The organism is Leucobacter allii, assembly GCF_022919155.1.
Lineage (GTDB): Bacteria > Actinomycetota > Actinomycetes > Actinomycetales > Microbacteriaceae > Leucobacter > Leucobacter allii.
In genome coordinates this window covers 1,296,832-1,351,574 of record NZ_CP095045.1, presented here as the reverse complement: position 1 = coordinate 1,351,574, position 54,743 = coordinate 1,296,832, and the positions used below count along the sequence as shown (strand labels likewise).

Sequence of the window (54,743 nt, the reverse complement as noted above, 5' to 3'; positions counted from 1 at the left end):
GCGCGCTGCATGATGTCGAACGCGAGGTACGTGAAGGCGTGCCCGAGGTGGGTCGCGTCGTAGGGGGTGATGCCGCAGACGTAGAGCCGTGCGCGGCCCTCGTGGATGGCGGGGTGCTCGAGCCGCTCGGTCGCGGTGTTGAAGAGCTTCGGCGCGGTGCCCGCGCCGGGGAGCTCGGGCGCCTCCGGCGGAGTCCAGGTCCTCACAGCGATCCTCCCGTCGTCGCCGTCGCCGCGGCGACGCCGCCCTCCGGCGTGAGCACGCCCGCGCTCAGCAGCACGATGATGGCGATGCCGAGCAGCACGCGGTAGACGACGAAGGGGAGGAAGCTGCGCTTCGAGATGTACTTCATGAACAGTCCGATGACGAAGAGGGCGACGACGAAGGCGACGAGAGTCGCGACGAGGGTGAGTCCCATCGGGGTCTGCCCCTCGGGCGCCCGCACCGCCTTGAAGACCTGGTAGAAGCCCGAGCCGAGCACGGCGGGGATCGCGAGCAGGAAGGAGTAGCGCGCCGCGGCCTCGCGACGGTACCCCATGAAGAGACCGGCCGTGATGGTGCCGCCGGAGCGGGAGACGCCGGGGATCAGCGCGAGCGCCTGCGCGAAGCCGTAGACGAGACCGTGCTTCCAGGTGAGCTGCTCGAGCGGCCGGGCGTTGCGCCCGACGCGGTCGGCGACCCCCAGCAGCAGGCCGAAGACGATGAGCGAGATCGCGACGAACCACAGCGAGCGCAGCGTCGTCTCGATCTGGTCCTGGAACAGCAGCCCGAGCACGACGATCGGCAGCGTGCCGACGATGATCCACCACCCCATCAGCGCATCGGGGTCCTTCCGCGCCACCCGGCCCGTGAGCGATCCGAACCAGCGGCCGATGATGCGCACGATGTCGCGCCAGAAGAAGACGATGACCGCGGCCTCCGTGCCGATCTGCGTGATCGCGGTGAACGCGGCGCCGGCATCGCCGATCCCGAGCAGCTCGCTCGCGATGCGCAGATGCGCGCTCGAGGAGATCGGCAGGAACTCGGTGAGCCCCTGGATGATCCCGAGCAGGATCGCCTCGAAGATTCCCATCGTTTCCTTTCATCGGCCGGCGATCGCGCCGCAGGCGCCGGCCGGGCGCGGAGCGGAAGCCGCCCGGCGGGCGGGCCGCCGTCCAGGATAGCCCACGCCGACCGCGCGACTCCGGAGCGACGCGCTCGCCGCCCGCTCGGGGTCAGTAGCTGCGGAGCAGGTCCACGAGGACCCGGTGGCCGAAGTCGAGCGCGTCGAGGGGCACGCGCTCATCGACGCCGTGGAACATGCCGGGGAAGTCGAGGTCGGCGGGCAGGCGGAGCGGCGCGAAGCCGTACCCGGTGATGCCGAGCAGCGAGAGCGCCTTGTTGTCCGTGCCCCCCGAGAGCAGGTACGGTAGGACGCGGGCCTCGGGGTCCTCGCGCTCGAGGCTCGCGGTCATCGCCGCGACGAGTTCGCCGGTGAAGGGCGCCTCGAGCCCGATGTCCGAGTGCAGCGTCTCGACCTCGACGTCGGGGCCGACGATGCGCCGCACCTCGGCCATGACCTCCTGCTGCTCGCCGGGCAGGGCGCGGACGTCGACGAGCGCCTCGGCGGTGTCGGGGATGACGTTGTGCTTGTAGCCGGCGGCGAGGACCGTCGGGTTGCTCGTGTTGCGCAGGCTCGCCTGGATGAAACCGCCGGTCTTGCCCAGGCGGAGCACGAGCTCCTCCGGGCCGACCTCCCGGGGATCCTCGCCCAGGATCGCCGCGATGGCGTCGACGAGTTCGCGGGTCGTGTCGCAGAGCGCGATCGGCCACTCGTGTCGCCCCAGCGCCGCGACCGCCTCGGCGAGGCGGGTGACCGCGTTGTCGTGCCAGACGCGCGAGCCGTGCGCCGCCGTGCCGCGCGCGCGCAGCCGGATCCAGTCCAGGGACTTCTCCCCGGTCTGGATGAGATACGCCCGCGTGCCGTCGACGTCGATCGAATAGCCGCCGACCTCGCTGATCGCGGTCTCGGCCCCGGCGAAGAGCTCGGGGCGGTGCGCGACGAGGTGATGCGAGCCGTAGACGCCGCCGTTCTCCTCGTCTGCGAAGAAGGCGAGCACGACGTCGCGCCGCGGCCGCTCGCCCGCGCGCAGCAGTTCGGCGACCGCGGTCAGGATCATGGCGTCCATGTCCTTCATATCCACGGCGCCGCGCCCCCAGAGCATCCCGTCGCGGATCTCGCCGGCGAAGGGGTCGACGCTCCAGTTCGCGGGATCGGCGGGCACGACGTCGAGGTGCCCGTGGAGCACGAGCGCCGGCAGAGCGGGATCGACGCCGGCGACCCTGGCCACGACGCTCGCCCGACCGGGCAGCGACTCCACGATCTCGGGCTCCAGCCCCAGATCACTCAGGTACGCGGCGACGTACTCGGCCGCCGGGCGTTCGGGCTCCGCGTCGCCGCCGCCGCGGTTCGTCGTGTCGAAGCGGATCAGATCGCGCGCGATGCGGGCGGTCTCGGAGAGCGCCGCGTCCGGCGTCTCGGCACTGGTCGGGGTCACGATGCTCATGCTCCCAGCGTAGTCGTGAGCGCCGCGCTCCCGCCGCACGCCGGCGCGCGCCGTCGGCGCTAGGCTGTCCGGGAGGCCGGGGACGCACGCGATGCGCACGCGGCCGGAGCGAGGAGGAACGATGGGCGCGTCGACGCGGACGGTCCCCTTCGCCGGGTTCACGCTCGCGGTCGGATCCGCAGCCAGCTTCGCGCTCTCCGGCGTCTTCGCGAGCGCGCTCATCGCCGCAGGATGGTCGGCCGGAGCGGCGGCGGCCGCGCGGATCGTCTGCGCGGCGATCGTGCTCGCCCCGCCGACGGCCGTGCTCATGCGAGGCCGGTGGCCGCTGCTCCGCCGCGCCTGGCGGGCCGTGGTGCTCTTCGGCGTGCTCGCCGTGGCGGGCTGCCAGCTCGCCTACTTCCTCGCGATCGCGTACATTCCGCCCAGCATCGCGCTCCTCATCGAGTTCATGGGACCGGTGCTGCTCATGCTGTGGCTGTGGGGGCGCACCCGGATCCCGCCGGGCGCCGTCACCCTCGCGGGCGCCGCCCTCGCGGTCGCGGGTCTCGCGACGGTGTCGCTCGGCGGCGGCGAGGGCGCGGACGCCCTCCACCCGCTGGGGGTCGCCTTCGCCCTCGTGGCGGCGATCGGCAACGCGGCCTACTACGCCGCCGGAGCGACGTCCGATCACGGCATCGCTCCGCTCCCCTTCGTGGGGCTGGGGCTCGCCGTCGCCGCGATCCTGCTCATGATCGCCTGTGCGAGCGGCGCGCTCCCCTTCGCCGTGAGCGCGGCTCCGGTGCGGATCGCCGGCGCGGAGCTCCCGGCCGTGGTCGCCGTCGCCGGGATGGTGCTGGTGTCGACGGTGATCGCCTACGTCCTCGGCGTCGCCGCGTCCCGCCGGCTCGGCGCCACCGTGGCGAGCTTCACCGGGTACTCGGAACCGCTGTTCGGGATCCTCTGGACGATCGTGCTGCTCGCCCTCGTCCCGACGGGCCGCCAGTGGCTCGGCGCCGTGCTGATCGTCGCCGGGGTCGTCGCGGTCAAGCTCGGCGAGCTCCTGAGCGCTCGCACGCGCCGCTCAGCGCGCTGAGCGCTCGTCCCTGCCGCGCTGCGCGGGCGAGGAGGCCACGTCCTCCCCGAGCGCCTCGAGCCCCTCGCGGGGAGTCTCGCCAGCGGGGAGTTCGACGGCCGTCTCCTCCTCGGGCGGAACGGCGGGCTCAGATCCGTCCCGATGCTCGGTCACGACGAGTTCCGCGTCCTCGTCGCGCGTCTCGTTCGGCTCCCATCCTCGATCCATCTCCGAGCTCCTCAGGATCCGATCGTGCCGCGCCAGGCGCCGGTCGCGAAGCCGTTGTCCTCCATGAGCCTCGCGAACTCCCGCAGATCGGCCGCGACCTGGGCGTCGTCGATCTGCAGGGCGGAGCCGACGCGCTCGACGAGCCCCTCCGGTTCCCACTCGAGCTGCAGGCGCACCCGCGTCGTCCGCTCGTCGAGCCGGTGGAAGGTGACGACGCCGGCGTTGGGCGGCCCGCTCGTGCTGCGCCACGCGATGCGCTCGTCGGGGAGCTGCTCGGTGATCTCGGCCTGGAACCCGCGCTCGACGCCGCCGACGCGGACATCCCAGTAGAGCGTGCGGTCGTCGAGCTGCCGCACCTCCTCGACGCCGGACATGAACGCGGGGTAGTCCTCGAACTGCGTCCACTGGTCGTAGACCGTTCGCACGGGCAGGGCGATGTCGATGTCACTGCTGACGGTGGGCATGCGTTGCTCCTCTCTCCGCGCCGCGAACGGACGTTCGCGGCGCACGAGGCCTCGCTCCCCCGCTGCGCGGCGGCGGCCTCGCGGGTGTCGGATCTTGGACCGCGAGACGGAAGCCGTGCCGCTCCCGCCCGCGGTGTCCCGAGCCTACGGCGCCGCGTGCCGATCGTCTGCGGGGTTGACTTCTCCCGGGCGACGGCGGTATTGGGCGAGCGGGATGAACGCCCAGAGCCCGAAGTTCACGAGCACGCCGGCCCCGAGGGCGACGAAGCCGGCCGTGCGCCCGAGCACGAAGTCGAAGACGAGACTCGCGACGCCCGCCGTCAGCACGGAGACGATGACGAGATTGGCCTTCAGGAGCCGGTTGCCGGTGAGCACGACGCGGGCCTTCTGCAGCGTGCCGAAGTGCTTGCGGTGCAGCATGACGAGGGCGAGCGCCGGGGCGGTCGCGAGCGCGGCGACGGCCACGAGCACGAGGTAGAGGGCCCGCTGGTAGTCGTCGAGCTCGGTGAAGCGGGGCTGGAAGGCGACCGCGAGCAGGAACGCGCCCAGGATCTGCGTGGAGGTCTGCGTGACGCGCACCTCCTGCAGCAGCTCGTTCCAGTTGCGATCGGCGCGCTGGTTCGGCGTCTCCTCCCGGCCGTCGACGCCGAGCGACGTCTCGGCCGCGGGGCCCCCGGCCCGCATCGCGCCGGCCGCTCCGTCCGTGCTGTCCGCCATCGGCCCGCCTCCTCGCCCTTCCTCGCCGCGCCGTGCGGCCGCCCATGGTCCCGTCGTCCGGCTCTGTGCCGTCCACGCTATGCAGGGTCCAGCCGCCGGGCAAGCCCCGTCGCCTCCGCGCCCCGCGGTGGCGCGAGCGGCGGCGCGACGCCGAGCGGTGCGGCGAACGGGATTCGCGCCGCCGAGGCGTAGAGTCTCAGCAGCGCCTGCGCGCCGCCCGAACGGAACGCGCCGAGCTGCCGCTCGGCGGGACTCCCCGTCCGTCGCAGCCGCGCGAGGTACGCCGTCGCGCGCTCGCGGTCGCCGAAGCGCTCGAGCTCCTCCGAGATCTCGTCGAACAGCTCCACGAGACGGACGCGGGCCGGCGCGGCGATCCCGGTCGACGGATCGACGAGCATGGCGCCGAGCCCGTCCCTGGCGGCGAGCCAGCTCGCCCCGTCCACGAGCGCGGGCGCGCAGCGCGGCCGCGCCGCCCCCGCGGCGAGCGCGCGCAGCGCGCGTTCGACGAGGGCGCGCACGATCACCGCGAAGGCCACCGAGTCCCGATGATCGAGCTGGGCATCCGCGATCCGCAGTTCGATCGTCGGGTAGCGCTCCGAGAGCCGCGCCGTCCAGGTGAGATGTCCGGCGTCGATGAGCACTCCGGCATCGATGAGCTCCGCGACGCCGTCCGAGTAGGCCGCCCCGTCGGGGAACGCCGGCGGATATCCGGCGGTGGGCCATGCGAGTCCCCGGATGTGCCGCCAGCTCGCGAACCCCGTCGCCGCGCCGCACCACAGTGGCGAGTTCGCCGTCATCGCGAGCAGCACGGGCATCCAGCGGGCCAGGCGGGCGAGCGCGTCGACGCCGGCCTCGCGGGACGGGACCTCGACGTGCACGTGGGTGCCGACCATGAACTGATGGGCGGCCACCTCGCGCATCTCGGCGCGGATCCGGAGGTAGCGCGGCTTCGGCGTGACGGCACCGCTCGCCGCCCCGCCGAAGGGGGCGAGGCCCGTGCTCGCGAGCACCGCTCCGCAGCGCTCGGCGGCATCCGCCGCCGCCGTCCGGAAGCCGGCGAGGAACTCCTCAGCGGCCGCAGCGGTGCGGCAGACCGGGGTCGCGACCTCGAGCTGGCTCGCGAGGAACTCGCGCTCGGCGAGGCGCCCGAGTTCCGGGACGGCCCGGATGACCTCGGCTGCGCGATCGACCGGGAGCCCGCTGCGCGCGTCGAGCAGCAGGAACTCCTCCTCGATGCCGAACGCCCGGTCCATGCCCGCCTCCTCCCCCGCAGCGCCCGCCCGCGGGAGCGATCCCGCCGCGCTGCTGCCGCCGAGCCTAGGCCGCCTCGCGGTACCGCCCCAGGGCTTGACACGGAGCGCCGCCGGAGGCTAGCGCTGCGATCCCGGGAAGCCGAACATACTCCGGGCGGCCCGCCTCCGCAACGGGGTGGCGGCGCGCTCGGAATCCGGCTGGGATGTGGAGTGGTGCGGCGCACGGCCGCACCGCGCGGCCGCGGCCCGAGGCCGCACGGGCCGCATGTACGTACGGAGGAGGAACGATGACGCATCTGAACGGCGCCCGCGTGGCGATTCTGGCGGGCGACGGATACGAGGACTCCGAATTGAGCGAGCCCCTCGCGGTACTCCAGGAGCACGGCGCCGCCGTGGACGTCGTGTCGTCGCAGGCGGGAACGATCACCGGAGCGCACGGGCACGAGGCGACCGCCGACCGTACTGTGGCCGAAGCGGTCGCGGGCGACTACGACGCACTCGTCCTCCCGGGCGGCGTGGCGAACGGCGACCGGATCCGGATGGACGCGGACGCCGTCGGATTCGCCCGCGAGTTCTTCGCGCAGGGCAAACCGGTCGGGGCGATCTGCCACGGCGGGTGGATCCTCGCGGACGCGGACGTGCTGCGCGGTCGTCGGGTGACGTCCTACCCGAGCCTCCGCACCGATCTGCGCAACGCGGGCGCCGAGTGGGTGGACGAGGAGGTGGTGGTGGACCAGGGGCTCGTGACGAGCCGCACCCCCGAGGATCTCCCCGCGTTCACGGCCAAGCTCGTCGAGGAGATCGCCGAGGGGATCCACCCGGGTCAGCACGCCTGACGGCGCGGCGTCGGTCGGGCGCTCAACTCGCGGCGATGACCAGGCCGCGCGGCGTATAGCTCATCCTCATGAGGGCCTCGATCTGGGCGCGCGAGAGCTCGCTGCTCCCCTCGCCCGAGATCTGGAATCCGATCGGCGTCTCCGGGCAGACCCAGACCGAGGTCGATGCCGTTGCGCGCCCGGCGTCGCGTCGCACCCAGGTGAGCGGGAAGGACTCCTTGTTGCGCAGCTTCTCGAACACGACGAAGCGCAGATGCTCGAGCGTCCGGTCGTCGAGCTGGACCTGGAGCGTGTCGGTGTAGATCAGGGTGCCCATGAGTTCCTTCGCGTCGGTGGTGCGGAACGCCGGGATGCCGGTGCGTCGGCGCCGTCCCCGCTCTCCGACCGTAGCCGCCCGGGGGCTCACCCCGTGGGGTGGGGCGCGGCGACGCGCTGCGCCGCTATCCTGGAGGGTCGCTCCGGTGCCTGCGGGCGTCACGCGTCGTCGGGCGGCAGCAGGCCGTGCGCGATGGCCCAGCGCACGGCCTGCGCGCGGCGCTCGACCCCCATCTTGCGGTACGCCGAGCGGATGTAGCTCTTGAGCGAGTTCCCGGTGACGTAGAGCCGTGCGGCGATCTCAGGGTTGGTGTAGCCCTGCGCGATGAGCGACACCGCCTCGGCTTCGCGTTCGCTGAGCCCGGCGCGCCGGCCGGGCCAGTCGCCCGGCGATGCGTCGGCGGTGCGCGTGACGTCGCCGCTCGGCACCACGGTCTCCCCCGCGGCGATCCGTTCGAGCCGCGCGACGAGCTCCGCCGCCGGCAGCGACTTGTCGAGGTAGCCGCGGCAGCCCTGTGCGAGCGCCTGCGCCACGAGCTCGGGATCCGTGTTCCAGCTGTAGACCGCGATCTCCCCGACCCCCGGATCGGCGCGCAGCTCGGCGAGCCCGCGGGGGTCCGCCTGCGGCCGGCCGAAGGTGTCGTACAGCGCGAGGTCGGCGGGGCGGCCTCCGACGCCGCCGGCCTCCGTTTCCACGACGGCGATGCGGTGCGCGAAGGGGGCGAGCATCGACCGCAGGCCCGCGACGACGACATCGAAGTCGTTGAGCAGCCGCACGCGCACGGGCCGGTCGCTCACGCCTCCTCCAGGCGGGCGTCGTCGACGCGTCCGCCCGACTGGGGCGTCTCGATCCACCGCTCCAGCGCGTACCCCTGCGCGGTCGCGACCGCGAGCAGCCGCCCGGCGGTCGCGGGGTCGAGCCGCGGTTCGCGCGAGAGGAGCCAGAGATGCCGGCGGTCGGGCGTGCCCACGAGCGCGGCCCCGTACCCGTCGGCGAGCGCGAGCACCCAGTAGTCGGCGTGCGTGAAGGGGATCCAGCGCAGCCCGGCTGGCAGGAAGCTCACCCGGAGCCGGCCGGGGTGCTCGGGGTCGGGCTCCGCGCGCCCGAGCGCCTGCGTCGGCTCGCCCGCGGCATCGATGCAGCGGTTGTCCACCTCCACGGCGCCGTCCTCGCGCAGCCGGTACTCGGCCGTCACATCGACGGCGCCGTCGTCCTCGAACCGCAGCGGCAGCCGTCCGAGCTCGTACCAGAGCCCCAGGTAGCAGTCGAGCTCGAATGCCTCGACCGATCGCACGCCCGTCTCCTCGCCCATGCCGGCTCCCCCGTTCTCGTCGTTCGACCGTGCGGATCTCGCGGCCGATGCCGTTCGCCCCGACGCTACGCGCGGCCGGGGCGCCGGGCAAGGGGGTTGCGCGCAGCCGCCGGCTCAGCCGTCGACGCCGACGAGCCGGTACCCCATGCCGGGCTCGGTGATGATGTGAACCGGGCGCGCCGGGACGTCTTCGAGCTTGCGGCGCAGCTGCGAGATGTAGAGCCGCAGGTAGCCGCTGTCCGCGGCGTGCTCGGTGCCCCAGATCGACGTGAGGATCGTCTGACGAGTGACGAGCTTCCCGGCGTTGCGGATGAGGATCTCGATGACCTGCCACTCGGTCGGCGTGAGTCGGATCTGGCGGCTCCCCTCCGCCCCCAGTCGGGTGACGCTGTGGGCGGCGAGGTCGACGGTGACGGCGCCGAGCCGTGCGACGGGGTTCGCCCCGTCCGCCGAGCCGCGCCGCGTGACGGCCCGGATGCGCGCGAGGAGTTCCTCGACGGCGAAGGGTTTCGTGATGTAGTCGTCGGCGCCCGCGTCGAGGGCTTCGACTTTGTCGGCGGCCCCGGCGCGCCCGGAGACGACGAGGATGGGGGCCGCGGACCAGCCGCGGACCGCCTGGATCACCTCGACGCCGTCGAGGCGCGGCATGCCGAGATCGAGCAGGAGGAGGTCCGGACGATCGTCGATGGCTGCGGCGATCGCCTCGGCGCCGTCGGCGGCGGTGCGGACCTCGTAACCGGTGGCGGTGAGCGTGATGCGCAGCGCGCGGAGCAGCTGCGGGTCGTCGTCGGCGATCAGGATCTTCATTGCGGCTCCTGTCTCGGGATCGCGGGGAGGGAGACGACCATCGTGAGCCCGCCGCCCGGAGTGTCCTCGGGCGTGAGCGTACCGTGCATCGCTTCGACGAAACCGCGTGAGAGCGCGAGGCCGAGGCCGAGACCCGTGGCGTTGTCGGTGTCCCCGAGGCGCTGGAAGGGCAGGAACACCGCGTCCCGCTGCTCGAGCGGGATGCCGGGGCCGCGGTCGACGACGCGGATCTCGAGCCGGTCGCGGAATGCGCTGGTGCCGAGGTGCACCGGAGTTGCCGCCGGGCTGTGGCGATGCGCGTTCGCGAGCAGATTCACGAGCACCCGCTGCAGGAGCACCGGGTCGGCGTGCGCGAGCGCGTCTCCGTGCCCGAGGTCGAGGGTGATCTCCGTCGGGCCCAGGCGGAGCTCGTCCAATGCCGGGGCGATCGCCTCGGCGGGATCCGTGGGAAGGTCCGCGATGGTGAGGGCCCCGGCATGCAGGCGGCTGACGTCGAGCAGGTCGGTGACGAGTGCGGAGAGCGCCGCGAGGCTCTCATCGGCCGTGTCGAGCAGTTCACCGGTCTCGGCGGCCGACAGGTCGCGTCCGGCGGCCCTGAGACCGCCGACCGCGGCGACGGCGGCGGCCAGCGGCCGGCGCAGGTCGTGGCTGAGTGCGGACAGCAGTGCGCCGCGCACCCGATCGGACGCCGCGATCGGTTCGATCTGCTGCGCGGTCCGAGCGAGGTCCTGATGCTCGAGCGCGGCGGCGAGCTGCGCGGTGACGACCGCGAGAAGTCGCCGTTCCGACGCGGCGAGATCGGGGCCGTGGAGTTCCAGAGTCGTGCCGTCGGCGATGGGAATCCCGGTGCGACGGCCGTCGGGAACGGGTTCACCCGAGCGCACGAGGATCTCCTCCCCGCGGAGCACACGGACGCCGGGGAGCCGGAACGCCTCCCGTGTGCGGTCGACGAGCGCCTGGACGGCGTTGTCGCCGCGCAGCACGCTCCCCGCGATCGTCTGAATGAGCTCCGACTCGGCCGCCGCACGGCGGGCGGCGCGCATGGTGCGGGCGGCGCGATCGACGACGACGCTCACGAGGCTCGCGATCACGACGTACAGCAGGAGCGCGAGCAGGTGGTGCGGCTCGTGGATGTGGATCGTGTAGAGGGGTTCGATGAACAGGAAGTCGAGGGTGAGGCCCGAGAGCACGGCGGCGAACAGTGCCGGCCAGAGGCCGCCGACCAGCGCGACGACCACCACGAGGAGCTGAAAGCTCAGGACGTCCGTCGTGATGGAGTCCTCGCTGCGGAACAGCGTCAGCACGCCGATGAGGGCGGGGCCGCCGAGGACGGCGATGGCGAGGCCGAGGAGCCGGCGCTCGCGCGTGAGCGCGCCCGTGAGCGGTGGGAGCCCGACGCCTCGACGATCGGAGGCGGGGTGATTGACCATGTGCACATCGATGTCGCCGGATTCGCGGACGACGGTCGCGCCGATCCCGGGCCCGGTGAAGGCGGCGGTCACGCGTCCGCGGCGGCTGGCGCCGAGAACGAGCTGAGTGGCGTTGACGGAACGGGCGAACTCCACCAGGGCGGTGGGAACATCGTCCCCGATGACCTGATGATAGGTGCCGTTGAGCTGTTCGACGAGCGCCCGCTGTTCGGCAAGGGTCGCGGGGTTCGCGGTGCGGAGCCCGTCCTGGCTGGTGATGTGCACGGCGATGAGTTCCCCGCCGGCGGAGCGGGCCGCGATCCGCGCGCCGCGCCGCAGCAGCGTCTCGCCTTCGGGGCCGCCGGTGAGGGCGACGACGACGCGTTCGCGGGCTTCCCAGGTGCTGTCGATGCCGTGGTCCTCGCGGTATCCCTTCAGCGCCTGGTCGACCTCGTCCGCGAGCCAGATGAGGGCGAGTTCGCGCAGCGCGGTGAGGTTCCCGAGGCGGAAGTAGTTTGACAGGGCCGCGTCGATGCGTTCGGCCGGGTACACGAATCCTCCGCTGAGCCGGTCGCGGAGCGCCTGCGGAGCGAGGTCGACGACCTCGATCTGCTCCGCACCGCGCAGGAAGCTGTCGGGGACGGTCTCTCGCTGGGGGACGCCGGTGATCTGTTCGACGACGTCGTTGAGGGATTCGATGTGCTGGATGTTGAGGGTGGAGATCACATCGATCCCCGCGGCGAGGAGTGCTTCGACGTCCTGCCAGCGTTTGTCGTTCTTCGAGCCAGGCGCGTTGGTGTGCGCGAGCTCGTCGACGAGCGCGATCTCGGGGCGACGATCCAGCACCGACCGGAGGTCCATCTCCTCGAGCGTGACCCCGCGATGTTCGATACGTGTGCGCGGGACGGCCGGGATTCCCGCGGTCATCGCCGCCGTTGCGGCGCGGCCGTGGGTTTCCACCACCCCGACGACGACATCTTTCCCGTTCCCGAGGAGGCGTCGCCCTTCTTCCAGCATGGTGAAGGTCTTGCCGACGCCGGGGGCGGCGCCGAGCAGCACCCGAAGCTGCCCCCGTTTCGGCATGATCAGCCCTCCCACTCACCCAGGGCGAGGTTCAGTTCCAGAACGTTCACCCTCGATTCTCCCAAATACCCGACGTCCGGGCCCTGGGTGTGCGCCGCGACGAGTCCCCGCACCTGCTCCACGGGGACCCCGCGCGCCTGGGCAACCCGGTCGATCTGGATCTGCGCGTACTGGGGGCTGATGTGCGGGTCCAGTCCCGACGCGGACGCGGTCACCGCATCCGCGGGCACGTCGGCCTCGGTGACGCCGTTGAACTCGGCGACGTGCGACGTGCGCTCGGCGATCGCGGCGATCAGGTCAGCGTTCTCCGGCCCGAGGTTCGACCCGGAGGAGGCGCCGCCGTCGTACCCGTCGCCTGCGGCGGAGGGCCGCGACTGGAAGTACTCCGGCAGCGGCTCGCCGTCCGCGTCGGTGAAGGACTGGCCGATCAGCGACGACCCGACTGGGTCGCCGTCCTCATCGGTGAGGATCGACCCGTTGGTCTGGGCCGGCAGGGCCACCTGCCCGATGCCGGTGATCACCAGCGTGTAGCCGACGCCGAGGACGAGGGTCAGGAGCGCCATGGCGCGGGTGGCGACCCAGATCGTGCGCCCGACTCCGCGAGCTTGCGTGTTCATGATGTTCTCTGCTTTCCGAAGGGGTATCAGAAGCCGGGGATGAGGCGGACGACCAGGTCGATCAGCCAGATCCCGACGAAGGGGGCGATCAGCCCGCCCAGCCCGTAGACGGCGAGGTTGCGGCCGAGGATGCTGGAGGCGTTCCCGGGCCGGTACTTCACTCCGCGCAGCGCGAGCGGGATGAGGAACACGATCACGATCGCGTTGAAGACGATCGCCGACAGCACCGCCGAGGCGGGCGAGTGCAGGCCCATGATGTTCAACGCGGCGAGCTGCGGGAACACGCCCATGAACATGGCGGGGATGATCGCGAAGTACTTCGCGATGTCGTTCGCGATCGAGAACGTCGTCAACGCTCCCCGGGTGATCAGCAGCTGCTTCCCGATCCGCACCACGTCGATGAGCTTGGACGGGTCGGAATCGAGGTCGACCATGTTCCCGGCTTCTTTCGCCGCGGAGGTGCCGGAGTTCATCGCGACCCCGACATCGGCCTGCGCGAGCGCCGGTGCGTCGTTGGTGCCGTCGCCGGTCATCGCGACGAGATTCCCGCCCTCCTGCTCCTTGCGGATGTAGGCGAGCTTGTCCTCCGGGGTGGCTTCGGCCAGGAAGTCGTCGACGCCGGCTTCCTGCGCGATCGCGGCCGCGGTGAGTGGGTTGTCGCCGGTGATCATCACCGTGCGGATACCCATCGCCCGCATCTCGGCGAACTTCGCCGGCAGCCCCTCCTTGACGACGTCCTTGAGGTGCACGACCCCCAGCAGGTGTCCCGCACCGGTCGCGTCCCGGGTGGCGACGACGAGCGGGGTGCCGCCGGACTGGGAGATGTGCTCGACCTGCTCATCGAGCTCCGCGACCAGCGACGACGGCAACCGGTTCCCGCCCTCCTCCAGCCACGCCATGACGGCGGAGCCGGCGCCCTTGCGGATTCGGGTGCCATCGGGCAGGTCCAGCCCCGACATGCGCGTCTGCGCCGCGAACGGGACGATCTCCCCGGTCGTGCTCCGGTCGAACGCTCCGTGCTCCTGCTCGGCGAGCTCCACGATGGACACGCCCTCCGGGGTCGGGTCCGCCAGCGACGACAGCGCGGCGGCCCGGAGCAGCTCCTGCTCACGCACCCCGCCGAGGCGGACGAACGCGCTGGCGCGCCGGTTGCCGTAGGTGATCGTGCCGGTCTTGTCCAGCAGCAGCGTCGTCACATCGCCAGCGGCTTCGACCGCACGGCCGGACATCGCCAGCACATTGCGCTGCACGAGCCGGTCCATCCCGGCGATGCCGATCGCGCTGAGCAGCGCCCCGATGGTCGTCGGGATGAGGCACACCAGCAGCGCGACCAGCACGGTGACGCTCACGGGGGCGGCCGCGTAGGACGCGATCGGGTTCAGGGTGAGGGCGACGACGACGAAGACGATCGACAGGGACGCGAGCAGGATGTTCAGCGCGATCTCGTTCGGCGTCTTCTGCCGTGCCGCGCCCTCGACGAGGGAGATCATCCGGTCCACGAACGTTTCACCCGGTTTGGAGGTGATGCGCACCACGATCCGATCCGACAGCACCCGGGTGCCGCCGGTGACCGCGGAACGGTCGCCGCCGGACTCGCGGACCACCGGGGCGGATTCGCCCGTGATCGCGGACTCGTCCACCGACGCGATGCCCCACACGACGTCCCCGTCGCCGGGGATCAGCTCGCCCGCGGCCACGACCACCACATCGCCGAGCGTGAGATCGGAAGAGGACACCTGCGCGGTCGCGGCCCGCTCCGCAGCGGCATCGGCCTTCGGGTCGTAGCTGCTGACGAGGGTGGCCATGGTGCTGGTGCGGGTCTTGCGGAGCGTTTCCGCCTGCGCCTTGCCGCGGCCTTCGGCGACGGACTCGGCGAGGTTCGCGAACAGCACGGTTAGCCACAGCCACACGGCGATCGCCCCGGTGAACGACCCTGGCACCACCGTGCCGCCGGAATCGGCGGGGCCGCCGATGCACGGCTCCGTGACGGCGAGGACCGTGGTGAGCGCGGCACCGACCCAGACGAGGAACATGACGGGGTTGCGCCACTGCTCTTGGGGGGTGAGTTTGCGGAATGCGCCTGGCAGGGCCGACCGGACCTGTTCCCAGGTGAACCCGCCCGTCCGGGTGGGGGTGCCCGCCGGTTCCGGGCGGGGTTCGGTGATGGTGGACATGGTTACATCAGCCCTTCTGCGAGCGGACCTAGCGCGAGTACGGGGAAGAAGGTGAGTGCGGTCACGAGGACGGTGACCGCGATGAGCAGCCCGACGAACATCGGACGGTGCGTGGGGAGGGTGCCGGAGGTGGTCGGAACCCTGTCCTGCGCGGCGAGAGAGCCCGCCAGGGCGAGGACGAACACGATCGGCACAAACCGTCCCAGCAGGATCGCGATCCCCAGCGCGGTGTTCAGCCACGGCGTGTTCGCGGTGAGACCCGCGAACGCGGAACCGTTGTTGTTCGCCGCGGACGTGAACGCGTACAGCACCTCGGACATCCCGTGGATGCCGGGGTTCCAGATCGATGTGTTCTCCACCTCTTCCCGGACGCCGGGGATCGCGAAGCTGAGCGCCGTTCCGGCCAGCACCAGGGTGGGCGCGACGAGGATGGTGAGCGCGGCGAGCTTGATCTCGCGCGGACCGATCTTCTTGCCCAGGTACTCCGGGGTGCGTCCGATCAGCAGACCCGAGATGAACACGGCGATGACCGCGAGGATCAGGATCGCGTAGATCCCGGAGCCGACACCGCCCGGGGTGACTTCGCCGAGCATCATGTTCAGCATCGGCATCATCCCGCCCAGGGCGGTGTACGAGTCGTGCATGGAGTTCACCGCGCCGGTGGAGGTGCCGGTGCTGGTGGTGGCGAACAGGGTGGATCCGATGATCCCGAACCGCTGCTCCTTGCCCTCCATGGCGCCGCCCGCGAGCTCGGGGGCGGCGCCCATGCCGGCGGATTCCAGTGCGGTGAGGATGCTGAACGACGCCACGTACAGGATCGCCATCACGGAGAGGATCGCGTTCCCCTGACGGTGGTCGCCCACCATCCGTCCGAAGGTGCGGGGCAGCGAGAAGGGGATGACGAGCATCAGCAGCACCTGGAACACGTTCGTCCACGCCGTGGGGTTCTCGAACGGGTGAGACGAGTTCGCGTTGAAGAACCCGCCGCCGTTGGTGCCGAGCAGCTTGATCGCCTCCTGCGACGCCGTCGGGCCGCCGGGGATCGTCTGCGTGGCGCCGGTGATCGTGGTGACGGTGGTGAACCCGGTGAAGTTCTGGATCACCCCGCCGATCATCAGCGCGATCGCACCGACCACGGCGATCGGCAGCAGGATGCGCAACGTGCCGCGGATCAGGTCGACCCAGAAGTTCCCGATCGTGCCCGAGCGTCGGGACGCGAACCCGCGCACCAGCGCGATCGCGACCGCGATCCCGACTGCGGCGGACACGAAGTTCTGCACCGCGAGACCCGCGAACTGGACGGTGTAGCCGACGGTGAGCTCCGGCGAGTACGACTGCCAGTTCGTGTTGCCGACGAACGAGGCCGCGGTGTTGAACGACAGATGCTCCGACGGGGCCTCCAAGCCCAGCGAGTACGGCAGCCACTGCTGGAGACGCTGCAGACCGTAGACGATCAGCAGGCCGACCGCGGAGAACGCGAGCACGCTGCGCAGGTAGGCCTGCCAGGTCTGCTCGGTCTGCGAGTCGACGCCGATGACCGTGTAGATCCCGCGTTCGACCTTCCAGTCCTTGCGGGACGCGTAGACCCAGGCCATGTAGTCGCCGAACGGGCGGTGCAGCACGCCCAGGATGACGGCGACGGTGGCGAGGGCGAGCAGCGCGTGCACCCAGGTCATCAGAAGCGCTCCGGGTTCACGAGAGCGAACACGAGATACACGATCGCCGCGACCCCGAGGCCGGCGGCGAGAAGTTCGAAGACGATCACAGCTTCTCCACCGCCTTCCCCAGCAGGCCGAGGATCGCGAAGAGGACGATCACGCCCATGAGGGCGACGATGTCGAGCACGAGGGACTCCTTCGGGAGATCGGCGACGCCGGGCGGGCGCCGCGCGCCCGGGCCGGGCGCATCTCCCGATCCAACACCCCGCATCGCTCCGCCGAGGGGCGTCCTCACGGAATCCATACGGGGATCCGCGGAACCCTGACGGCTTCCCCACGACGGCCCGACCGCGCCCCGGAAACACGACAGAGCCCCGGCTCGGAACATGATGTTCCGAGCCGGGGCTCTGCGTTCATTCGCGTGCGCGAGGGGGGACTTGAACCCCCACGCCCTAATACGGGCACTAGCACCTCAAGCTAGCGCGTCTGCCAATTCCGCCACCCGCGCGAACGATTCGGATCCTTCATCGGCCGAACAGGGAATAACTTAGCACGGAATTCCGGGCGATATCGAATCGCCCCGGGATCTCGCGCGCGTCGTCCGCTCAGCGGGCGATCTCAGCGGCGCTCGCCCCGCAGGCCCGCAGCAGATCGGCGGGCGCGAGCTCGAGATCGAGCCCGCGCCTGCCGCCCGAGACGAGCACGGCGGGCAGCGCGAGCGCGGAGGCGTCGAGCACCGTGGGCAGGCGCGTGCGCTGGCCGAACGGGCTGATTCCCCCGACGACGTACCCGGTCTTGCGCTGCGCGAGCGCGGGGTCGGCCATGACCGCCTTCTTGCCGCCGAGCACGGCGGCGAGCGCCTTGAGATCGAGCCGCGCCGAAACCGGTACGATGGCGACGGCGAGTCCCCCGTCGATCTCCGCCAGCAGCGTCTTGAAGACGCGCTCGGGGGCGACGCCGAGCTCCCGCACGGCCTCCGCGCCGAAGTCCGTCGCGGCCGGGTCGTGCGCGTACGCCCGCACCGCGAACGGGATGCCCGCCCGGGCGAGGGCCGCGGTCGCGGGCGTGGAGGGGCCTGGGGTGCGCTTCGCCATGCCCCCAAGACTAGGGGCGGAGGCGGCGGCGCAGCAGCTCGATGCGCTTCTGCAGCTGGGTGACGGAGGCCTGCGCCACCGGCGGGCCGCCGCAGACGCGGCGAAGCTCCGTGTGGATGTCCTTGTGCGGCTCCCCCGACACCTTCGCGTACATGCCGACGAGGCTGCTCAGGAGCTTCCGCTGCTCGCCGAGCGTGCGATGCAGCGCCTCGGGGGACTCCGCCTTCTCCGGAGCGTGCTCGAGGATGCCCTGCCGGTGGGCGCTCCGCTTCGCCTGGCGCGCTTGGCGCTGCTGCAGCAGGGCGCGCACCTCCTGCGGTTCGAGCAGGCCGGGGAACCCGAGGAAGTCGAGCTCCTCCTCGGTCTCGACCTCCGCGTAGCCGCCGAACTCCGCGCCGTCGAACACGGCGCGGTCGAAGTGCGCGTCGGAGCCGAGCGCCTGATAGACGAACCCCTCACCCTCGTCGAGGAGCTCGGAGGAGGCGCGATCCTCCCGTTCCGCCTCGCTCATGAGCGCGGCCTCGGCGTCCCACATCTCCTCAGCGCTCTTCGGGCCGTCGAGGACGTGGTTGCGCTCCTTCTCGAGCTCGGAGGCGAGCTGCATGAGCGCGGGGACGTTGGGGATGAACACCGAGGCGACCTCGCCGCGGCGACGGGAGCGCACGAAGCGGCCGATGGCCTGCGCGAAGAAGAGCGGGGTGGACGAGCTCGTCGCGTACACGCCGACGGCGAGCCGCGGCACGTCCACCCCTTCGGAGACCATGCGCACCGCGACCATCCACCGGGAATCGCCGCGGGAGAACTCGTCGATCTTCTCGGACGCGCCCGCGTCGTCGGAGAGGATGAGCGCGACGTCCTCCCCCGTGATCTCGCGCAGCTGCCCGGCGTAGGACTTCGCGGAGGCGTGGTCGGTCGCGATGACGAGTCCGCCCGCGTCGGGGATCTGCTGCCTGACCTCGCTCAGGCGCCGATCCGCGGCGCGCAGCACCTTCGCGATCCACTCCCCCGCGGGATCGAGCGCGGTGCGCCACGCCTGCGAGGTGACGTCCTTCGTGTTCCCCTCGCCGAGCGCGGCCTCCATCTCCTCCCCCGCCGAGGTCTGCCAGCGCATCCTCCCCGCGTAGACCATGAAGATGACCGGGCGCACGATGCCGTCGGCGAGCGCGCGGCCGTAGCCGTAGTCGTAGTCGGTGAGCGAGATCCGCGAGCCGTCGCCCTGGGGGCGTACTCCACGAAGGGGATCGGCGCGTCGTCCGAGCGGAAGGGCGTCCCGGTGAGGGAGAGCCGCCGCTTCGCGGTGCCGTACGCCTCCCGGATCGCGTCGCCCCAGCTCAGCGCGTCGCCGCCGTGGTGCACCTCGTCCATGATCACGAGCGTGTCGGCGCTCTCCGTCAGCAGCCGGTGCTGCACGGGCTTCATGGCGACCTGCGCGTAGGTGACGGCGACGCCGTGGAAGTGCCTGCCGTAGCCGAGGCCGTCCGTGTTCGCGTAGTTCGGGTTCAGGCGGATCCCCGCGCGCGCCGCGGCGTCGGCCCACTGCGACTTCAGGTGCTCGGTGGGAGCGACGACGATGATCTGGCTCACCGTGTGGGTCGAGCGCAGGATCGCGGCCAGCCGGAGGGCGAACGTGGTCTTGCCCGCACCGGGCGTCGCGGAGGCGAGGAAGTCCCTGGGGTGGGCGTCGAGGTACTGCTTGATCGCCTCCTCCTGCCACGCGCGGAGCGTGCCGGCGGTGCCGTGCGCGGCGCGCTCGGGGTAGGCGGGCGGCAGGTGTTCGGCGGCGCTGGTCCCCGGGAGGTGGAGTCCTGGATCCGAATCTGTCACAACGTTCTAGGATAGCGGTGGAGACGGCGTGCGAAATTCGACGGAGTGCGCCGCGCGGACGATTGGGGCGTGACGTGACGCAGCAGCGGGCGGAGGACCGGAGCGGGATCGAACTGCCGTGGTCGCGGTTCGTGGCCATCGGCGACTCCTTCACCGAGGGCGTCGGGGATCCCGACGCCGACAGTCCCGGCGGCCTGCGGGGCTGGGCGGACCGCTTCGCGGAGGTGCTCAGCGGCTTCGGCGGCGAGTTCTCATATGCGAATCTCGCGGTGCGCGGCAAGCTCATCCAGCAGATCGCCGAGGAGCAGGTGGACGCGGCGCTCGATCTGCGCCCCGACCTCGTGAGCGTCTGCGCGGGGGGCAACGACGTGATCCGTCCGGGCAGCGATCCCGACGAGGTCGCGGCCCGGCTCGAACGGATCGTGTCCAGGCTCCGCGAGGGCGGTGCCACGATCCTGCTCTTCACGGGCGTCGACACCGCGTTCCAGCCCGTCTTCCGGACGATCCGCGGCAAGGTCGCGATCTTCAACGAGAACGTGCGGAAGGTCGCGCAGCGCCACGACTGCGTCGTGGTCGACCAGTGGGCGCTCGAGGAGCTCCAGGACAGCCGGTACTGGGCCGGCGACCGGCTGCATCTGAATGCGCTCGGGCACCACACGATCGCCCGTGCCGCGCTGGACGCGCTCAACGTCCCGCACGACCTGCCGCCGCTCGACCCGCCGGCGCTCCCGGTGCGCGGCTGGCGGCAGGCCCGCAAGGAGGACGTGGTGTGGGCGAGGGAGCACCTCGTCCCCTGGGTGATCCGCCGGATCAAGCACGTCTCATCCGGAGACCACATCACCGCGAAGCGCCCGCTGGCCGAGGCGCTGCGCGTCGTCGCGGAGCCCCCTACCCCGGAGTAGCCCCGCTCGCTAGGCTGGGGCCATGGCGAATCTCACGAAGCAGCTGGCGGACACCGTGACCGAGGTCGGCGTGAACGCCGCGTTCGGCGCACCCATCGAGGTCGACGGCACCACGATCATCCCGGTCGCATGCACGAGCTACGGTTTCGGTGCGGGCGAGGGCGAGGGCTCCGGCGCGCTCGGCGACGGCGAGAGCTCCGGCCCCGACGCGCAGGGCGTCGGCTCGGGCGGAGGCGGCGGGGGCATGGCGATCCCCGTCGGGGCCTACGTCAGCCGCGACGGCGCGACGCGCTTCGAGCCGAACCTCATCGCCCTCATCGCCGTCGGCGTCCCCTTCGTCTGGGTTGCGGGGCGCGCGCTCGCCCGCATCATCCGCGCGCTCAAGAAGTAGCCGGACCGGGCCGCTCCACCGCCGGATCCGTCCACGTCCACGGCTCGCGCGGCAGCGCGTCCGGGTCGAAGCGCTCGAGCAGCCGCGCGGGCGTGACGGGCTCCCCGGGCGATGCGAGCCCGAGCGAGGCGGCGAGACGGCCGAGCACGGCCACGGGGCCGATGCCGCGTTCGCGGAGCTCGGCGAGCGTGACCGCGCCGTCGCGCTTGGCGAGCCGCGCCCCCTCCGGGCCGAGCACGAGCGGCACGTGGGCGTACTCCACGTCCGGGGGCGAGGGCAGGCCGAGGAGGCGCTGCAGCAGGATCTGCCGCGGCGTCGAGGGGGCGAGGTCGTCGCCGCGCACCACCTGGTCGACGCCCATGGCCGCGTCGTCCACCACCACGGCGAGGTTGTAGGCGACGGTTCCATCGCCGCGGCGGAGCACGAGATCGTCGATGTCGCCGTGCTGCGCGCCGAGCACGCGGTCGGTGAACGCGGGCGCGCGGGTCCCCTCGGGGACCCTGAGTCTGAGCGCCGGGAGCCGCGGCGCGATCCGGTCGCGGGCCGCGGCGCGCGCGGCAGGATCGAGATCGCGGCAGGTCCCCGGATAGGCGCCGGGCGGTGCGTGCGGCGCCGACGGCGCCGCGAGGATGTCCCGTCGCGTGCAGCTGCATTCGTACACGAGGCCGGCATCCGCGAGCCGGGCGATCGCGGCCTCGTGGGCCGCGGAGCGCTCGGTCTGCCGCACGGGCGGGCCGTCCCAGTCGAGCCCGAGCGCCGCGAGATCGGCGAGCTGCCGCTCGGCGCTCCCCGCGTCGCGGGCGCGGTCGAGATCCTCGATCCGCATGAGGAAGCGCCTCCCGCTCGAGCGCGCGAACATCCAGGCGAGCAGCGCCGTGCGGAGGTTCCCCAGATGGAGATCCCCGGAGGGGCTCGGCGCGTAGCGCCCGGCGCCCGCGGCCCGCGCCCCGTCTCCATCCATGTCCCCCATCCTGCCACGGCGGACGCGGCGCACCGGCGCCGCGCACCGGCGCTACGCTGTGGGCATGGACGATGGGACGACGGGGCCGGACCTGGATCGGCTGGCACGGGAGCTCGAGACACTCGGGACGCCGGGGCGCCTGGTGCGCGATCCGGCGGAGCTGGCTCCCTACATGCGGGACGCCTCCCGGGCCGTGCCGGACGGCGCGCCCCTCGCGCTGTGCCTCGCGACCACGACCGCGGAGGTCTCCGCGGCGCTCGCCTGGGCGCACGCCTCACGGGTGCCCGTGAGCGTCCGCGGGGCGGGCACGGGCGTCTCCGGCGGGGCGCTGTCCTACGACGGCGGCCTGATCCTGTCCCTCGAGCGGATGGACCGCATCCTCGAGATCGATGCGGAGAACCGGCTCGCGGTCGTGGAGCCCGGGGTCGTGACGGCGGAGCTCGACCGCGCCTGCCGCGCGCACGGGCTGTTCTTCCCCCCTGACCCCGCGAGCGCGCGCAGCTGCACGGTCGGCGGGAACGTCGCGACGAACGCGGGCGGGCTGCGCTGCGTCGCCCACGGCGTCACCTCGGACGCCGTCGCGGCGCTCGAGGTCGTGCTGGCCGACGGCCGGGTGCTGCGCACCGGGGCGCGGACGCGCAAGAACGTCGTCGGCTACGACCTCACCCGGCTCTTCGTGGGCTCGGAGGGCACCCTCGGCGTGGTCACGGAGGTCACGGTGCGCCTGCACCCGGTGCCGCCGGGAACGCCCCGGACCTTCCGCGCGAGCTTCGACCGCCTGGAGGATGCGGGGAACGCGGTGACGGCGATCGTGAACGGCCCGGCCCGGCCCGAGGTGCTCGAGCTCATGGACGCGCTCAGCGTCGAGATCATCGAATCGTTCCGGCCGAGCGGGCTCGTCGTGCCGGGCGGCGCGATGCTCGTCGGTCAGACGGTCGGCGAGCACGCGGAGGCGCACGCTCGGGCGATCGCGGAGAGCTGCGCCGCGCACGGCGCCGTCGACACCGAGGTGTCGGACTCCGACGCGCTGCTCGAGGCGCGCCGTCTCTCGAACCCCGCGCTCAACGCGCGCGGCCTGAAGCTCTCCTGCGACGTCGGCGTTCCGGTGGCCGCGCTCGCCCGGATGCTTCGCGGCGTCGAGGAGATCTCGCGGCGGCGCGGCGTCCGCGTCTCGACCGTGGCCCACGCGGGCGACGGCAATCTCCACAGCACGGTCGAGCTGCCCGAGGGCGCGGACGGGAGCGCCCGGGCCGAAGCGGTGCTCGACGAGGTGACCCGGCTTGCGCTCTCCCTCGACGGCACGATCTCGGGCGAGCACGGCATCGGCGCCGTGAAACTGCACGAGCTCCCGTGGCAGCTCGACGCCGTGTCGCGCGACGTGCAGCGCGCGATCAGGTCCGCGCTCGATCCGCGCGGCATCCTCTCCCCGGGCCGCGCCGTCTGACACGAGGAGTGGTCCACTCGATCGACGAGAGGATGGTCTACTCGGAGGACCAATGGGAGGATCGGAGTCATGCGCATCCTCTCGATCCAGTCCTCCGTCTCGTACGGCCACGTCGGCAACTCCGCCGCCGTGTTCCCGCTGCAGCGGATCGGCGTCGAGGTGATGCCGGTGCACACGGTCTGCTTCTCGAACCACACGGGCTACGGGGCCTGGCGGGGTCCACTCATGTCGGGGGACGAGGTGCGCGAGATCGTTCTCGGCATCGAGGAGCGCGGGGGCCTCGCCGGCGTCGACGCGGTGCTCTCGGGCTACCAGGGCGGCGACAGCATCGGCGACGCGATCCTCGACGCGGTCGACCGTGTGAAGCACCACAGCCCCGATGCGATCTACGCCTGCGACCCCGTGCTCGGCAACGCCCGCTCCGGCTGCCACGTGGCCCCCGAGGTGCAGCGGCTCATCCGGGATCGCGTGGTCCCCCGCGCCGACCTCATCACTCCCAACCAGTTCGAGCTCGGCTTCCTCACCGGAACCGCCCCCGACACGCTCGAGACCACCCTCGACGCCGTGGACCGCGCGCGGGAGCTCGGCCCGCAGACGGTGCTCGTCACGAGCGTCGAACGCCCGGACCGCCCGGCCGGAACGGTCGAGATGCTCGCGGTCACACCGGCGGGGGCGTGGCTCGCGCGCACCCCGCACCTCCCGTTCAAGGTCAACGGCTCGGGCGATGTGACGGCGGCGCTCTTCACCGCTCACGTCCGTCGCACCGGCGACGCGGCCGACGCGCTCGCGCGCACGACGGCGAGCGTCTTCGCCCTGCTCGAGCGCACCCTCGCCGGCGGCGGCCGGGAGCTCGAGCTCGTCGCGGCGCAGGAGGCGTACGCGCACCCCGAGCTGCGCTTCGCGGTCGAACGGGTGCGCTGAGCCGGTCACCCCCGCAGCTGCGCGCCGAGCAGCATCCCGCATCCCGCGAGCGCCGTCGCCGCGAGGAGCACTCCGAGGCCGTTCGCGAGCGCGGCCCCGATCCGGCGCGCGAGCAGCAGCCTGACCGTGTCGAGACTCGCGGTGCTGAAGGTCGTATAGCCGCCGAGGAGCCCGGTCGCGAGGACCGCGAGGATGCGCTGGTCTAGCGCGAGGCCCGTGAGGATCCCGAGCACCAGGGAGCCGCTCAGATTGACGAGCAGGATCCCCCAGGGGAAGCGCGCCCGCACCCGGTCAGGCAGGCCGCTGTCGACGAGGTGGCGCAGCGCCGCGCCGAGTCCGCCGGCGACCGCGATCCCGAACGCGAGCAGTGCGCCGCTCATCGCGCATCCTCCGCGTGCGCCGCCGCCTCCGGCGCGATGCCGCGCCCCGCCAGGATCCCGAGGCCGCTCGCCGCGGCGCCGGCGAGGAGCGTGGCCGCGGCGTAACCGAGCGCGACCCCGATCCGCCCCTCGAGGAGCAGTCGCGCCGTGTCGCCGGCGTAGAGGCTGTAGGTCGTGAAGCCGCCGAGCACGCCGGTGCCGAGCAGCAGCCGCGCCGTGCGCCAGCGCCCGCGCTCGCCGCCGCGCCGGGCGACGACCTCCACGAGCGCACCGAGCAGGAAGGCGCCGAGAACGTTCACGAGGAGCGTCGCGAACGGGAATCCCCCGTTCGCATCGGGCGACCCGATGAGGAGACCCGTGCCGTAGCGGGCGAGCGAGCCCGCGGCTCCGCCGACGGCGACGACCGCGAGATCGGGGAGGGTGGCACGGGACACGGCCCGAGTCTACGCCCCCGGAGTCCCGGACCCGCGCTCCTGCGCATTCGGCGCCGCCCGTTCCGCCTCGGCCGCGGGGCTTCCCCCGCCCGGGTCGAGGGGCTTCCCCCCACCCGGGCCGAGGGGCTATGATCATAAAAGTTCGACTACACGAACTTTGATCTTCACCTATACGGAGAATCCATGCCGCACCGTCCCCGAGCACGTCGCCTCCTCGGCGCCCTCGGTCTCCCGCTCCTCCTCGCCCCGCTCCTGCTCGGCTGCGCGGAGCCGGATTCCCGGGCCGATCCCCGCGGCGGCGTCCCCGAGGACGCCCCGGTCGTGCTCACGACCTTCACGGTCCTCGCCGACATTGCCCGCAACGTCGCGGGCGACCGCATCCGCGTCGAGTCGATCACCAAGGCCGGTGCCGAGATCCACGGCTACGAGCCGACGCCGCTCGACATCGCGAAGGCCGCGGAGGCCGCGCTGATCCTCGACAACGGATTCGGGCTCGAGGCCTGGTTCGCGCAGTTCGTCGCGCAGGTCGAGGTGCCCCACGTCGTGGTCACCGAGGGCATCGCCCCGATCGACATCGCCGAGGACGCGTACGCCGGGAAGCCGAACCCGCACGCGTGGATGAGCCCGGCGCTCGTGCAGCGCTACGTCGACAACATCGTCGCGGCCTTCTCCGAGCTCGAGCCCGAGCACGCCGAGGAGTTCGCCGCCAACGGCGCCGCCTACCGCTCCGAGCTCCAGGAGGTGCAGGACGAGCTCGAGGCGGCGCTCGCGGAACTGCCCGAGCCGCAGCGGGCGCTCGTGAGCTGCGAGGGCGCCTTCCCCTACCTCGCGCGCGACGCCGGTCTCGCCGAGCAGTACATCTGGCCGGTGAACGCCGAGCAGCAGGCCACTCCGCGTCAGATCGCCGACACGATCGAGTTCGTCCAGGAGCACGACGTGCCCGCGGTGTTCTGCGAATCCACCGTCTCCGACCGCGCCATGCGCCAGGTCGTCGAGGCCACCGGCGCGCGGTTCGGCGGCACGCTCTACGTCGACTCCCTCTCCGAGGCGGACGGCCCCGTGCAGAGCTACCTCGACCTCATCCGCTACGACGCCGAGACCATCGCGTCGGCGCTCACCGGGAGCGGATCGTGAGCGCGGCGCGGCCGGCGGCGAGCGCGGGATCGGATGCGGGGGCGCCGGAGCCGGCGATCCGGATCGACGACCTCGTGGTCCGCTACGGGGAGGTGACCGCGCTCGACGGCGCGACGCTCGCGGTGCGACCGGGTCGCGTCACGGGCCTCATCGGGATGAACGGCTCGGGGAAGTCCACGCTGTTCACCGCGATCATGGGCGGAGTGCGGCCGGAGCGCGGCGACGTTCGCATCGCCGGCCGCTCCCCCGCCGAGGCGCGGAGCCGCGGCCTCGTCGGCTACGTGCCGCAGAGCGAGGCCGTCGACTGGGCCTTCCCCGTGTCCGTGCGCGACGTCGTGATGATGGGCCGGTACGGGCGCATGGGCCCGATGCGGCGCGCCCGCGCCGCCGACCGCGAGGCCGTCGACGCGGCGCTCGCGCGCGTGGAGCTGGAGGACCTCGCCGATCGGCAGATCGGCCGGCTCTCCGGCGGCCAGCGCAAGCGCGCCTTCGTGGCCCGCGGCCTCGCGCAGGGCGCCGGCATCCTGCTCCTCGACGAGCCCTTCGCCGGGGTCGACAAGCGCTCGGAAGCGACCATCGTGCGCCTGCTCCGGGAGCTCGCGGATGCCGGCAGCACGGTGCTCGTCTCGACGCACGATCTCCACGCGCTCCCCGCGCTCGCCGATGACGCGGCGCTGCTGCTGCGCCGCATCCTCTTCCACGGCGACGTCCGCGAGGCGCTCGCGCCGGAGCGCCTGTCGCTCGCCTTCGGACTCGATCCCGACGCCCTGGAAGGACTCGCATGACCCCGCTCGACCTCCTCCTCGAACCGCTGCAGTACGAGTTCATGGGCCGGGCGCTGCTCGCCACCGGGATCGCCGCCGCGGTGTGCGCGCTGCTCTCGTGCTGGCTCGTGCTCATCGGCTGGTCCCTCATGGGCGACGCGGTCTCGCACGCGGTGCTCCCCGGGGTCGTGCTCGCCTACATCGTCGGAGCGCCATTCGCGCTCGGGGCGATCGTCTTCGGGCTCATCGCCGTGACCGCCATCGGCGCGATCCGGAGCACCAGCCGGGTGAAGGAGGACGCCGCGATCGGCATCGTCTTCACGACCCTCTTCGCCCTGGGCCTCGTGCTCATCTCGGTGACCCCGAGCCAGACCGACCTCACGCACATCATCTTCGGCAACGTGCTCGGCGTGACGACGGCCGACCTCCTGCAGATCGCGGTGCTCGCCGCCATCGCCGGGGTCGCGGTCCTCGTGAAGCGCCGGGACCTCACCCTCTTCGCGTTCGACCCCACGCACGCGCGGGCGATCGGGCTGAATCCGCGACTGCTCGGCGCACTGCTGCTCGGCCTGCTCGCGCTCACCGCGGTCGTGGCGCTCCAGGTCGTCGGCGTCATCCTCGTGGTCGCGATGCTCATCATCCCCGGCGCCACGGCGTATCTCCTCACCGACCGCTTCGGCCGCATGCTCGTCATCGCCCCGACGCTGGCGGTGCTGTGCTCCGCCGTCGGCATCTACGCGAGCTACTGGCTCGACGCGGCATCGGGAGGGCTCGTCGTGCTCGCCCAGGGCGCGGCCTTCGTGCTCGTCTACCTCTTCGGCCCGAGGCACGGCCTCCTCGGACGGATCCGCGGGCGCCGGCGCGCCGAGGCCTGAGCCCGGCCGGACGCCCGCGACCCCGCGCGGAATCACCCGGAGATCACGCGAACGTGCCTCTTGCGCCCGGCGAAACCCCCGTTCGCGTCATTCTCGCGGCTTCGCGGGCGGGGTGGGGCGGGCGCGGGCGGACGGGGCGGGGCCAAGGGGCCGCGGGGCCAAGGGACTGCGGGGCCGCGGGGGCCGCTCCCACCCCGCGACCGGGGACGGAACGCGTGACACGCGCGGGATCCCGGAGCGAGAGCGCCGATTTGCATCCGCCGGGGGCGCCGGGTGTAAACTCGAAGAGTTGTCGGGTGAGCATTCGCCCGACTTCCCGGGTCTGTGGCGCAGCTGGTAGCGCACCTGCATGGCATGCAGGGGGTCAGGGGTTCGAGTCCCCTCAGATCCACCATCACGACGAAGCCCCGCCTCCTCCCTGAGGCGGGGCTTCGTCGTTCGTGTCGCTACGATGGTGATCATGGCCGAGGACGCACCGCAGCCGCACGACCGCGAGAACGATGACGCGGACGACGAGCCGTACGAGCTCGCGACCGAGGACCCGGCAGACGTGCCGGGGTTCCTGGGCCGGGCGATCGCCGCCCTCGAGGGCACCGACGACGACGCGGAGTTCGAGGGCGTCGACTTCTACAGCACGCAGGGCGTGCGCTTCGTCGTCACCGCCGCCTACGACTCCGACGTCGTCGAGGCCTCCGGCCCCCTGGGGCGACGGATCATCGACTACGCATCGGAGGTGCGCGACGCGCTGCGAGACGCCTGGGGCGCCCCGGAGACCCACGAGCCGAGGCTCGTCGGCGAGGAGCGGGAGCCCGAGGGCATCCTCGACTACCTGATGCTGTCGATGGGCTTCGCGAGCGCCGAACTGTGGGATCGCGGCGCGTACTTCGTCGCCCTCGTCACCCGCTGGACGGGCGAGCCCGAGGCGAGCGACCTGCACCAGCTCGCCTTCGCCCTCTCGCGCGACACGATGATGCGGGGCATGTCCGCGTTCATCGACGACGGCGACACGCGGCACCCGCGGCTCATGCGCGGCGAGCTCCCCGAGGAGCTGCACCGCCGAGCCTGGCTCTTGAGCACGATGTTCGACCGCGGAGAGGCCCGACTGCGGGGCGCACCGATCGAGGCGTCGCGCACCAATCTGCTGCGGCAGGACGGGGTCACCACCACGTGGGTCTTCGCGGACGACGGGCGCCAGCTGCTGCTGTTCCGGGATCCGGAGTGCCGCTTCGCGCGGATGCTCGACGCACTCGAGGACGACGAGCGGCTCGGGCTGACCGCGCGCATGCTGCAGGGGGTGCCGAGCGACCTGCTCGCGTGCCTCACGGCCCCGGGCGAGGGCCCGCGCGGCGTCGCCGAGCACGCGCTGGAGTTCGCGGCGCTCGACGGCGCGCTGCTGCCCCGGATCACCGGGGCGTACTGGTTCGACGGCGAGTCCTGGATCTCGCCCGAGGTGTTCGTCGAGCTGGCCTATCAGCACGGTCTCGACCTCGAGGAGTTCGGATTCCGTGCGGCGGTGGCGCGGCCGCTGCGGATCGGCGGCGACTTCACGACCGACGACTTCGCGCCGCAGGCGGACCCGGCCGCGCCGGACGCCGAGCAGCGCAGATCTCTCGTGGAGGCGGTCTTCGCGGGATGCCCGTACCCGGCGCAGCCGCGGCCGGAGGGCGATGTCCGACTCGGGTACGGCCTGCCCGAGGGCCTCACCCCCGAGGCCGTGACCGAGGGCATCGATCGACTCACCCGGGCCTGGTGGACGCAGGAGGTGCCCGTGAAGGCCCTTTCCGAGGGCGAGGAGCACGAGGCTTTCCGCATCGGCAGGATCGACTTCTTCGGCGAGACCGGCGATCGGGAGGTGCACGCGGCGCTGCTGCTCGGGGATCCCTGGGTCGTCGACGCGGTGCAGGAGTGGACCACGCGGCTCGATCGGCGACTGTGCGAGCGCTGGGGCGAGGCCGGCGTCGTGCGCGCGCACGACCGGCAGACGGGCGAGCTCATCAAGTCGCCCATGACGCGCTTCCTCCGCGGCGGCGGCTTCGAGTCGGCACGGATCTGGTGGGTCAACGGCCACGCGCTGCTGCTGTGCGCGGGGTACTCCGACGACGACGAGTACGGCGACCGGCCCGTAGCCCTGATGGCGGTCTGCAAGCTCGACGCCGTCGCCGCGCTCTTCGGCGGCATGCGGCACTGGGAGCCGTGGTGGCGCGGTCGGGTCGTCGAAGAGCTGCAGATCGCGATGGCGACCGGCTCGTTCGACGGCGACGGGGCTCGCACGGTGCCGTGGGCCGGTCCGTCGCTCCCCGGTTCGGGTGCGCGCGGCGAGGCCGTGGTGCCCGAGGCGCGCCGGATCGTCCTGCGGTCGGGCGGCTTCGCCTGGATTTGGTATCGCACTCACGATCGGCGCGGCCTGATCGTGGCATGCGACCGGCAGGGCCCGGAGCCGACCGCCGAGGAGATCGCCGCGCGCTTCGCAGGCGTCCCGGAGGATCTGCTGTCGCTCGTGCGCGACCGGGATCAGCACGGCGTCGTCCCGGTCGTGCCCACGGCCCAGGGGGCGCTGCCGGCGGCGACCGCGGTGCTCTGGGCCGACGGGCTCGACTGGCGGGCGTCGCCGGGCACCGTCCGCGAGGTCTACGACGCGAGCGTCATCGACGACGTCGATCCCCTCGAGATGCTCCTCTCCCAGCGCTTCGGGGTGGCCCAGCTGCGCGTGCTGCTGCGCATGGGCGTCCCGCTGACGGCGGCGGCCCTGGCGGACCCGGAGTACGGTCGCTTCATGCTCGGCCGTGCTGCCGCGCCCGAGGAGGTCGCGACGTCGCTCGCCGGCTTCCGCGCCCCCGCCGAGGCCGCGCTCACCGGGACCCTCGACGAGCTCCTCGACGTGCAGCTCGAGGCGCCCGAGTGGCGCTTCCTCCTGGATGCCGTGCTCAGCAACCGCGACCCGCGGGCGCGGCGCGAGCTGGCGCTCTGGCTCCTCGGCGCGACGCAGAGCGGGGCGGAGGGTCTCGACGCCTCGGGGCAGTTCTCGTTCATGACGCCGGTCAACGTGCTGCTCGGCAACCCGACCCTCGACGACGGCGACGCCGACGTGCTGCAGGCGCTCGCCGACCACGGAGCCGACCTCGGCTTCGGGCTGCTCGGAGAAACCGGCGGGATCGACCCGGCCGCGCAGCTGAACCGCCGCGCCGCGGCGGGCGCGACCGTCGACCGGCTCCGCGAGGTGCTGCAGGAGGCGGCGGGCCCGGCGCCCGCGTAGCGCCGGGATCGGAAGCGCGCACGGCGGCACCTCCGCGGCGAGCGACACCGCGGGAGCACCGCGAGAGTCTCCGAGGCGCGCCGTCCGACTTCGCCCCGCTCGGACGCGATGCGCAGACGCCTGGGATACGATCGGTGCATGCCGACCGCCGCCTCTCCCGCCGCCACCGCCCCCGGGCGGCTGCGTCGACTGGGCTGCGCGGCGGCGATCGTCGTCCTCCTCGGCTCGGCGGCGATGGCGCCGTACTCCCTGCCGAGCGCCTTCGCCGCGGACGGGGACCCGGGCGGAACGACCGCCGCACCCGCCGCCGAGCAGCGGGTGCGCACCGCGGAGGCGGCCTCGGGGCTCGCGATCGACCTCAGCGTCGAAGCCGCCGCCGAGCAGTCGGCGAGCACCACGGGGGGCGACGAGGAGTCTCCGAAGGATGCGCTCTACACGCTGGAGCAGTTCATGTTCAGCGGCGCGGTCGCCTGGGGCGGCTACAAGTTCACGTTCTACAGCGAGCAGGTGCTCCCCGGTCCGGGGCTCCAGATCCCGGGGCGCCACGTCAACGCCGCCGGATACGTCAGCGACGAGGACGGCTACATCGTGCTCGCTGGCGACGCCCCCAAGGGGACCGTCTACGAGACCCCGTTCGGCTACCCGGGCAAGATCTACGACCGCGGCACGGTCGGCAACCACCTCGACGTGTACATCCGCTGACGCCGGACGGGCGGCGCCCGCCGGTGCGACTATTCGGCGCGTTCGGACGACGGCGCGAGCATCCCGGCGACGTCGATGGTCGGGCAGTCCTGCCACAGCCGTTCGAGCTGGTAGAAGTCCCGCTCCTCCTGGTGGAAGACGTGCACGATGAGGTCGCCGAAGTCGAGCAGCACCCAGCGGCCGGTCTCGCGGCCCTCGCGCCGGAGTGTCCGCACCCCCGCTTCGTTCAGCGCATCCTCGACCGCGTCGGAGATGGCCTGCACGTTCCGCTCGACGCTGCCGCCGAGCACCAGGAAGACGTCGGCGAGGCCGAACTGCTCCGTCACCTCGAGCGCGACCGGTCCGGTCGCACCCTTCTCGTCTGCCGCACGTACGGCGATCCCCAGATCGGCCCTGACGTCGCGAAGTTCGCTCACTTGAAGTCTCAATTCCATTCGTTCAGCGCGGCCTGCGGCGCGCGCATCGATCCCGTGGCGGTCGCCACCGCGATCAGGTCTAGCCGAACATCCCGTTGCTCGCGCCCCAGACGCCCAGTCCGACGACGACGACGAGCAGACCGCCGCCCGTGAGGGAGAGGATTAGCGGGAGTTTGCTCCGCTCCTTCGCCGGTTTCGCGACCACGGGGACCCCGGAGGGCACGAGCGCGCTCACGGCGTGCCGCGCGGAGACCGGAGCCGGTCCCTGACCGGTCGTCTGCGGGTCGTTCGTCGGTTCGCCCGTGATGGGGTCCATCTCGATCGAGTCGTGGAGGGCGGAATGCCCACCGGTCTCGCCGAGGGACTTCGGGAGCTGCAGGGAGCCGGTGACGTAGAGCTCGCCGGTGCCGCCGAGGGGGCCGGCGAGCCCGCCGGTGTCGTCCGGCATGCCGGGGAGGATCAGCGCCGCGGTTCCGGTGCTGCTGGTGGATCCCTCCTGGGCCACTGCACGGGAGATGAGATCATCGAAATCGCCGTCGCCGTTCTGGGCCCCGGCGGCGGGGAAGGTGCGCGAGGCGGGGTCGTCGAACACCGAGCGCCATTCCTCGGGCGGAGCGATATCGGGGAAGGAGTAGCTCTTCTTCCCCTCGGGGCTCGTGGGCTCGGGACCCGGGGTCTCGGGCTCGGGGCGCGTGGCCTCGGGCTCCGCGCTCGGTACCGCGGCGGTCGGCCCCGCCTCCGTGGCTGCCCCGGGCCGGGCCGGGCCGGCCGGCCCGGACGCGGTCGACGAGTCAGGAGCGGCCGACGGCTCGGGAGCGACCGTCGGCTCCGAGACGGGGGTCGGCTCGGGATCCGGAACGGGAGCGGGGGCGGCCGCAGGCACGGGGGCCGCGGGCATCGCGACGGTCTGGGGCTCGGCGGGATCCGCGCCGACGGCGGGCGCCGCCGCGGGATCCGCCTCGGGGCGCGCAGCACTCGCGTCCGCCGCGGGGTCGGGAGCCGTCGCGGCCGCTTTGCCCCGCTGCCAGAATCGCCGCTTGGGCTTCTCGGCCTCGCTCGCGCCCGGCGCGGGCTCGGCTGCCGACTCGGCATCGCCGGCGGACGCGGGTCCCGCCTCGGGGGTCGCGGCATCCTGCGCGACGGCCGCGGACTCGAGGTCTGCGGGCGCGCCCTCGGACGGTGCCTGCTCCTCGGGGAGCGCGCCGTTCGCGGAGCCCTGCTCGGCCTCCTGCAGTTCCGAGACCGTGAACGGCTCCGTGGGCGGGGCGATGAGCGAGTCGAAGTCCACCTCGCCGGTCACCGGAACGGCCGGCCGATCCTCCGCGGCGTCCGCCGAAGTCGAGAACGACGATGCGGCACCGGCCACGGGATCGGCGGCGTCGGGCGCGCCGACCGGCTCCGCCGTCGCCTGCGACGGATCCCGGTCGTCGGAGGCCGCCGCCTGCTCGGGTGCGCCCGTCGCGGGTTCCGGCTCGCCGCCCGACGACGCGGGGGCGGGATCCGGCTTCGGGGGTGCGGGAGCGATCGGGGTCGCTGCGGCCGGCGCGGGCTGCGCGACCGGCCCCGCATCGGCGGGCGCCGGCTCGGCGGGCACGGGCTCAGCCGTCGCCGCATCAGCGGACACGGGCGCGGCGGGCGCCTCATCGGCGGGGACCGGAGCTGCGGGCGCGGGCGACGCGGCGGACTCGGCCGGGGCGTCGGGCTCGGCCGGGGCGGCGGGCGCCGGCTCGGCGCGCTCGGCGAGCGCCGCCTCGCGCAGCTGACGCATCTCGCGCCGACTGCGCGGGGTCCCGTCCTCGTGGAAGGGGGAGATCTCGATCTCCTCAGCGGCCGCAGGCGCTGCGGGCGCCGGCGTCTCGGAGGCGGCCGGGGCCGCCGGCTCCGCCGCCAGGGCCTCGGGCACCTCGGAGAGATCCAGCGCGCCGGTCTCGGCCATCTCCCGCATCCGGCGCTCGCGGCGCGTCAGCGGTCGTTGTTCGTCCTGCTCACTCATGCTCTGTCGCTTCCTTGGAATACAACCCGTGTTTGGCAATGTACTGCACCACCCCGTCCGGAACGAGGTACCACACCGGATACTCACGGGCGACCCGCTCCCGGCAATCCGTCGAGGAGATCGCGAGAGCAGGGACTTCCAACAAGCTTACGTGCTCGCCGGACAATCCAGAAAGCGACAGCTCATGCCCCGGGCGGGAGACCGCGATGAAGTGCGCGAAGTCCCACAGGTCGTCGACATCCTTCCAGCTCAGGATCTGCTCGACGGCATCGGCCCCCGAGATGAAGAAGAGCTCGGCCTCGGGCATCTGCTCGCGCAGGTCGCGGAGCGTGTCGACGGTGTACGTGGGTCCGGCGCGGTCCACGTCCACGCGGCTCACCGTGAAGCGGGGGTTCGACGCAGTGGCGATCACCGTCATGAGGTAGCGGTGCTCGCTCGGCGAGACGTTCGTCTTCTGCCAGGGGTGCCCCGTGGGCACGAACACGACCTCATCGAGGTCGAAGCTCTGCGCCACCTCGCTCGCCGCGACCAGGTGACCGTGATGGATGGGATCGAAGGTGCCGCCCATCACCCCGATGCGACGTTTCGCCTTCACCGTCGGGCGCGCCTCAGTGCTGCTGATCGGCGCCGTGCTCGCGCGCGTACGCCTCGGCCTTCGCCGCGTGCCGGTTCGCCACGTCGCGGAAGGAGAAGGTGACCACGGCGAGCGCGGTGAAGACTCCGAGCGCGATCACGCCGAAGAGCGGTGCCGGGAACGGCAGCTCGTTGACGACGTGGTGGCCCTCTTCAGCGGCGACGGCGATCGTGGCGAGAAGTGACATTGAGATCCCTGCAATCCTGACGTTTCGGGTGGGTGTGTCCAGTGTATCGGGTCTGATCAGCGGATCTGCCCGCTGCCGCGCACGAGCCACTTCGTGCTCGTCAGTTCGGGCAGACCCATCGGACCGCGCGCGTGCAGCTTCTGGGTGGAGATGCCGACCTCCGCGCCGAAGCCGAACTCGCCGCCGTCGGTGAAGCGCGTCGAGGCGTTCACCATCACGACCGCCGAGTCGACCTCGGCGAGGAAGCGCTCCGCGTTCGCGTAGTCCTGGGTGACGATCGCCTCGGTGTGCCGCGTCGAATAGCGCTCGATGTGGGCGATCGCCTCGTCCAGAGAGTCGACGATCCGCACGCCCATCTCGAGCGCGAGGTGCTCGGTCGCCCAGGTCTCCTCGTCCGCCGCGACCGCGCCCGCGTCGGGGAGCAGCTCGCGCGCGGCGGCGTCCGCGTAGAGCTCGACGCCGGACCCCCGGAGCGCGGCCGCGAGGGCCGGCAGCAGGCGAGGCGCCGCCTCGCGGTGCACGAGCAGGGTCTCGGCGGCGTTGCACACGCTCGGGCGATGCGTCTTCGCGTTGGTCACGATGCCGACGGCCATCTCGGCCTCGGCGCTGGCGTCGACGTAGACGTGGACGATCCCCGAGCCGGTCTCGATGACCGGCACGGTCGACTCCTGGACCACGGTGGAGATGAGCCCGGCGCTGCCGCGCGGGATGAGGACGTCGACGTAGCCCCGGGCGCGCATGAGTCGGCCCGCGCCCTCGCGGCCGAACTCGTCGATGGTCTGCACGGCGTCGCCGTCGAGGCCCGCGCGGGAGATCGCCTCCTGGATCAGCGCGACGAGCACCTCGTTCGAGCGCTCCGCGGCCGAACCGCCGCGCAGCACCGCACCGTTGCCGCTCTTGAGCGCGAGCGCGACGATGTCGACCGTGACGTTCGGCCTGGCCTCGTAGATGGCGCCGACGACGCCGAAGGGGACGCGCACCTGATTGATGGTGATGCCGTTCGGCAGCGTGCTCCCGCGGACGACCTGGCCGATCGGGTCGGGCAGCGCGACGACCTCGCGCACGGCCGCGGCGAGGCCGCGCAGGCGGGCCTCGTCGAGACGCAGGCGGTCGAGCAGGCCGTCGCCGATGCCGTTCGCCCGTCCGCGCTCGAGGTCCTCGGCGTTCGCGGCGACGATGCGCGGGATCGCGCCCTCGATGCCCGCGGCGATGGCCTCGAGGGCGGCGTGCTTCTGCGCGGTCGTCGCGGTCGCGAGGCGCTTGGCCGCCGCACGGGCTCGGGCGAGCCGGTCGATGAAGGGATCAGATGCGGTCATGCGTGCAAGCCTAGCGAGGCGGCGGGCGCCGCATCGAACCGCGTGCCGTGATCCGCGCCGCCGAGGACGGCGGCGAACAGCCGCGTCTCCGTGAGCAGGACTGCCGCGCCAGCGTCGGCCGCGAGACGCGCCGCCTGCACCTTCGTCGCGGCGCCGCCCGTGCCCCAGCCGGACTGGCTCTCGCCGATCTCGATCCCCTCGAGCCGGTCGCCGTAGGGGACGTGCGCGATGCGCTTCGCGCCCTTCGTCACGGGGGGCGCGGTGTAGAGCGCATCGACGTCGGAGAGGAGCACGAGCCGGTCGGCGCCGACGAGCCGGGCGACGAGCGCGGCGAGCCGGTCGTTGTCGCCGAATCGGATCTCGTGCGTCGCGACGGTGTCGTTCTCGTTGATGATGGGGAGGATCCCGAGCTGCAGCAGGCGCTCGATCGCGCGCCGCGCGTTGCCGCGGTGCGTGGGGTTCTCCATATCGTGGGCGGTGAGCAGCACCTGGCCCGCGATGATCTCGTGCGCCGTGAAGGCGCGCTGATAGCGGTTCACGAGGATGTTCTGCCCGACCGCGGCCGCGGCCTGCTGCGTCGCGAGGTCCTCGGGGCGATCGTCGAGCCGCAGGAAGGGGACGCCCGTCGCGATCGCACCGCTCGAGACGAGGATCACCTCGGCGCCCGCCGCGTGGAGGCGCGCGAGCGAGTCGACGAGCTCGGGGATCTGCGCGGCGTTGTCGCCGCTGACGGACGACGAGCCCACCTTGACGACGATGCGTCGCGCGCGGAGCAGCTCCTCGCCGATGCTCACGACTCCTCCTCCCACATGCCCGCACGACGTTCGCGCTCCAGCTCGGCTCGCGCCTCGGCCTTCGCGTCCATGCGGTCGTGGTACTCGACGCGGCGCTCCTTGTTGGTCCGACGCCCGTTCTGGTCGACGCGCAGATCGGTGCCGCGGGCGCCCATCTGGACCTCCGCGGCGCTCGTGACGGTCGGCTCCCAGTCGAACACGACGCCGGAGCCCGGGCCGATGACGACCGTGGAGCCCGCGGTCGCGCCCGCCTTGACGAGCGCGTCCTCGATGCCGAGCTTCTGCAGGCGGTCGGCGAGGTAGCCGACGGCCTCGTCGTTGACGAAATCGGTCTGCGCGACCCAGCGCTCCGGCTTCGCCCCGAGGATCCGGTAGATCGTGCCGTAGGTGCCGCCCTCGGGCACCACGCGGAAGCCGCCGTCGTCGACGGCCTTGGGCTGCAGCACGATGCGCGGCTGCGCCTCGGCCGCCGCGAGGTCGCGGGCGCGCGCCTCCTCGACGAGCTCGGCGAGCGCGAAGCTGAGCTCCCGCAGGCCCTCGTGGGAGACGGTCGAGATCTCGAACACCCGGTAGCCGCGCGACTCGAGCTCCGGGCGCACGAACTCGGCCAGCTCGCGGGCCTCGGGGACGTCGATCTTGTTGAGCGCGACGAGCTGCGGGCGCTCGAGCAGCGGCGTCTGGCCCTCGGGGACGGCGTAGGCGGCGAGCTCGCCGAGGATCACCTCGAGGTCGGAGATCGGGTCGCGTCCCGGCTCGAGCGTGGCGCAGTCCAGAACGTGCAGGAGGGCGCTGCAGCGCTCGACGTGGCGGAGGAAGTCGAGGCCGAGGCCCTTGCCCTCGCTCGCGCCCTCGATGAGGCCGGGCACGTCGGCGATCGTGTAGCGGTGATCCGCGATCTGCACGACGCCGAGGTTCGGGTGCAGGGTCGTGAAGGGGTAGTCGGCGATCTTGGGCTTCGCGGCGCTCATCGCAGCGATGAGGCTCGACTTGCCCGCCGAGGGGTAGCCGACGAGCGCGACGTCGGCGATCGTCTTGAGCTCGAGCGTGATCGACCCGGCCCAGCCCTCCGTGCCGAGCAGGGCGAAGCCCGGCGCCTTGCGCTTCGAGCTCGCGAGCGCATGGTTGCCGAGCCCGCCGATGCCGCCCTTGGCCGCGATGAAGCGGGTGCCCGCCTCGGTGAGGTCGATGAGGGTCTCCCCCGCCGCGTCCTTCACCACCGTGCCCACGGGCACGGGGAGCAGGAGCTCGGGGCCGTTCACGCCCGCCCGGTAGTCGCCCGCGCCGTAGCCGCCGTTCTCCGCGCTGCGGTGGGGGCGGCGATGGTACTCGAGCAGGGTCGTGACCTGGGGATCGGCGACGATGACGATGTCGCCGCCGTGCCCGCCCGCCCCGCCGTCGGGGCCCGCGAGCGGCTTGAACTTCTCGCGCCGGATCGACACGCAGCCGTTGCCGCCTCGACCGGCCTGGAGATGCAGCTGCACCCGATCGACGAACGTGACCATGTGAGACCCTCGACTCCCGCTTCATCCTGTGCGCGTCGATCGCGCCGCAGGCGTGTTTCCTTGCCCCTGCGGTTCTTCCACACAGGACCGGCGACTCCCGCCGGATACGGCAAAAGGCGAGCCGAAGCCCGCCTCGCCGTTGTCGGAACCGCTTACGCGGCTGCGACGATGTTGACGACCTTGCGGCCGCCCTTCACACCGAACTCCACCGCGCCTGCGGCGAGGGCGAAGAGGGTGTCGTCACCGCCACGACCGACGTTCGCGCCGGGGTGGAAGTGGGTGCCGCGCTGGCGGACGATGATCTCGCCGGCGTTCACCTGCTGGCCGCCGAAGCGCTTCACGCCGAGACGCTGTGCGTTCGAGTCGCGGCCGTTGCGGGTCGAGCTGGCGCCCTTCTTATGTGCCATGGGTCTCTACTCCTTGAGTCGTATCCGGAGGATTACTTGATGCCGGTGACCTTGAGGCGCGTCAGATCCTGACGGTGCCCCTGGCGGCTCTTGTAACCGGTCTTGTTCTTGTAGCGCTGGATGACGATCTTCGGCCCGCGGAGGTCCTCGAGCACCTCCGCCGTCACCTTGACCTTGGCGAGCGCCGCGGCGTCCGTGGTCACCGTGTCGCCGTCGACGAGGAGCACGGCGGGCAGCTCGAGCTTGCCCTTCGCGTCACCCGCCACACGATTGACGGTGATGATCGAGCCGACCTCGACCTTCTCCTGACGGCCGCTTGTGCGCACTACTGCGTAAACCACTTGTCACCCTTTTCTCGAGGAACGTATTCCGAGTCGAAGCGGCCGTGCCGGCTTCGAAGTCTGAGGTATCCGCCACCCATCGGAGTGGCACCAACGCTCAATAATATCGTGGATCACCGAATTCGGTCAAATACCGCGTTCCGCGTGTCACTCCTGGTCCCCCGCCTTGCGCTTGACCGTGAGGTCGAGCGCCTCCGCGAGGGCCCGTCGCGCGGCTTCCTTGGGGTCGACGGCAGCGCGATCCTCGCCCGCCGTGTCCGCGCCGCGGGGCTGGCCGCCGCTCAGGGGCGCGGTCGACACCCGGCGGTTGCGGGCGCGGCCCGTGCCGGCGACCGGCGCCTCGGGCAGCGCGTCGAGCACCGAGTCGAGGAGATCTCCGGCGGGCGCCCGTCCGGCCGGTTCGCGGGACTCGCGCGGCGCACGCGCCTGCACGCGCCCCGTCGGCCGCTCGCCGGGCGCATCCGCGGCGCGATGCTCGTCGGACTCCGCGGGCTTCGCCGGGTGGAGCGTCGACGCGGCGACCTGCGCGAGCATGTTCTTCGCTCCGTCGGTGATGGCGTGCGTCTGCGTCTTGGGCTCGGGGTGGGCGTGCTGCTGCGGCTTCCCGCCGCGCTTGGGCCCGCGAGCTCCGCCGTCGCCCCGGTGCCTGCCGACGGGCTCGTGGTGCACGATGACGCCGCGGCCGGCGCACACCTCGCAGGGCTCGCTGAACGACTCGAGCAGCCCCAGGCCGAGCTTCTTGCGGGTCATCTGGACGAGTCCGAGCGAGGTGACCTCGGCGACCTGGTGCTTCGTGCGATCCCGGCTCAGGCACTCGACCATGCGGCGCAGCACGAGATCGCGGTTGGACTCGAGCACCATGTCGATGAAGTCGACGACGATGATGCCGCCGATGTCGCGCAGCCGGAGCTGGCGCACGATCTCCTCGGCCGCCTCGAGATTGTTCTTCGTGACGGTCTCCTCGAGGTTCCCCCCGAGCCCACGAACTTGCCGGTGTTGACGTCGACGACCGTCATGGCCTCGGTGCGGTCGATGACGAGCGACCCGCCGGACGGAAGCCACACCTTGCGGTCCAGCGCCTTCGCGATCTGCTCGGTGACGCGGTACTCGTCGAAGATGTCGCGCTCCCCCGCGTAGCGCTCCACGCGCTGCATGAGGTCGGGTGCGACCTGGGAGAGATAGCGCTCGATGGTCTCGTGGGTCTCGTCGCCCGCGATGAGGAGACGATGGAAGTCCTCGTTGAAGACGTCGCGCACGATCTTGATGAGCATGTCGGGCTCCGAGTGCAGCAGCACCGGTCCGCCGCCCTTCGCGACGCGCGCGCTGATCGACTCCCACTGCCGCGTCAGGCGCTGCACGTCGTGCGTGAGCTGCTCCTCGCTGGCGCCCTCGGCCGCGGTCCGCACGATCACGCCGGCACCGCTCGGGAGCACCTCCTTGAGGATCTTCTTGAGCCGCGCGCGCTCGGTGTCGGGGAGCTTGCGCGAGATCCCGTTCATCGCGCCGCCCGGCACGTAGACGAGGAAGCGCCCCGGCAGCGAGATCTGGCTCGTGAGCCTGGCGCCCTTGTGCCCCACGGGGTCCTTCGTCACCTGCACGAGCACCTGATCGCCCGGCTTGAGCGCGTTCTCGATCTTCCGGGCGGTGTTGCCGCCCTCGAACTCCGACCAGTCGACCTCGCCCGAGTAGAGCACGGCGTTGCGGCCGCGGCCGATGTCGACGAAGGCCGCTTCCATGCTCGGCAGCACGTTCTGCACCCGCCCGAGGTAGACGTTGCCGATGAGCGACGATTCGCTGGAGCGTGCGACGTAGTGCTCGACGAGCACCTTGTCCTCGAGCACGCCGATCTGGACGCGATCGGCGGTGGTGCGGACGATCATCTCCCGATCGACGGACTCGCGACGCGCGAGGAACTCGGACTCGGTAATGACGGTGCGGCGTCGGCCGGCGTCCCGTCCGTCGCGGCGGCGCTGCTTCTTCGCCTCGAGCCGGGTGGATCCCTTCACCCGCTGCGGCTCGGTGACGACGGGCGCCTGGCGCTGCCGCGGCCGCGGGCTCTCCTCGTCCTCGAACTGCCCGCCGGAGCGGCGCCGGGTGCGGCGGGACGCTCCGGCGCCGCCCTCGCGCGGCTCCGCGGGCTCATCGACGGCGTGGTGCTGGTCGAGCAGTTCGTCGAGCTGGCGCAGCTCGCTCTGGCGCAGCTCGCTCCGTCGAGGGCGCGGCTGCACCGGCGGCACGTCGGGCGCGAGGAAGAGCAGGCGCGTGGTCGCCCGGAAGCGCTCCTGCGGCGTCATGTCGGCGAGCGGCAGGATGAGCCGGGGCCCGTCCGCGGGGGCTTCGCCCGGCGCGCCGTCTGCCGGCGCGCCGTCCGCGTCGTCGCCGGTCCCGACGGACTCCGCCGCGGCGCCGTCCGTCGGGACCGTGACGGCCGTCGCCTCCTCCGGCGACGCTCCCTCGATCGCGGCCTCGGCGCCCGATACTGCTTCGTGCTGTTCTTCTGTAGTGTGCTTCACCATCGCTGGTGTCTCCTCTGCCCGGGAGCCTCGTGGGTACTCCCGGAGACCATATTCGAGCGGCTGCTGCCGCAAAACCTGTTCTCCGCGGATGCCGGCATCCGCGCCCGGTCGCTGTGGGACCGCTGCCGACCTGGTGGCCGACGTCAAAGACTGTGCGTGCGGGTGCCGCAGGGGCCTCGCACCGCACTTCATTATGTCACGGCGCGGCCGATGCGCGCAGGAACGCCGGGTCGCGGGCGGAATTCGCAGCCTGGCGTCATAGGATCGCGGCATGACCACTGAGGCCCGCGCCGCCCGGCGCCCCGTCGCGTTCGCCGTCTTCTCCATCGTCGCCGGGGCGATCGGCTGGTTCGCGGCGTTCGAGCTGCTCACCGAGTACATCAAGACCCTGCAGAACCCGGACTACATCCCGAACTGCTCGGTGAGCGTCCTCGTCACCTGCGGCCCGAACATGGACTCCTGGCAGGGCTCGCTCTTCGGATTCTCCAACACCATCATCGGGGTCGCGGCGTTCGTCGCGCCCATCGCGGTCGGCGTCGCCCTGCTCGCGGGTGCGAGCTTCTCGCGATGGTTCTGGTGGATCTACCAGCTCGGGCTCCTCGGCGGCTTCGTCTTCATCGGCTGGCTCTTCTCCCAGAGCGTCTTCGTCCTGCACACCCTGTGCCCCTGGTGCATGGTGGTCTGGGCGGTGATGATCCCGCTGTGGTGGGTCTCGCTCGCGGTCCCGCACTCCTCCGGCCTCGTCCCGCTCACGGCATCGGGGCGGCGCGTCTTCGCGTTCCTGGCCTCGTGGTCGTGGGTGCTGATCCTGCTCTGCTACGTGATCATCGCGTTCATCGCGCAGCTGCAGCTCGACTGGTTCGCCGAGTTCTCCCGGGCCTGAGACCCGGCCATCACTCCGCGTCCGCGCTGCGGAGCCGGGCCCAGAGCCGATCGACCTGCGCGAGCGTCTCCTCCTCGCTGCCCGAGGTGTCGATGACCACGTCGGCCGCCGCGCGCCTGGCCTCGTCCCCCGCCTGGTTCGCGATGCGGGCTCGGGCCTCGGTCTCGCTCATGCCCCGCAGCGCGACCATCCGTTCGATGCGCAGCGCCGCCGGCGCCTCGGCGACGACCACGAGGTCCCACTCCGGCGCCGCGGCGACGTCCGAGGCGGACTCGACGAGCAGCGGGATCTCGTAGACGATCACGGCCTCGGGGTCGCGGCTCCGCGCCGATGCCACGGCGGCGTCGAAGAGCCGACGCACCTCCGGGTGCACGATCCCGTTCAGCTCGGCGAGGGCCTCGGCGTCCGCGAAGACGATCCGCCCGAGCGCCGGACGGTCGAGCGCGCCGTCCGCACGCAGGATCCCGGAGCCGAAGCGCTCCACGACCCGCGCGAGTCCCGGCGTGCCCGGCGCGACCGCGTCGCGCGCGAGCGCGTCCGCGTCGATGCGCACTGCTCCGAGCCGGGCCAGCCGCCTGCCGATCGTGGACTTCCCAGCGGCGATGCCGCCGGTGAGCGCGATGATGGTCATGGCCGCCAGCCTAGCGAGCGCCGACGGGCCGCGCTGCGTACACTGGCAGCGGAGGTGCCGCATGCTCGAGATCGTCACCGGGATCGTCCTGGCCGCCTCGGCCGGGCTGAACGCCTACATCCCGATGCTCGGTCTCGGCCTGCTCTCGCGCTTCACCCCCCTCGTCGAGCTGCCGGACGGCTGGGCGTGGCTGGAGAACGGCTGGTGCCTCGGCGTCCTCGGCGTGCTCCTGCTCATCGAGCTCGTGGTCGACAAGGTGCCGGCGCTCGACACCGTCAACGACGTCCTGCAGACCGTCGTGCGCCCGGCCTCCGGCGGTATCGTGTTCTCGGCGGGCTCGGCGAGCGACACCGTCGCCGTCTCGGATCCGGCGGCGTTCGTCGCCTCCGCGCAGTTCTGGCCGTTCCTGCTCGGCATCGCCGTCGCGCTCGTCCCGCACGTGCTCAAGGCCGTCGCACGGCCGATCGTCAACGCGCTCACCGCCGGCGCCGGCGCGATCGCCATGAGCGCGCTCGAGGATCTCGGCGCCGTCGCGCTCACCGTCCTCGCGGTCGTCGTGCCGCTCCTGTCCCTGCTGCTGCTGGTCGCCGTGGTGGTCCTCCTCGTGCGGCGGATGCGCCGCGCCCTGCGCGCCCGCGCCGCACGACGCCCGGTCTGATCCGGCCGCCGCCGGGTCCGTGATCGGTCCGTCGGCGAGTCCGACCCGGCCGTCGCCCGGCCCCGGATCGGCGCGGACGCGAACGGGCCCGGCCCTCGATGAACGAGGGCCGGGCCCGGACGGGTGCTCAGCCGCGACGCGGCAGAGCCTTAGTTGCCTTCGAGCTGCGCCTTCAGGGCCGCGAGCGCGGCGTCATCGGCGAGCGCGCCGCTCGACGCCGAATCGCTCGAGAAGCTCGAGGACGGCGCCTCGGCGGCGGGAGCGGCAGCGGCCTCGGCGAGCGATGCCGCGACCTGCTTCTTGTGAGCCTCCCAGCGCTCCTGGGCGGCAGCGTACTCCTGCTCCCACTTCTCGCGCTGCGACTCGAAGCCTTCCTTCCACTCCTGCGTCTCGGGATCGAAGCCCTCGGGGTACTTGTACTCGCCGTTCTCGTCGTACTCGGTGGTCATGCCGTAGAGCGCCGGGTCGAACTCGGTGCCCTCGGGATCCACGCCGTCGTTCGCCTGCTTGAGGCTGAGCGAGATGCGGCGACGCTCGAGATCGATATCGATGATCTTGACGAAGACCTCCTGGCCCGCGGACACGACCTGCTCGGCGAGCTCGACGTGCTGGCCGGAGAGCTCCGAGATGTGCACGAGGCCCTCGATGCCGTCCGCCACGCGCACGAAGGCGCCGAAGGGCACGAGCTTCGTGACGACGCCCGGGGCGATCTGGCCGATCGCGTGGGTGCGGGCGAAGACCTGCCACGGGTCCTCCTGCGTCGCCTTCAGCGACAGCGAGACGCGCTCGCGGTCGAGCTCGACGGAGAGCACCTCGACGGTGACCTCCTGGCCGACCTCGACGACGTCGGAGGCGTGCTCGATGTGCTTCCAGGAGAGCTCCGAGACGTGCACGAGGCCGTCCACGCCGCCCAGGTCGACGAACGCGCCGAAGTTGACGATCGAGGAGATGACGCCCTTGCGGACCTGGCCGGGCTTGAGCTCGGCGAGGAAGGAGGAACGGGTCGCCGACTGCGTCTCCTCGAGGAGCGCGCGGCGCGACAGGACCACGTTGTTGCGGTTCTTGTCGAGCTCGAGGATCTTCGCCTCGATCTCCTGACCCAGGTAGGGGGTCAGATCGCGCACGCGGCGCAGCTCGATGAGCGACGCCGGGAGGAAGCCGCGGAGCCCGATGTCCACGATGAGCCCGCCCTTGACGACCTCGATGACGGTGCCGGTGACGACGCCCTCGTTCTCCTTGATCTTCTCCACATCGCCCCAGGCGCGCTCGTACTGCGCGCGCTTCTTGGACAGGATGAGGCGACCTTCCTTGTCCTCCTTCTGGAGCACGAGCGCCTCGACGGGATCGCCGACCTGAACGACCTCGTCGGGGTTCACGTCGTGCTTGATGGACAGCTCGCGCGAGGGGATGACGCCCTCGGTCTTGTACCCGACGTCGAGGAGCACCTCGTCGCGGTCGATCTTCACCACGGTGCCCTCGATGAGGTCGCCGTCGTTGAAGAACTTCAGGGTCGATTCGACCGCTGCAAGGAAGTCTTCGGCCGAGCCGATGTCGTTGATCGCGACCTGCTTGCTCTCGGTCGTTGCGTTCGTCATGTAATTGGTCTCCAGAATGGACAGGGTATTCAGGCGGGGCGCACCGTCTGCCGGTCGGATCGCGATCGATCCGTGCGCGCACCCACATTCGGACATGGTTGAGTCGCCACACATGTGACGATTCAGTCTACCCCGGAGGTCCGGTGGAGACAAGCTCGACTAGGCTGCACGGGTGCCGCCGCGTTCCCCGCTCCCTCCCCGTCACGGACTCGACCCCGCCTGGCTGCGGACGCCGAGCCGGGTGCGCGGCGAGCCCGAGCCCTGGTCCACGATGGGCGCGTGGCTGCGGGCGGTCCTGCCGCCGGAGGCTGAGGTCGAGCTGCTCCTCGCCGAGCGCCGCTTCGCGTACGAGGACGGCGGCCGGCTCCGGGCCGACGACCCGTATCGCCAGCACGTCTTCGTGTGGTTCCACCGCGTGCTCCGCGACGAGCCGGAGGTGCCAGGCGAGCTCGCCGTGCTGCACCGCGACGAGCGCATCGTCGTCGCGGACAAGCCGCCCTTCATGTCGACGATCCCGCGCGGCCGGCACGTGCGGCAGAGCGTCGTCGTGCTGCTGCGCGACCTGCTCGGGCTCCCCGAGCTCACGCCGGCGCATCGGCTCGATCGCGTCACCTCCGGACTGCTCGTGCTCACGACCGAGCGCCGCTGGCGCGGGGCGTACCAGTCGCTCTTCCAGCAGCGCGCGGTGCGCAAGGTCTACCGGGCGATCGCGCCGCTCGTGCCCGGCCTCGAACTGCCGGTCACGGTGGAGGACCATCTGAGGAAGCGCCACGGCAGCTGGCAGGCCGAGGTCGTGCCGGGCGCGGCGCCGAACGCGCGCACGCACATCGAGCTCGAGGAGGAGTTGCCCGGCGGGCTCGGCCGGTACCGCCTGGCTCCCGAGACCGGCCGCACGCATCAGCTCCGGATGCATCTGCTCGGGCTCGGCGCGCCGATCGTCGGCGACCCGCTCTACCCCGAGATCCGCGAGGTGGACGTCGACGACTTCCGCACGCCGCTGCAGCTGCTCGCGAGCGGGCTGGCCTTCGACGATCCCGTCGACGGCGGTCCCCGGCGCTTCGCGAGCCGGCGCGCGCTGCCGCTCGCCGGCGCCGCGGACTGAGCGCGGCCGCGCGCGGCTAGTGGGCCGCGGCGTTCCAGTTCGCGCCGTGCCCCACCTGCACCTCGAGCGGCACCGAGAGCTCCGCGGCGCCGGCCATCTCCTCGCGCACGATGGCCTCGAGCGCGTCCCACTCGCCCGCGGCCACCTCGAACATGAGCTCGTCGTGGATCTGGAGCAGCATCTGCGAGGCGAGTCCCGCCTCGCGCATGCGGCGCTCGACCTGGATCATCGCGCGCTTGATGATGTCGGCGGCGGAACCCTGGATCGGCGCGTTGAGGGCCGCGCGCTCCGCGTTCTCGCGCAGCACCCGGTTGGGGCTCGCGAGATCGGGGAACGGCCGGCGGCGCCCGAAGATGGTCTCCGTGAAGGTGTCGCGCTTCGCCTGGTCCACGACCGAGCGCAGGTAGTCGCGCACACCGCCGAAGCGCTCGAAGTAGTCGACCATCAGCTGCTTGGCCTCGGCGGCGGAGATGTTCAGCTGCTTCGAGAGTCCGAAGGCGGAGAGTCCGTAGGCGAGGCCGTACGACATGGCCTTGACCTTCGCGCGCATCTCGTTCGTCACCTCCGCCGGCTCGACGCCGAAGATGCGGGCGCCGACGAATCGGTGCAGGTCCTCCCCCTCGTTGAAGGCCTGGATGAGCCCGGCATCGCCCGAGAGGTGCGCCATGATCCGCATCTCGATCTGCGAGTAGTCGGCGGTCATGAGCGTCTCGAAGTCCGCGGAGTGGATGAAGCCCTCGCGGATCCGCCGTCCCTCCTCGGAGCGCACCGGGATGTTCTGCAGATTGGGATCGGTCGAGGCGAGGCGCCCGGTGCTCGAGCCGGTCTGCACGAAGGTCGTGCGGACCCGTCCGTCCTCCTGCACCGCCTTGATGAGCGTCTCGACCATCTGACGCAGCTTGTTCGCGTCGCGGTGGGCGAGCAGGGCGTCGAGGAAGGGGTGGGGGTGCTTCGCCTGGAGATCGACGAGCGCCGCGGCGTCGGTCGTGTACCCGGTGCGCGTCTTGCGCGTCTTGGGCATGTCGAGCTCCTCGAAGAGCACCTCCTGGAGCTGCTTCGGCGACGACAGGTTCACCTCGCGCCCGATCGCGTCGAACGCCCGCTGCTGCAGCTCGGCGACGCGCGCGCTCAGCTCCGCGTGGTGCGCCTCGATGAGCGGCAGGTCGATCTGCACCCCGCGCCGCTCGAGGGCCGCGAGCACCGGGACGAGCGGCAGCTCGATGCCGCGGTAGATCTCGCCCGTGCGCGACTGGAAGCGCTCGACCGCCGCATCGTGGGCGCGCACGATGTACCAGGCCAGGGTCGCCGGGCCCGCGACGCTCTCCTCATCGGGCACGAGCTGATTGGGGTCGCCCTCGGGCACCTGCTCGCCGAGGAAGCGGAACGCGGCCTCCGCCACGCTCTTCTCCGCGGTCGAGGGACGCAGCAGCCAGGCCGCGATGAGGAGGTCGCCGTCGATGCCGCCGATGCTCGCGCCCGCCCGCGCGGCGAGCGCGAGCTGCTGCTTCGCGTCGAAGAACACCTTCGGGGCGTCCGAGGCGAGCCACTGCTCGAAGAGCGCGTAGTCGCGCCCGCCTGGCAGCCAGTGGAAGACGACCGAGGACTCGGCGGTCGAGATGCCGACCTCGTAGCCCTCGCCGAGCTCCTGGATCTGGATGCCGGGCCGTTCGTGCTTCGCGAGCCAGTCGCCGAGCTCCTCGTCGATGAGGTTCTTCGCCGCCGGGCGCTCGGGCACGAGCGAGGCCGCGGCCGTCGTCGCGCCGCCGCTGGGCACCTCGGCGCCCGCGAGCTTGCCGACCCGCTGCAGCAGCGTGCGGAACTCGAGCCGCGCGAACACGTCCTGCACCGCGTGCATGTCGATCTCGCCCCGCTTGAGCTCGTCGAGCTCGACGTCGAGCTCGACGTCGCGCACGAGGCGGTTGAGCCTGCGGTTGCGCTCCGCCAGGTGGGCGTGCTCGCGAAGGCTCTCGCCCACCTTGCCGCCGATCTCGTCCCGGCGTCTGAGGATCTCGTCGAGCGAGCCGAACTGGGTGATCCACTTCACCGCCGTCTTCTCGCCGACCCGCGGGATGCCGGGCAGGTTGTCGCTCGTCTCCCCGACGAGCGCCGCGATCTCGGGGTACTGCTCCGGGCGGATCCCGTAGCGCTCCATGACCTTCTCCGCGTCGTAGCGGGTGAGCTCGCTCACGCCCTGCTTCGACGGATAGAGGAGCGTCACGCGGTCGTCGACCAGCTGGATCGTGTCGCGGTCCCCGCTCACGACGAGCACCCGGTAGCCGGCCTCGGCGCCGCGCAGCGAGAGCGTCGCGAGGATGTCGTCAGCCTCGTAGTTCTCCTTCTCGAGGGTGCGGATCCCCATCGCGTGCAGCGCCTCCTGCAGCAGCGGGATCTGCCCCTTGAACTCCGGCGGCGTCTCGCCGCGCGTGCCCTTGTACTCGGGGTACTCCTCGGTGCGGAAGGAGTGACGGGAGATGTCGAACGCGACCGCGAGGGCGTCCGGCTGCTCGTTGCCGAGCAGGTTGATGAGCATCGCGATGAAGCCGTGGATGGCGTTCGTGTGCTGACCGGTCTGGGTCTGGAAGCTGTCCACCGGCAGCGCGTAGAAGGCGCGGAACGCCAGCGAGTGGCCGTCGATGATCATGAGAGTAGGCTGAGGCGTATTCGACACGTGCCCAGCCTACAAGCTGGGTCCGACAGGGAAAGGGCCCAGATGACCGCCACCCCCGCGATGGCCGCGATCCGCGGCGAGGACGGCCTCGCCTACCTCAGGAGGCGCGGCCTCGGGGCGCTCGCCGACAAGATGGGGATCGAGTTCGTCGAGTTCGGGCCGGACCGCGCCGTCGCGACGATGCCGGTGGCGGGCAACACCCAGCCCATCGGGCTGCTGCACGGCGGTGCCTACGTCGTGCTCGGCGAGACGCTCGGCTCGATGCACGCGAACTTCATGGCCCCGGAGGGCCATGTCGGCGTGGGGCTCGACATCAACGCGACGCACACGGGATCGGCGGTCGAGGGACGCGTCACCGGAGTGTGCACGCCGATCAGGATCGGACGCTCGGTGAGCGTGCACGAGATCGTCGTCTCGGACGAGGCGGGGCGGCGCTGCTCCACCATCCGGATCACGAACTTCTACAAGCGCATCGACGCCTGAGACGACGAACGCCCCGGCGGGGCCGGGGCGTTCGCGGAGCGGCGGGTCGTCAGTCCTTCTTCGGCCCGAGCTGATCGATGATGGTCTTCGCGACGTCCTGCATGGTGAGGCGGCGGTCCATCGAGGCCTTCTGGATCCAGCGGAAGGCCTCGGGCTCCGTGAGCCCCATCTTGTCGTTGAGGATGCCCTTGGCCCGGTCGACGAGCTTGCGGGTCTCGAAGCGCTCGGCGAGGTCGGAGACCTCGCTCTCGAGCGCGACGATCTGGGCGAAGCGGGAGAGCGCGATCTCGATTGCGGGGATGAGATCCGCCGGCGTGAAGGGCTTGACGACGTAGGCGAGCGCCCCGGCCTCGCTCGCGCGCTCGACGAGCTCGCGCTGGCTGAACGCGGTCAGTAGCACGACCGGCGCGATGTGGTCCTTGTTGATGCGTTCGGCCGCCGAGATGCCGTCGAGCTTCGGCATCTTGACGTCCATGACGACGAGATCGGGACGCAGCTCCTCGACGAGGCGGACGGCTTCCTCACCGTCACCGGCCTCCCCCACGACGTCGTAGCCGTTGTCGCGCAGGGTCTCGACGATGTCGAGACGGATGAGGGATTCGTCCTCGGCGACGACGACGCGTCGCGAGGCGCTCGGGGCAGTGCTCTGGTCATTCACCCCACCAGCTTACGGCATCCGCGCCTCCCGCTTCCCGGGAAACGCCCGGGGAGGCCGCCCGCGCCCGGCGGCCTGCGCTAGTGTGGTCTGGGTCGTCCGCTCGTCGCAGCGGTCGGCGACGCCGGATTGGTGGAATTGGCAGACACGGCGCACTCAAAATGCGCTGCCGAGAGGTGTGCGGGTTCGAGTCCCGCATCCGGCACCGCACGCGACGGAGGCCGGGGCTCGCGCCCCGGCCTCCGTCGTCCGAGCCGCTATCGCGTGAACTTCCGCGGCCCCGCCTCCGGCAGCCGGCCGGTGGCCTCGCCGATGCGGTGGATCCGCAGGGTGTTCGTCGTGCCGACGACCCCCGGAGGGGATCCGGCGATGATGAGGACCTTGTCGCCGAGCTCCGCCCGGGAGTGCGCGAGCAGCACCTCGTCGACCTGCGCGAACATCGCATCCGTCGACTCGACGCGCTCGACGAGGTAGCTGCGGGCCCCCCAGGTGAGCTCCATGCGGCGCCGCGTCGCGGGGTCAGGGGTGAAGCCGATGATCGGGATCGGACGGCGCAGGCGGGACATGCGCCGCACGGTGTCGCCGGACTCCGTGAACACGCAGATGTACCGCGCGCCGATGAAGTCGGCCACCTCGGAGGCGGCCAGCGTCAGCGCCCCGCCCTGGGTCCTCGGGGCCGCGCCGAGCGGATCGATGCGGTCGAGCGCGTGCTCCTCGGTCGCCTCGATGATGCGCGCCATCGTGGCCACCGCTTCCACGGGGTAGGCGCCCACGCTCGTCTCGCCCGAGAGCATCACCGCGTCGGCCCCGTCGAGCACCGCGTTCGCGCAGTCAGAGGCCTCGGCGCGCGTCGGCCGCGGATTCTCGATCATGGACTCGAACACCTGCGTGGCCACGATCACCGGCTTCGCGTTGCGCCGGGCGATGGCGATCGCCTCGGTCTGCACGAGCGGCACGCGCTCGAGCGGCAGCTCGACGCCGAGATCGCCGCGCGCGACCATGATGCCGTCGAAGGCCGCGACGATCTCCTCGAGGTGCTCGACGGCCTGCGGCTTCTCGATCTTGGCGATCACGGGCAGCCGGAGACCCTCCTCCGCCATGATCTCGTGCACGCGAGTGACGTCCGCGGCGTCCCGCACGAAGGAGAGCGCGATGTAGTCCACGCCGAGGCTCAGGGCCCAGCGCAGGTCCTCCTCGTCCTTCTCGGAGAGCGCGGGCACGTTCACGGCGACGCCGGGGAGGTTGATGCCCTTATTGTTGGACACCGCGCCCGGCACCTCGACGACCGTGTGCACCGTGTCCTCGGTCACGCGGACCGCGCGCAGCGCGACCTTGCCGTCGTCGACGAGCAGCGGGTCGCCGGGGCTCACATCGCCCGGCAGCCCCTGGTGCGTGGTGCCGCAGATCTCCCGCGTGCCGACGACGTCGCGCGTCGTGATCGCGAACTCGTCGCCGACCTCGAGCTCGTAGGGGCCGTCCGCGAACCTGCCGAGGCGGATCTTGGGGCCCTGCAGGTCCGCGAGCACCGCGATGGGTCGCCCGACCTCCTCCTCGGCGCGGCGGATGTTGCGGTAGATGCCCTCGTGCACGTTGTAGGTGCCGTGCGACATGTTGAGCCTCGCCACGTTCACGCCGGCGCGGATGAGGTCGAGCGTGTGGTCGTAGCTGGAGACGGCCGGCCCCCAGGTGGCGACGATCTTGGCGTGGCGCATGCGGCTCCTTGTCAGTTGGTGCGAGCGGATTCGTCGGTCGCGGCCGGAACGGGCTCCGCGGCGCCGTCCTCGGCCTCCGCGACCGGCGTCGCCGCGTCGCCGTGGTCCAGAACGTGGTAGTACGCCTCGGGGTCGGCCGTGTCGACGAGCACCGAGTCCGCCGGGTTCCGGCGGCCGGGCAGGTACACGGAGAGCTCCCGGCCGACGTGCCGGCGGCGCTGCACGACGAGGATCACGATGCCGGCGACGATCGCGAGCAGCGCGGCGAGCACGTTGGTGCGGATCCCGAGGAAGAGCAGGCTCGGATCGACGCGGAGCGACTCGGTGACCGAGCGGCCGATGCCGTACCAGATGAGGTAGAGGGCGAAGAAGGTGCCCCAGCGGGGCCGCCACTTCCGCTCGATCGCGAGCAGCACCACGATGCCGAGCAGGTTCCAGACCGCCTCGTAGAGGAAGGTCGGGTGGAAGAGCGTGCCCTCGGGCAGCCCGATCGGGAACGCGGCGTTCGAGGACTCGATCTCGAGCCCCCAGGGCAGGGTCGTCGGTCCGCCGAACAGCTCGTGGTTGAACCAGTTGCCGAGGCGGCCGACCGCCTGCGCGAGCAGCATGCCGGGCACGAGCGCATCGGCGAAGGACCAGAACCGGATCCCCGTGATGCGGGAGGCGATGAGCACGCCGATCGCGCCGCCGATGAGGGAGCCGAAGATGGCGATGCCGCCGTTCCAGAACGCGAACACCTCGAGCGGGTTCTTGCCCTCGCCGAAGTAGTCGCCCCAGTGCGTGACGACGTGGTAGAGGCGGGCGCCGACGATGCCGAGCACGAGCGCCCAGACCAGGAAGTCGAAGACCGCCCCCCGCTCGCCGCCGCGGCGACCGATCCGGCGCGCGGTCCAGACGCCGGCGAGGATGATCCCCACGATGATGCACAGCGCGTAGAAGTAGATCCGCAGCGGCCCGATTTCGAGGTACTGCATCTCGGGGCTCGGAATGCTCAACGGGAGAATCATTCACTCCTCTTTCGCCTGCGGCCCGCGGCCGCGGGGGTCTCGTCTCGTCGGCCGCGCGGATCGTCCCGTCGCGGCACCGGGGTCAATCCTAGCGCGCGGTTCCCGCGGCGATCTCGCGCACGGTGCGCGCGAGCGCGTCCACACCGCCGTCGCGGAGCGCGCGGACGAAGGCCGTGCCGACGATCGCGCCGTCGGCGTACTCGAGCGCGCCCGCCACCTGCTCGGCGGTGGAGATGCCGATCCCCACGCAGGCGAGCTCGGCGCCCTGCTCCCGCAGGCGCGCCGTGAGCCCGCGCGCCGCGGCGTCGAGCTGCGCGCGCTCGCCCGTGATCCCCATGGTGGAGACCGTGTAGACGAAGCCGGTGCTCGACTCGGCGACGAGCCGCAGCCGCGCGTCGCTCGAGCTCGGCGCCGCCAGGAAGACCCGGTCGAGCCCGAAGCGCTCGCTCGCGGAGATCCAGTCCGCCGCCGAGTCCGGCGTGATGTCCGGCGTGATGAGGCCCGCCCCGCCGGCCTCGACGAGTTCGCGCGCGAAGCGCTCCACGCCGTACTGCAGCACGGGGTTCCAGTAGGTCATGACGAGGATCGGCACGTCGACGGCGGCGCGCACGCGCCGCACCGCCTCGAAGACGTCGTGCAGGCGGAATCCGCCGGCGAGCGCGGTCTGCGTCGCCTCCTGGATCACGGCGCCGTCCATCACGGGATCGGAGTAGGGCACGCCGAGCTCGAGCACGTCGGCGCCGCTCTCGGCCATCGCGATCGCGGCGTCGATGCTCGTCTCGAGGTCGGGGAAGCCCACCGGGAGGTAGCCGACGAGCGCCCCGCGCCGGTCGCGCCGCGCCGCGCGGATCGCCGCGGCCACCTGGGAGTCGTGCCCGGTCATCCCTCGGCCCCCGCCGCGTTCTCGTCGAGCAGGCCGAAGTACCGGCCCGCGGTCGCCATGTCCTTGTCGCCGCGCCCGGAGAGGCTCACCGCGATGAGCCCCTCGGGTCCGAGCTCCTTGCCGATCCGGAGGGCTCCCGCGAGCGCGTGCGCGGACTCGATCGCCGGAATGATCCCCTCGGTGCGGCTGAGCAACCGCAGCGCCTGCATCGCCTCGTCGTCGGTCGCGGGGATGTACTCGGCGCGCCCGATGTCGGAGAGCCAGGCGTGCTCGGGTCCGACGCCCGGATAGTCGAGCCCTGCGGAGATCGAGTGCGACTCGATCGTCTGCCCGTCCTCGTCCTGCAGCACGTAGGTCTTCGCGCCGTGGAGGATGCCGGGGCGGCCGCGCTCGATCGAGGTCGCGTGCCGATCCGTGTCGATGCCGTCCCCTGCGGCTTCGACCCCGTACAGGCGCACCTCCGCGTCGTCGAGGAAGGCGTCGAACATGCCGATGGCGTTCGAGCCTCCCCCGACGCAGGCCACGACCGCGTCGGGCAGACGGCCGGCGCGCTCGAGCAGCTGCGCGCGCGCCTCCTCCGAGATGATCTTCTGGAAGTCGCGCACCATCGCGGGGAACGGGTGCGGACCGGCCGCCGTGCCGAAAATGTAATTGGTGCGGTCCACCGAAGCCACCCAGTCGCGGTAGGCCTCGTTGATGGCGTCCTTGAGGGTGCGGGAGCCCGCGGTGACCGGGACCACCTCCGCCCCGAGCAGCCGCATGCGCGCGACGTTGAGCGCCTGGCGCTCCGTGTCGACCTCGCCCATGTAG

At 72.0% G+C, this 54,743-nt stretch carries 53 protein-coding genes, 3 tRNA genes and 2 pseudogenes (2 of these 58 only partly in view); 17 read left to right on the top strand and 41 right to left on the bottom strand.

Annotated features, from left to right (window positions below):
- The 3 genes from mshC to MUN78_RS06290 all read right to left on the bottom strand — a co-directional run.
- Positions 1-206: the beginning of a cysteine--1-D-myo-inosityl 2-amino-2-deoxy-alpha-D-glucopyranoside ligase gene (gene mshC / locus MUN78_RS06300; RefSeq protein ID WP_244693669.1), read on the bottom strand. The gene continues 1,072 nt to the left of window position 1, outside the view; the window shows 206 of its 1,278 coding nt (coding positions 1-206); the start codon lies at positions 204-206; its stop codon lies beyond the left edge, outside the window.
- The gene (locus tag MUN78_RS06295; RefSeq protein ID WP_244693668.1) at positions 203-1,072 is read right to left on the bottom strand and encodes an undecaprenyl-diphosphate phosphatase; all 870 of its coding nucleotides are present in this window, start codon (positions 1,070-1,072) and stop codon (positions 203-205) included. The genes mshC and MUN78_RS06295 overlap by 4 nt, the downstream gene beginning before the upstream one ends.
- Before the next feature lie 142 nt (positions 1,073-1,214).
- On the bottom strand, positions 1,215-2,546 hold the full coding sequence (locus MUN78_RS06290) for a M20/M25/M40 family metallo-hydrolase (RefSeq protein ID WP_244729489.1): 1,332 nt from the start codon (positions 2,544-2,546) through the stop codon (positions 1,215-1,217).
- A gap of 121 nt (positions 2,547-2,667) precedes the next feature.
- On the opposite strand from MUN78_RS06290, the gene MUN78_RS06285 reads away from it, so the two are divergent.
- Positions 2,668-3,618 (top strand): EamA family transporter, encoded by a 951-nt coding sequence (locus tag MUN78_RS06285; protein ID WP_244729488.1) that lies wholly within the window; start codon positions 2,668-2,670, stop codon positions 3,616-3,618.
- Here MUN78_RS06285 and MUN78_RS06280 read toward each other — a convergent pair.
- From MUN78_RS06280 to MUN78_RS06265, 4 genes are all read right to left on the bottom strand, one after another.
- Entirely contained in the window at positions 3,607-3,825 is a 219-nt protein-coding gene (locus MUN78_RS06280; protein ID WP_244693664.1) for a hypothetical protein, read from the bottom strand. The two genes, MUN78_RS06285 and MUN78_RS06280, sit on opposite strands and share 12 nt — an antisense overlap.
- An 11-nt stretch (positions 3,826-3,836) precedes the next feature.
- Positions 3,837-4,289 carry an SRPBCC family protein gene (locus MUN78_RS06275; protein WP_244693663.1) on the bottom strand — a complete coding sequence of 151 codons (453 nt, stop codon included), beginning with the start codon at positions 4,287-4,289 and terminating at the stop codon, positions 3,837-3,839.
- Between the two features lie 144 nt (positions 4,290-4,433).
- Entirely contained in the window at positions 4,434-5,006 is a 573-nt protein-coding gene (locus MUN78_RS06270; protein WP_244729487.1) for a DUF6328 family protein, read from the bottom strand.
- Positions 5,007-5,083: 77 nt separating this feature from the next.
- Positions 5,084-6,259, bottom strand: coding sequence for a carboxylate-amine ligase (locus tag MUN78_RS06265; RefSeq protein WP_244693661.1), 1,176 nt, complete (start codon positions 6,257-6,259; stop codon positions 5,084-5,086).
- Positions 6,260-6,546: 287 nt separating this feature from the next.
- Between MUN78_RS06265 and MUN78_RS06260 the strand changes: the two genes are divergently transcribed.
- The gene (locus MUN78_RS06260; RefSeq protein WP_244729486.1) at positions 6,547-7,095 is read left to right on the top strand and encodes a type 1 glutamine amidotransferase domain-containing protein; all 549 of its coding nucleotides are present in this window, start codon (positions 6,547-6,549) and stop codon (positions 7,093-7,095) included.
- Positions 7,096-7,117: 22 nt separating this feature from the next.
- Here MUN78_RS06260 and MUN78_RS06255 read toward each other — a convergent pair whose 3' ends face one another.
- From MUN78_RS06255 to MUN78_RS06195, 13 genes and pseudogenes are all read right to left on the bottom strand, one after another.
- Positions 7,118-7,411 (bottom strand): DUF7882 family protein, encoded by a 294-nt coding sequence (locus MUN78_RS06255; protein ID WP_244693659.1) that lies wholly within the window; start codon positions 7,409-7,411, stop codon positions 7,118-7,120.
- Positions 7,412-7,569: 158 nt separating this feature from the next.
- Positions 7,570-8,208, bottom strand: a complete 639-nt coding sequence (locus MUN78_RS06250) for a response regulator transcription factor (RefSeq protein ID WP_244693658.1) — start codon at positions 8,206-8,208, stop codon at positions 7,570-7,572.
- Entirely contained in the window at positions 8,205-8,723 is a 519-nt protein-coding gene (locus tag MUN78_RS06245; RefSeq protein ID WP_244729485.1) for a lipocalin family protein, read from the bottom strand. Before MUN78_RS06245 ends, MUN78_RS06250 begins: the two co-directional genes overlap by 4 nt.
- A 114-nt stretch (positions 8,724-8,837) precedes the next feature.
- Positions 8,838-9,530 (bottom strand): response regulator, encoded by a 693-nt coding sequence (locus MUN78_RS06240; RefSeq protein WP_244693656.1) that lies wholly within the window; start codon positions 9,528-9,530, stop codon positions 8,838-8,840.
- Positions 9,527-12,022, bottom strand: coding sequence for a sensor histidine kinase (locus tag MUN78_RS06235; RefSeq protein ID WP_244729484.1), 2,496 nt, complete (start codon positions 12,020-12,022; stop codon positions 9,527-9,529). The genes MUN78_RS06240 and MUN78_RS06235 overlap by 4 nt, the downstream gene beginning before the upstream one ends.
- Before the next feature lie 2 nt (positions 12,023-12,024).
- A complete protein-coding gene (gene kdpC / locus MUN78_RS06230) occupies positions 12,025-12,639 on the bottom strand; it encodes a K(+)-transporting ATPase subunit C (protein ID WP_244729483.1) in 615 nt (204 codons plus the stop codon).
- A gap of 26 nt (positions 12,640-12,665) precedes the next feature.
- Positions 12,666-14,813, bottom strand: a complete 2,148-nt coding sequence (gene kdpB / locus MUN78_RS06225; protein ID WP_244729482.1) for a potassium-transporting ATPase subunit KdpB — start codon at positions 14,811-14,813, stop codon at positions 12,666-12,668.
- 2 nt (positions 14,814-14,815) lie between these two features.
- A complete protein-coding gene (gene kdpA / locus MUN78_RS06220; RefSeq protein WP_244729481.1) occupies positions 14,816-16,489 on the bottom strand; it encodes a potassium-transporting ATPase subunit KdpA in 1,674 nt (557 codons plus the stop codon).
- The gene (locus tag MUN78_RS06215) at positions 16,489-16,578 is read right to left on the bottom strand and encodes a potassium-transporting ATPase subunit F (RefSeq protein WP_244693651.1); all 90 of its coding nucleotides are present in this window, start codon (positions 16,576-16,578) and stop codon (positions 16,489-16,491) included. The genes kdpA and MUN78_RS06215 overlap by 1 nt, the downstream gene beginning before the upstream one ends.
- A complete protein-coding gene (locus MUN78_RS06210) occupies positions 16,575-16,775 on the bottom strand; it encodes a hypothetical protein (protein ID WP_244693650.1) in 201 nt (66 codons plus the stop codon). The genes MUN78_RS06215 and MUN78_RS06210 overlap by 4 nt, the downstream gene beginning before the upstream one ends.
- Positions 16,776-16,893: 118 nt before the next feature.
- Positions 16,894-16,979: transfer RNA gene (locus tag MUN78_RS06205), tRNA-Leu, on the bottom strand.
- Between the two features lie 97 nt (positions 16,980-17,076).
- A complete protein-coding gene (ybaK, locus tag MUN78_RS06200; protein WP_244729480.1) occupies positions 17,077-17,565 on the bottom strand; it encodes a Cys-tRNA(Pro) deacylase in 489 nt (162 codons plus the stop codon).
- Positions 17,566-17,575: 10 nt separating this feature from the next.
- Positions 17,576-19,389 (bottom strand): annotated as a pseudogene (locus MUN78_RS06195) (DEAD/DEAH box helicase).
- A gap of 74 nt (positions 19,390-19,463) precedes the next feature.
- Between MUN78_RS06195 and MUN78_RS06190 the strand changes: the two are divergent.
- Complete coding sequence (locus tag MUN78_RS06190) at positions 19,464-20,291, top strand: SGNH/GDSL hydrolase family protein (RefSeq protein WP_244729479.1); 828 nt, start codon at positions 19,464-19,466, stop codon at positions 20,289-20,291.
- A 22-nt stretch (positions 20,292-20,313) separates the two neighbouring features.
- Positions 20,314-20,682, top strand: a complete 369-nt coding sequence (locus MUN78_RS06185) for a spore germination protein GerW family protein (protein ID WP_244693647.1) — start codon at positions 20,314-20,316, stop codon at positions 20,680-20,682.
- Here the strand turns inward: MUN78_RS06185 and gluQRS are convergent.
- On the bottom strand, positions 20,672-21,643 hold the full coding sequence (gene gluQRS, locus MUN78_RS06180; protein ID WP_244729478.1) for a tRNA glutamyl-Q(34) synthetase GluQRS: 972 nt from the start codon (positions 21,641-21,643) through the stop codon (positions 20,672-20,674). The two genes, MUN78_RS06185 and gluQRS, sit on opposite strands and share 11 nt — an antisense overlap.
- 64 nt (positions 21,644-21,707) lie before the next feature.
- On the opposite strand from gluQRS, the gene MUN78_RS06175 reads away from it, so the two are divergent.
- Both MUN78_RS06175 and pdxY read left to right on the top strand, forming a co-directional pair.
- On the top strand, positions 21,708-23,087 hold the full coding sequence (locus MUN78_RS06175) for an FAD-binding oxidoreductase (RefSeq protein WP_244729477.1): 1,380 nt from the start codon (positions 21,708-21,710) through the stop codon (positions 23,085-23,087).
- Positions 23,088-23,156: 69 nt separating this feature from the next.
- On the top strand, positions 23,157-24,008 hold the full coding sequence (pdxY, locus tag MUN78_RS06170; protein ID WP_244729476.1) for a pyridoxal kinase PdxY: 852 nt from the start codon (positions 23,157-23,159) through the stop codon (positions 24,006-24,008).
- Between the two features lie 5 nt (positions 24,009-24,013).
- Here pdxY and MUN78_RS06165 read toward each other — a convergent pair whose 3' ends face one another.
- Positions 24,014-24,388, bottom strand: a complete 375-nt coding sequence (locus tag MUN78_RS06165) for a fluoride efflux transporter FluC (protein ID WP_244693643.1) — start codon at positions 24,386-24,388, stop codon at positions 24,014-24,016.
- Positions 24,385-24,822, bottom strand: coding sequence for a fluoride efflux transporter FluC (locus MUN78_RS06160; protein ID WP_244729475.1), 438 nt, complete (start codon positions 24,820-24,822; stop codon positions 24,385-24,387). Before MUN78_RS06160 ends, MUN78_RS06165 begins: the two co-directional genes overlap by 4 nt.
- Before the next feature lie 183 nt (positions 24,823-25,005).
- On the opposite strand from MUN78_RS06160, the gene MUN78_RS06155 reads away from it, so the two are divergent.
- The 6 genes from MUN78_RS06155 (at position 25,006) to MUN78_RS06130 (ending at position 31,550) form a co-directional block, all read left to right on the top strand.
- On the top strand, positions 25,006-25,956 hold the full coding sequence (locus MUN78_RS06155; RefSeq protein WP_244729474.1) for a metal ABC transporter substrate-binding protein: 951 nt from the start codon (positions 25,006-25,008) through the stop codon (positions 25,954-25,956).
- Positions 25,953-26,741, top strand: coding sequence for a metal ABC transporter ATP-binding protein (locus tag MUN78_RS06150; RefSeq protein WP_244729473.1), 789 nt, complete (start codon positions 25,953-25,955; stop codon positions 26,739-26,741). Before MUN78_RS06155 ends, MUN78_RS06150 begins: the two co-directional genes overlap by 4 nt.
- Positions 26,738-27,595, top strand: a complete 858-nt coding sequence (locus tag MUN78_RS06145; RefSeq protein ID WP_244729472.1) for a metal ABC transporter permease — start codon at positions 26,738-26,740, stop codon at positions 27,593-27,595. The genes MUN78_RS06150 and MUN78_RS06145 overlap by 4 nt, the downstream gene beginning before the upstream one ends.
- Before the next feature lie 318 nt (positions 27,596-27,913).
- A tRNA-Ala gene (locus tag MUN78_RS06140) sits at positions 27,914-27,989 on the top strand.
- Positions 27,990-28,055: 66 nt separating this feature from the next.
- On the top strand, positions 28,056-30,848 hold the full coding sequence (locus MUN78_RS06135; protein ID WP_244729471.1) for a hypothetical protein: 2,793 nt from the start codon (positions 28,056-28,058) through the stop codon (positions 30,846-30,848).
- A gap of 138 nt (positions 30,849-30,986) precedes the next feature.
- Entirely contained in the window at positions 30,987-31,550 is a 564-nt protein-coding gene (locus tag MUN78_RS06130) for a hypothetical protein (protein WP_244729469.1), read from the top strand.
- 29 nt (positions 31,551-31,579) lie between these two features.
- On the opposite strand, the gene rsfS is transcribed toward MUN78_RS06130, so the two are convergent.
- The 10 genes and pseudogenes from rsfS to MUN78_RS06080 form a co-directional block, all read right to left on the bottom strand.
- Entirely contained in the window at positions 31,580-31,984 is a 405-nt protein-coding gene (gene rsfS, locus MUN78_RS06125; RefSeq protein WP_429952303.1) for a ribosome silencing factor, read from the bottom strand.
- 61 nt (positions 31,985-32,045) lie between these two features.
- The gene (locus MUN78_RS06120; RefSeq protein ID WP_244729467.1) at positions 32,046-33,959 is read right to left on the bottom strand and encodes a hypothetical protein; all 1,914 of its coding nucleotides are present in this window, start codon (positions 33,957-33,959) and stop codon (positions 32,046-32,048) included.
- Entirely contained in the window at positions 33,952-34,527 is a 576-nt protein-coding gene (gene nadD, locus MUN78_RS06115) for a nicotinate-nucleotide adenylyltransferase (protein ID WP_244729465.1), read from the bottom strand. Before nadD ends, MUN78_RS06120 begins: the two co-directional genes overlap by 8 nt.
- A gap of 40 nt (positions 34,528-34,567) precedes the next feature.
- Positions 34,568-34,780, bottom strand: coding sequence for a hypothetical protein (locus MUN78_RS06110; protein WP_244693633.1), 213 nt, complete (start codon positions 34,778-34,780; stop codon positions 34,568-34,570).
- A 56-nt stretch (positions 34,781-34,836) separates the two neighbouring features.
- Positions 34,837-36,096, bottom strand: a complete 1,260-nt coding sequence (locus MUN78_RS06105) for a glutamate-5-semialdehyde dehydrogenase (protein WP_244729463.1) — start codon at positions 36,094-36,096, stop codon at positions 34,837-34,839.
- Entirely contained in the window at positions 36,093-36,890 is a 798-nt protein-coding gene (proB, locus tag MUN78_RS06100) for a glutamate 5-kinase (protein WP_244693631.1), read from the bottom strand. The genes MUN78_RS06105 and proB overlap by 4 nt, the downstream gene beginning before the upstream one ends.
- Entirely contained in the window at positions 36,887-38,392 is a 1,506-nt protein-coding gene (gene obgE / locus MUN78_RS06095; RefSeq protein WP_244729461.1) for a GTPase ObgE, read from the bottom strand. The genes proB and obgE overlap by 4 nt, the downstream gene beginning before the upstream one ends.
- Positions 38,393-38,544: 152 nt before the next feature.
- Entirely contained in the window at positions 38,545-38,799 is a 255-nt protein-coding gene (gene rpmA / locus MUN78_RS06090) for a 50S ribosomal protein L27 (RefSeq protein ID WP_244693629.1), read from the bottom strand.
- A 32-nt stretch (positions 38,800-38,831) separates the two neighbouring features.
- Complete coding sequence (gene rplU, locus MUN78_RS06085) at positions 38,832-39,140, bottom strand: 50S ribosomal protein L21 (RefSeq protein WP_244693628.1); 309 nt, start codon at positions 39,138-39,140, stop codon at positions 38,832-38,834.
- A gap of 147 nt (positions 39,141-39,287) precedes the next feature.
- Positions 39,288-41,656, bottom strand: a pseudogene (locus tag MUN78_RS06080) (Rne/Rng family ribonuclease).
- A gap of 271 nt (positions 41,657-41,927) precedes the next feature.
- Here MUN78_RS06080 and MUN78_RS06075 point away from each other — a divergent pair.
- A complete protein-coding gene (locus MUN78_RS06075; RefSeq protein WP_244693627.1) occupies positions 41,928-42,539 on the top strand; it encodes a vitamin K epoxide reductase family protein in 612 nt (203 codons plus the stop codon).
- A 10-nt stretch (positions 42,540-42,549) separates the two neighbouring features.
- On the opposite strand, the gene coaE is transcribed toward MUN78_RS06075, so the two are convergent.
- Positions 42,550-43,170: a dephospho-CoA kinase gene (gene coaE, locus MUN78_RS06070; protein ID WP_244729459.1), complete on the bottom strand. Its 621-nt coding sequence runs from the start codon at positions 43,168-43,170 to the stop codon at positions 42,550-42,552.
- 61 nt (positions 43,171-43,231) lie between these two features.
- Here coaE and MUN78_RS06065 point away from each other — a divergent pair, with 61 nt between their 5' ends.
- Positions 43,232-43,828, top strand: coding sequence for a DUF4126 domain-containing protein (locus MUN78_RS06065; protein ID WP_244729458.1), 597 nt, complete (start codon positions 43,232-43,234; stop codon positions 43,826-43,828).
- A gap of 149 nt (positions 43,829-43,977) precedes the next feature.
- On the opposite strand, the gene rpsA is transcribed toward MUN78_RS06065, so the two are convergent.
- Positions 43,978-45,423 carry a 30S ribosomal protein S1 gene (gene rpsA, locus MUN78_RS06060; RefSeq protein ID WP_244693624.1) on the bottom strand — a complete coding sequence of 482 codons (1,446 nt, stop codon included), beginning with the start codon at positions 45,421-45,423 and terminating at the stop codon, positions 43,978-43,980.
- Between the two features lie 172 nt (positions 45,424-45,595).
- Between rpsA and MUN78_RS06055 the strand changes: the two genes are divergently transcribed.
- Entirely contained in the window at positions 45,596-46,525 is a 930-nt protein-coding gene (locus MUN78_RS06055; protein ID WP_244729456.1) for a pseudouridine synthase, read from the top strand.
- 16 nt (positions 46,526-46,541) lie between these two features.
- Here the strand turns inward: MUN78_RS06055 and polA are convergent, their stop codons facing one another.
- The gene (gene polA / locus MUN78_RS06050; RefSeq protein WP_244693622.1) at positions 46,542-49,166 is read right to left on the bottom strand and encodes a DNA polymerase I; all 2,625 of its coding nucleotides are present in this window, start codon (positions 49,164-49,166) and stop codon (positions 46,542-46,544) included.
- Between the two features lie 87 nt (positions 49,167-49,253).
- On the opposite strand from polA, the gene MUN78_RS06045 reads away from it, so the two are divergent.
- Positions 49,254-49,676 carry a hotdog fold thioesterase gene (locus MUN78_RS06045; protein ID WP_429952318.1) on the top strand — a complete coding sequence of 141 codons (423 nt, stop codon included), beginning with the start codon at positions 49,254-49,256 and terminating at the stop codon, positions 49,674-49,676.
- A 49-nt stretch (positions 49,677-49,725) separates the two neighbouring features.
- Here MUN78_RS06045 and MUN78_RS06040 read toward each other — a convergent pair whose 3' ends face one another.
- The gene (locus MUN78_RS06040) at positions 49,726-50,334 is read right to left on the bottom strand and encodes an ANTAR domain-containing response regulator (protein ID WP_244693620.1); all 609 of its coding nucleotides are present in this window, start codon (positions 50,332-50,334) and stop codon (positions 49,726-49,728) included.
- 120 nt (positions 50,335-50,454) lie between these two features.
- Here MUN78_RS06040 and MUN78_RS06035 point away from each other — a divergent pair.
- Positions 50,455-50,536 (top strand) — tRNA-Leu (locus tag MUN78_RS06035).
- A gap of 52 nt (positions 50,537-50,588) precedes the next feature.
- On the opposite strand, the gene pyk is transcribed toward MUN78_RS06035, so the two are convergent.
- The 4 genes from pyk to trpB form a co-directional block, all read right to left on the bottom strand.
- Positions 50,589-52,043, bottom strand: coding sequence for a pyruvate kinase (gene pyk, locus MUN78_RS06030; RefSeq protein WP_244693619.1), 1,455 nt, complete (start codon positions 52,041-52,043; stop codon positions 50,589-50,591).
- Between the two features lie 11 nt (positions 52,044-52,054).
- Entirely contained in the window at positions 52,055-53,050 is a 996-nt protein-coding gene (gene lgt, locus MUN78_RS06025; protein ID WP_244693618.1) for a prolipoprotein diacylglyceryl transferase, read from the bottom strand.
- An 88-nt stretch (positions 53,051-53,138) separates the two neighbouring features.
- On the bottom strand, positions 53,139-53,933 hold the full coding sequence (gene trpA, locus MUN78_RS06020) for a tryptophan synthase subunit alpha (protein ID WP_244693617.1): 795 nt from the start codon (positions 53,931-53,933) through the stop codon (positions 53,139-53,141).
- On the bottom strand, positions 53,930-54,743 hold the 3' portion of the coding sequence (trpB, locus tag MUN78_RS06015) for a tryptophan synthase subunit beta (RefSeq protein WP_244693616.1). 440 nt of this gene lie beyond the right edge of the window; only the last 814 of its 1,254 coding nucleotides appear in the window; the start codon falls outside the window, past its right edge; its stop codon occupies positions 53,930-53,932. The genes trpA and trpB overlap by 4 nt, the downstream gene beginning before the upstream one ends.

What these genes read in the sequence shown, in the direction of transcription:
- MUN78_RS06295 (WP_244693668.1), bottom strand. Translation starts at nt 1,072, where the DNA reads ATGGGAATCTTCGAGGCGATCCTGCTCGGGATCATCCAGGGGCTCACC.
- MUN78_RS06290 (WP_244729489.1), bottom strand. Translation starts at nt 2,546, where the DNA reads ATGAGCATCGTGACCCCGACCAGTGCCGAGACGCCGGACGCGGCGCTC.
- MUN78_RS06285 (WP_244729488.1), top strand. Translation starts at nt 2,668, where the DNA reads ATGGGCGCGTCGACGCGGACGGTCCCCTTCGCCGGGTTCACGCTCGCG.
- MUN78_RS06280 (WP_244693664.1), bottom strand. Translation starts at nt 3,825, where the DNA reads ATGGATCGAGGATGGGAGCCGAACGAGACGCGCGACGAGGACGCGGAA.
- MUN78_RS06275 (WP_244693663.1), bottom strand. Translation starts at nt 4,289, where the DNA reads ATGCCCACCGTCAGCAGTGACATCGACATCGCCCTGCCCGTGCGAACG.
- MUN78_RS06270 (WP_244729487.1), bottom strand. Translation starts at nt 5,006, where the DNA reads ATGGCGGACAGCACGGACGGAGCGGCCGGCGCGATGCGGGCCGGGGGC.
- MUN78_RS06265 (WP_244693661.1), bottom strand. Translation starts at nt 6,259, where the DNA reads ATGGACCGGGCGTTCGGCATCGAGGAGGAGTTCCTGCTGCTCGACGCG.
- MUN78_RS06260 (WP_244729486.1), top strand. Translation starts at nt 6,547, where the DNA reads ATGACGCATCTGAACGGCGCCCGCGTGGCGATTCTGGCGGGCGACGGA.
- MUN78_RS06255 (WP_244693659.1), bottom strand. Translation starts at nt 7,411, where the DNA reads ATGGGCACCCTGATCTACACCGACACGCTCCAGGTCCAGCTCGACGAC.
- MUN78_RS06245 (WP_244729485.1), bottom strand. Translation starts at nt 8,723, where the DNA reads ATGGGCGAGGAGACGGGCGTGCGATCGGTCGAGGCATTCGAGCTCGAC.
- MUN78_RS06240 (WP_244693656.1), bottom strand. Translation starts at nt 9,530, where the DNA reads ATGAAGATCCTGATCGCCGACGACGACCCGCAGCTGCTCCGCGCGCTG.
- MUN78_RS06235 (WP_244729484.1), bottom strand. Translation starts at nt 12,022, where the DNA reads ATGCCGAAACGGGGGCAGCTTCGGGTGCTGCTCGGCGCCGCCCCCGGC.
- kdpC (WP_244729483.1), bottom strand. Translation starts at nt 12,639, where the DNA reads ATGAACACGCAAGCTCGCGGAGTCGGGCGCACGATCTGGGTCGCCACC.
- kdpB (WP_244729482.1), bottom strand. Translation starts at nt 14,813, where the DNA reads ATGTCCACCATCACCGAACCCCGCCCGGAACCGGCGGGCACCCCCACC.
- kdpA (WP_244729481.1), bottom strand. Translation starts at nt 16,489, where the DNA reads ATGACCTGGGTGCACGCGCTGCTCGCCCTCGCCACCGTCGCCGTCATC.
- MUN78_RS06210 (WP_244693650.1), bottom strand. Translation starts at nt 16,775, where the DNA reads ATGGATTCCGTGAGGACGCCCCTCGGCGGAGCGATGCGGGGTGTTGGA.
- ybaK (WP_244729480.1), bottom strand. Translation starts at nt 17,565, where the DNA reads ATGGCGAAGCGCACCCCAGGCCCCTCCACGCCCGCGACCGCGGCCCTC.
- MUN78_RS06185 (WP_244693647.1), top strand. Translation starts at nt 20,314, where the DNA reads ATGGCGAATCTCACGAAGCAGCTGGCGGACACCGTGACCGAGGTCGGC.
- gluQRS (WP_244729478.1), bottom strand. Translation starts at nt 21,643, where the DNA reads ATGGATGGAGACGGGGCGCGGGCCGCGGGCGCCGGGCGCTACGCGCCG.
- MUN78_RS06175 (WP_244729477.1), top strand. Translation starts at nt 21,708, where the DNA reads ATGGACGATGGGACGACGGGGCCGGACCTGGATCGGCTGGCACGGGAG.
- pdxY (WP_244729476.1), top strand. Translation starts at nt 23,157, where the DNA reads ATGCGCATCCTCTCGATCCAGTCCTCCGTCTCGTACGGCCACGTCGGC.
- MUN78_RS06165 (WP_244693643.1), bottom strand. Translation starts at nt 24,388, where the DNA reads ATGAGCGGCGCACTGCTCGCGTTCGGGATCGCGGTCGCCGGCGGACTC.
- MUN78_RS06155 (WP_244729474.1), top strand. Translation starts at nt 25,006, where the DNA reads ATGCCGCACCGTCCCCGAGCACGTCGCCTCCTCGGCGCCCTCGGTCTC.
- MUN78_RS06145 (WP_244729472.1), top strand. Translation starts at nt 26,738, where the DNA reads ATGACCCCGCTCGACCTCCTCCTCGAACCGCTGCAGTACGAGTTCATG.
- MUN78_RS06135 (WP_244729471.1), top strand. Translation starts at nt 28,056, where the DNA reads ATGGCCGAGGACGCACCGCAGCCGCACGACCGCGAGAACGATGACGCG.
- MUN78_RS06130 (WP_244729469.1), top strand. Translation starts at nt 30,987, where the DNA reads ATGCCGACCGCCGCCTCTCCCGCCGCCACCGCCCCCGGGCGGCTGCGT.
- rsfS (WP_429952303.1), bottom strand. Translation starts at nt 31,984, where the DNA reads ATGGAATTGAGACTTCAAGTGAGCGAACTTCGCGACGTCAGGGCCGAT.
- MUN78_RS06120 (WP_244729467.1), bottom strand. Translation starts at nt 33,959, where the DNA reads ATGAGTGAGCAGGACGAACAACGACCGCTGACGCGCCGCGAGCGCCGG.
- nadD (WP_244729465.1), bottom strand. Translation starts at nt 34,527, where the DNA reads ATGGGCGGCACCTTCGATCCCATCCATCACGGTCACCTGGTCGCGGCG.
- MUN78_RS06110 (WP_244693633.1), bottom strand. Translation starts at nt 34,780, where the DNA reads ATGTCACTTCTCGCCACGATCGCCGTCGCCGCTGAAGAGGGCCACCAC.
- MUN78_RS06105 (WP_244729463.1), bottom strand. Translation starts at nt 36,096, where the DNA reads ATGACCGCATCTGATCCCTTCATCGACCGGCTCGCCCGAGCCCGTGCG.
- obgE (WP_244729461.1), bottom strand. Translation starts at nt 38,392, where the DNA reads ATGGTCACGTTCGTCGATCGGGTGCAGCTGCATCTCCAGGCCGGTCGA.
- rpmA (WP_244693629.1), bottom strand. Translation starts at nt 38,799, where the DNA reads ATGGCACATAAGAAGGGCGCCAGCTCGACCCGCAACGGCCGCGACTCG.
- MUN78_RS06075 (WP_244693627.1), top strand. Translation starts at nt 41,928, where the DNA reads ATGACCACTGAGGCCCGCGCCGCCCGGCGCCCCGTCGCGTTCGCCGTC.
- coaE (WP_244729459.1), bottom strand. Translation starts at nt 43,170, where the DNA reads ATGACCATCATCGCGCTCACCGGCGGCATCGCCGCTGGGAAGTCCACG.
- MUN78_RS06065 (WP_244729458.1), top strand. Translation starts at nt 43,232, where the DNA reads ATGCTCGAGATCGTCACCGGGATCGTCCTGGCCGCCTCGGCCGGGCTG.
- rpsA (WP_244693624.1), bottom strand. Translation starts at nt 45,423, where the DNA reads ATGACGAACGCAACGACCGAGAGCAAGCAGGTCGCGATCAACGACATC.
- polA (WP_244693622.1), bottom strand. Translation starts at nt 49,166, where the DNA reads ATGATCATCGACGGCCACTCGCTGGCGTTCCGCGCCTTCTACGCGCTG.
- MUN78_RS06045 (WP_429952318.1), top strand. Translation starts at nt 49,254, where the DNA reads ATGGCCGCGATCCGCGGCGAGGACGGCCTCGCCTACCTCAGGAGGCGC.
- pyk (WP_244693619.1), bottom strand. Translation starts at nt 52,043, where the DNA reads ATGCGCCACGCCAAGATCGTCGCCACCTGGGGGCCGGCCGTCTCCAGC.
- lgt (WP_244693618.1), bottom strand. Translation starts at nt 53,050, where the DNA reads ATGATTCTCCCGTTGAGCATTCCGAGCCCCGAGATGCAGTACCTCGAA.
- trpA (WP_244693617.1), bottom strand. Translation starts at nt 53,933, where the DNA reads ATGACCGGGCACGACTCCCAGGTGGCCGCGGCGATCCGCGCGGCGCGG.